61 protein-coding genes, 3 tRNA genes, 1 other RNA gene and 2 pseudogenes (1 of these 67 running past the window's edge) are annotated in these 54,974 nt (G+C 49.0%); 37 read left to right on the forward strand and 30 right to left on the reverse strand.

All coding sequences use genetic code 11. The annotated features are described in order from the left end of the window. The 7 genes and pseudogenes from H6G45_RS05645 to H6G45_RS05675 all read right to left on the reverse strand — a co-directional run. Positions 1-362 (reverse strand): annotated as a pseudogene (locus H6G45_RS05645) (photosystem II q(b) protein); the annotation flags it as partial. A 522-nt stretch (positions 363-884) separates the two neighbouring features. Further along, the gene (locus H6G45_RS05650; RefSeq protein WP_190597573.1) at positions 885-1,484 is read right to left on the reverse strand and encodes a Sua5/YciO/YrdC/YwlC family protein; all 600 of its coding nucleotides are present in this window, start codon (positions 1,482-1,484) and stop codon (positions 885-887) included. 58 nt (positions 1,485-1,542) lie between these two features. After that, a complete protein-coding gene (locus tag H6G45_RS05655; RefSeq protein WP_199309602.1) occupies positions 1,543-2,268 on the reverse strand; it encodes a TPM domain-containing protein in 726 nt (241 codons plus the stop codon). Positions 2,269-2,534: 266 nt separating this feature from the next. After that, positions 2,535-2,747: a glycogen debranching protein gene (locus H6G45_RS05660; protein ID WP_190597433.1), complete on the reverse strand. Its 213-nt coding sequence runs from the start codon at positions 2,745-2,747 to the stop codon at positions 2,535-2,537. Positions 2,748-2,804: 57 nt separating this feature from the next. Continuing rightward, complete coding sequence (locus H6G45_RS05665; protein ID WP_190597435.1) at positions 2,805-3,326, reverse strand: hypothetical protein; 522 nt, start codon at positions 3,324-3,326, stop codon at positions 2,805-2,807. 42 nt (positions 3,327-3,368) lie between these two features. Then, a complete protein-coding gene (locus H6G45_RS05670; RefSeq protein ID WP_190597437.1) occupies positions 3,369-3,833 on the reverse strand; it encodes a universal stress protein in 465 nt (154 codons plus the stop codon). 252 nt (positions 3,834-4,085) lie between these two features. Next, positions 4,086-4,159 (reverse strand) — tRNA-Arg (locus H6G45_RS05675). 130 nt (positions 4,160-4,289) lie between these two features. Here H6G45_RS05675 and petG point away from each other — a divergent pair. Further along, entirely contained in the window at positions 4,290-4,406 is a 117-nt protein-coding gene (gene petG / locus H6G45_RS05680; RefSeq protein WP_190597440.1) for a cytochrome b6-f complex subunit V, read from the forward strand. 173 nt (positions 4,407-4,579) lie between these two features. Here petG and H6G45_RS05685 read toward each other — a convergent pair whose 3' ends face one another. Next, entirely contained in the window at positions 4,580-5,344 is a 765-nt protein-coding gene (locus H6G45_RS05685) for a metallophosphoesterase family protein (protein WP_190597442.1), read from the reverse strand. Positions 5,345-5,579: 235 nt separating this feature from the next. Further along, positions 5,580-6,095 carry a ComEA family DNA-binding protein gene (locus H6G45_RS05690; RefSeq protein ID WP_190597444.1) on the reverse strand — a complete coding sequence of 172 codons (516 nt, stop codon included), beginning with the start codon at positions 6,093-6,095 and terminating at the stop codon, positions 5,580-5,582. Positions 6,096-6,226: 131 nt separating this feature from the next. Between H6G45_RS05690 and H6G45_RS05695 the strand changes: the two genes are divergently transcribed. The 7 genes from H6G45_RS05695 to H6G45_RS05725 all read left to right on the forward strand — a co-directional run bounded on the left by H6G45_RS05695 (position 6,227) and on the right by H6G45_RS05725 (position 10,117). Continuing rightward, entirely contained in the window at positions 6,227-6,853 is a 627-nt protein-coding gene (locus H6G45_RS05695) for a precorrin-8X methylmutase (protein WP_190597445.1), read from the forward strand. Between the two features lie 32 nt (positions 6,854-6,885). Beyond that, the gene (locus tag H6G45_RS05700) at positions 6,886-7,335 is read left to right on the forward strand and encodes an EVE domain-containing protein (RefSeq protein ID WP_190597447.1); all 450 of its coding nucleotides are present in this window, start codon (positions 6,886-6,888) and stop codon (positions 7,333-7,335) included. Positions 7,336-7,390: 55 nt separating this feature from the next. After that, positions 7,391-7,528, forward strand: a complete 138-nt coding sequence (rpmH, locus tag H6G45_RS05705; RefSeq protein WP_010872863.1) for a 50S ribosomal protein L34 — start codon at positions 7,391-7,393, stop codon at positions 7,526-7,528. 9 nt (positions 7,529-7,537) lie between these two features. Further along, on the forward strand, positions 7,538-7,912 hold the full coding sequence (rnpA, locus tag H6G45_RS05710) for a ribonuclease P protein component (protein WP_190597449.1): 375 nt from the start codon (positions 7,538-7,540) through the stop codon (positions 7,910-7,912). Next, positions 7,884-8,279, forward strand: a complete 396-nt coding sequence (locus H6G45_RS05715; protein WP_190597451.1) for a PH domain-containing protein — start codon at positions 7,884-7,886, stop codon at positions 8,277-8,279. The genes rnpA and H6G45_RS05715 overlap by 29 nt, the downstream gene beginning before the upstream one ends. Before the next feature lie 100 nt (positions 8,280-8,379). Further along, positions 8,380-9,534 carry a membrane protein insertase YidC gene (gene yidC / locus H6G45_RS05720; RefSeq protein ID WP_190597453.1) on the forward strand — a complete coding sequence of 385 codons (1,155 nt, stop codon included), beginning with the start codon at positions 8,380-8,382 and terminating at the stop codon, positions 9,532-9,534. 88 nt (positions 9,535-9,622) lie between these two features. Then, positions 9,623-10,117: a protein jag gene (locus H6G45_RS05725; RefSeq protein WP_190597455.1), complete on the forward strand. Its 495-nt coding sequence runs from the start codon at positions 9,623-9,625 to the stop codon at positions 10,115-10,117. Positions 10,118-10,179: 62 nt separating this feature from the next. On the opposite strand, the gene H6G45_RS19490 is transcribed toward H6G45_RS05725, so the two are convergent. The 4 genes from H6G45_RS19490 to H6G45_RS05740 all read right to left on the reverse strand — a co-directional run bounded on the left by H6G45_RS19490 (position 10,180) and on the right by H6G45_RS05740 (position 12,547). Next, the gene (locus tag H6G45_RS19490) at positions 10,180-10,680 is read right to left on the reverse strand and encodes a tetratricopeptide repeat protein (protein WP_347338250.1); all 501 of its coding nucleotides are present in this window, start codon (positions 10,678-10,680) and stop codon (positions 10,180-10,182) included. A 50-nt stretch (positions 10,681-10,730) separates the two neighbouring features. After that, positions 10,731-11,117 (reverse strand): J domain-containing protein, encoded by a 387-nt coding sequence (locus H6G45_RS19495; RefSeq protein WP_242018069.1) that lies wholly within the window; start codon positions 11,115-11,117, stop codon positions 10,731-10,733. Positions 11,118-11,245: 128 nt separating this feature from the next. Then, positions 11,246-12,109 carry an inositol monophosphatase family protein gene (locus tag H6G45_RS05735; protein WP_190597457.1) on the reverse strand — a complete coding sequence of 288 codons (864 nt, stop codon included), beginning with the start codon at positions 12,107-12,109 and terminating at the stop codon, positions 11,246-11,248. A gap of 69 nt (positions 12,110-12,178) precedes the next feature. After that, on the reverse strand, positions 12,179-12,547 hold the full coding sequence (locus H6G45_RS05740) for a 2Fe-2S iron-sulfur cluster-binding protein (protein WP_190597459.1): 369 nt from the start codon (positions 12,545-12,547) through the stop codon (positions 12,179-12,181). Positions 12,548-12,618: 71 nt separating this feature from the next. Between H6G45_RS05740 and H6G45_RS05745 the strand changes: the two genes are divergently transcribed. From H6G45_RS05745 to H6G45_RS05755, 3 genes are all read left to right on the forward strand, one after another. After that, positions 12,619-12,705: transfer RNA gene (locus H6G45_RS05745), tRNA-Ser, on the forward strand. 168 nt (positions 12,706-12,873) lie between these two features. Continuing rightward, positions 12,874-12,970: signal recognition particle sRNA small type (ffs, locus tag H6G45_RS05750), an RNA gene on the forward strand. A gap of 30 nt (positions 12,971-13,000) precedes the next feature. Then, complete coding sequence (locus H6G45_RS05755; protein ID WP_190597460.1) at positions 13,001-13,804, forward strand: C40 family peptidase; 804 nt, start codon at positions 13,001-13,003, stop codon at positions 13,802-13,804. 64 nt (positions 13,805-13,868) lie between these two features. Here the strand turns inward: H6G45_RS05755 and H6G45_RS05760 are convergent, their stop codons facing one another. The 3 genes from H6G45_RS05760 to H6G45_RS05770 all read right to left on the reverse strand — a co-directional run bounded on the left by H6G45_RS05760 (position 13,869) and on the right by H6G45_RS05770 (position 17,342). Further along, positions 13,869-15,944: a hypothetical protein gene (locus tag H6G45_RS05760; protein WP_190597462.1), complete on the reverse strand. Its 2,076-nt coding sequence runs from the start codon at positions 15,942-15,944 to the stop codon at positions 13,869-13,871. Positions 15,945-16,223: 279 nt separating this feature from the next. Further along, the gene (locus tag H6G45_RS05765; RefSeq protein ID WP_190597464.1) at positions 16,224-16,637 is read right to left on the reverse strand and encodes a hypothetical protein; all 414 of its coding nucleotides are present in this window, start codon (positions 16,635-16,637) and stop codon (positions 16,224-16,226) included. Between the two features lie 60 nt (positions 16,638-16,697). After that, a complete protein-coding gene (locus tag H6G45_RS05770; RefSeq protein ID WP_190597466.1) occupies positions 16,698-17,342 on the reverse strand; it encodes a GUN4 domain-containing protein in 645 nt (214 codons plus the stop codon). Between the two features lie 188 nt (positions 17,343-17,530). Between H6G45_RS05770 and pyrB the strand changes: the two genes are divergently transcribed. After that, positions 17,531-18,529, forward strand: coding sequence for an aspartate carbamoyltransferase (gene pyrB, locus H6G45_RS05775; RefSeq protein WP_190597574.1), 999 nt, complete (start codon positions 17,531-17,533; stop codon positions 18,527-18,529). A 42-nt stretch (positions 18,530-18,571) separates the two neighbouring features. On the opposite strand, the pseudogene H6G45_RS05780 reads toward pyrB, so the two are convergent. Next, positions 18,572-18,784: pseudogene (locus H6G45_RS05780) on the reverse strand (ABC transporter ATP-binding protein); the annotation flags it as partial. A gap of 42 nt (positions 18,785-18,826) precedes the next feature. Then, the gene (locus tag H6G45_RS05785) at positions 18,827-21,757 is read right to left on the reverse strand and encodes a cyclic nucleotide-binding domain-containing protein (RefSeq protein WP_242018070.1); all 2,931 of its coding nucleotides are present in this window, start codon (positions 21,755-21,757) and stop codon (positions 18,827-18,829) included. A 20-nt stretch (positions 21,758-21,777) separates the two neighbouring features. Between H6G45_RS05785 and H6G45_RS05790 the strand changes: the two genes are divergently transcribed. Beyond that, entirely contained in the window at positions 21,778-22,044 is a 267-nt protein-coding gene (locus H6G45_RS05790; RefSeq protein ID WP_242018071.1) for a hypothetical protein, read from the forward strand. Further along, a complete protein-coding gene (locus H6G45_RS19800) occupies positions 22,005-22,136 on the forward strand; it encodes a hypothetical protein (protein WP_277922709.1) in 132 nt (43 codons plus the stop codon). Before H6G45_RS05790 ends, H6G45_RS19800 begins: the two co-directional genes overlap by 40 nt. 67 nt (positions 22,137-22,203) lie before the next feature. Here the strand turns inward: H6G45_RS19800 and H6G45_RS05795 are convergent. The 3 genes from H6G45_RS05795 to H6G45_RS05805 all read right to left on the reverse strand — a co-directional run bounded on the left by H6G45_RS05795 (position 22,204) and on the right by H6G45_RS05805 (position 24,821). Next, positions 22,204-22,293 (reverse strand) — tRNA-Ser (locus tag H6G45_RS05795). A gap of 147 nt (positions 22,294-22,440) precedes the next feature. Next, positions 22,441-23,340 carry a DUF1838 domain-containing protein gene (locus H6G45_RS05800; RefSeq protein WP_347338251.1) on the reverse strand — a complete coding sequence of 300 codons (900 nt, stop codon included), beginning with the start codon at positions 23,338-23,340 and terminating at the stop codon, positions 22,441-22,443. A gap of 41 nt (positions 23,341-23,381) precedes the next feature. After that, positions 23,382-24,821 (reverse strand): glycosyltransferase family 2 protein, encoded by a 1,440-nt coding sequence (locus tag H6G45_RS05805; protein ID WP_190597468.1) that lies wholly within the window; start codon positions 24,819-24,821, stop codon positions 23,382-23,384. 168 nt (positions 24,822-24,989) lie between these two features. On the opposite strand from H6G45_RS05805, the gene H6G45_RS05810 reads away from it, so the two are divergent. Then, a complete protein-coding gene (locus tag H6G45_RS05810; RefSeq protein ID WP_190597470.1) occupies positions 24,990-25,940 on the forward strand; it encodes a stage II sporulation protein M in 951 nt (316 codons plus the stop codon). 1 nt (position 25,941) lies between these two features. Here the strand turns inward: H6G45_RS05810 and H6G45_RS05815 are convergent, their stop codons facing one another. Continuing rightward, positions 25,942-27,174 (reverse strand): bifunctional sterol desaturase/short chain dehydrogenase, encoded by a 1,233-nt coding sequence (locus tag H6G45_RS05815; protein ID WP_190597472.1) that lies wholly within the window; start codon positions 27,172-27,174, stop codon positions 25,942-25,944. Positions 27,175-27,377: 203 nt separating this feature from the next. Here H6G45_RS05815 and H6G45_RS05820 point away from each other — a divergent pair, with 203 nt between their 5' ends. The 4 genes from H6G45_RS05820 to lpxB all read left to right on the forward strand — a co-directional run bounded on the left by H6G45_RS05820 (position 27,378) and on the right by lpxB (position 29,760). Next, the gene (locus H6G45_RS05820; protein WP_199309603.1) at positions 27,378-27,635 is read left to right on the forward strand and encodes a DUF4160 domain-containing protein; all 258 of its coding nucleotides are present in this window, start codon (positions 27,378-27,380) and stop codon (positions 27,633-27,635) included. Further along, positions 27,589-27,879 carry a DUF2442 domain-containing protein gene (locus tag H6G45_RS05825; protein ID WP_190597476.1) on the forward strand — a complete coding sequence of 97 codons (291 nt, stop codon included), beginning with the start codon at positions 27,589-27,591 and terminating at the stop codon, positions 27,877-27,879. The genes H6G45_RS05820 and H6G45_RS05825 overlap by 47 nt, the downstream gene beginning before the upstream one ends. A 154-nt stretch (positions 27,880-28,033) precedes the next feature. Continuing rightward, positions 28,034-28,561 (forward strand): DUF4330 domain-containing protein, encoded by a 528-nt coding sequence (locus tag H6G45_RS05830; protein ID WP_190597478.1) that lies wholly within the window; start codon positions 28,034-28,036, stop codon positions 28,559-28,561. Between the two features lie 14 nt (positions 28,562-28,575). Further along, entirely contained in the window at positions 28,576-29,760 is a 1,185-nt protein-coding gene (gene lpxB / locus H6G45_RS05835; protein WP_190597480.1) for a lipid-A-disaccharide synthase, read from the forward strand. 62 nt (positions 29,761-29,822) lie between these two features. On the opposite strand, the gene petF1 is transcribed toward lpxB, so the two are convergent. Further along, complete coding sequence (gene petF1 / locus H6G45_RS05840) at positions 29,823-30,116, reverse strand: ferredoxin PetF1 (protein ID WP_190597489.1); 294 nt, start codon at positions 30,114-30,116, stop codon at positions 29,823-29,825. 405 nt (positions 30,117-30,521) lie between these two features. Here petF1 and H6G45_RS05845 point away from each other — a divergent pair, with 405 nt between their 5' ends. Continuing rightward, entirely contained in the window at positions 30,522-31,124 is a 603-nt protein-coding gene (locus H6G45_RS05845) for an RDD family protein (protein WP_242018072.1), read from the forward strand. Here the strand turns inward: H6G45_RS05845 and H6G45_RS05850 are convergent. Then, positions 31,121-31,258 carry a hypothetical protein gene (locus tag H6G45_RS05850; protein ID WP_190597491.1) on the reverse strand — a complete coding sequence of 46 codons (138 nt, stop codon included), beginning with the start codon at positions 31,256-31,258 and terminating at the stop codon, positions 31,121-31,123. The two genes, H6G45_RS05845 and H6G45_RS05850, sit on opposite strands and share 4 nt — an antisense overlap. A 225-nt stretch (positions 31,259-31,483) precedes the next feature. On the opposite strand from H6G45_RS05850, the gene H6G45_RS05855 reads away from it, so the two are divergent. From H6G45_RS05855 to H6G45_RS05880, 6 genes are all read left to right on the forward strand, one after another. Then, positions 31,484-31,732 carry an NAD(P)H-quinone oxidoreductase subunit L gene (locus H6G45_RS05855; protein WP_190597493.1) on the forward strand — a complete coding sequence of 83 codons (249 nt, stop codon included), beginning with the start codon at positions 31,484-31,486 and terminating at the stop codon, positions 31,730-31,732. Positions 31,733-31,837: 105 nt separating this feature from the next. Then, positions 31,838-32,152 (forward strand): DUF3007 family protein, encoded by a 315-nt coding sequence (locus H6G45_RS05860; RefSeq protein ID WP_190597495.1) that lies wholly within the window; start codon positions 31,838-31,840, stop codon positions 32,150-32,152. A 64-nt stretch (positions 32,153-32,216) separates the two neighbouring features. After that, positions 32,217-32,720: a DUF177 domain-containing protein gene (locus H6G45_RS05865; protein WP_190597496.1), complete on the forward strand. Its 504-nt coding sequence runs from the start codon at positions 32,217-32,219 to the stop codon at positions 32,718-32,720. 113 nt (positions 32,721-32,833) lie between these two features. After that, positions 32,834-34,360, forward strand: coding sequence for a threonine ammonia-lyase, biosynthetic (gene ilvA / locus H6G45_RS05870; RefSeq protein ID WP_190597499.1), 1,527 nt, complete (start codon positions 32,834-32,836; stop codon positions 34,358-34,360). Positions 34,361-34,774: 414 nt separating this feature from the next. Beyond that, positions 34,775-35,338 (forward strand): cell division protein SepF, encoded by a 564-nt coding sequence (locus H6G45_RS05875; protein ID WP_190597501.1) that lies wholly within the window; start codon positions 34,775-34,777, stop codon positions 35,336-35,338. 199 nt (positions 35,339-35,537) lie between these two features. Next, positions 35,538-35,927: a phosphomannose isomerase type II C-terminal cupin domain gene (locus H6G45_RS05880; RefSeq protein WP_190597503.1), complete on the forward strand. Its 390-nt coding sequence runs from the start codon at positions 35,538-35,540 to the stop codon at positions 35,925-35,927. Between the two features lie 48 nt (positions 35,928-35,975). On the opposite strand, the gene H6G45_RS05885 is transcribed toward H6G45_RS05880, so the two are convergent. Together H6G45_RS05885 and H6G45_RS19500 are read right to left on the reverse strand one after the other, a co-directional pair. Continuing rightward, positions 35,976-36,230 (reverse strand): BrnA antitoxin family protein, encoded by a 255-nt coding sequence (locus tag H6G45_RS05885; protein ID WP_190597505.1) that lies wholly within the window; start codon positions 36,228-36,230, stop codon positions 35,976-35,978. Next, on the reverse strand, positions 36,227-36,472 hold the full coding sequence (locus H6G45_RS19500; protein ID WP_242018073.1) for a hypothetical protein: 246 nt from the start codon (positions 36,470-36,472) through the stop codon (positions 36,227-36,229). The genes H6G45_RS05885 and H6G45_RS19500 overlap by 4 nt, the downstream gene beginning before the upstream one ends. Positions 36,473-36,739: 267 nt before the next feature. Here H6G45_RS19500 and groES point away from each other — a divergent pair, with 267 nt between their 5' ends. From groES to cimA, 4 genes are all read left to right on the forward strand, one after another. Then, positions 36,740-37,051: a co-chaperone GroES gene (groES, locus tag H6G45_RS05895; protein WP_190597507.1), complete on the forward strand. Its 312-nt coding sequence runs from the start codon at positions 36,740-36,742 to the stop codon at positions 37,049-37,051. 96 nt (positions 37,052-37,147) lie between these two features. Next, a complete protein-coding gene (gene groL, locus H6G45_RS05900; protein WP_190597509.1) occupies positions 37,148-38,773 on the forward strand; it encodes a chaperonin GroEL in 1,626 nt (541 codons plus the stop codon). A gap of 424 nt (positions 38,774-39,197) precedes the next feature. Further along, on the forward strand, positions 39,198-39,779 hold the full coding sequence (locus H6G45_RS05905) for an NUDIX hydrolase (protein ID WP_190597510.1): 582 nt from the start codon (positions 39,198-39,200) through the stop codon (positions 39,777-39,779). 98 nt (positions 39,780-39,877) lie between these two features. After that, a complete protein-coding gene (gene cimA, locus H6G45_RS05910) occupies positions 39,878-41,521 on the forward strand; it encodes a citramalate synthase (RefSeq protein ID WP_190597513.1) in 1,644 nt (547 codons plus the stop codon). A gap of 274 nt (positions 41,522-41,795) precedes the next feature. Here the strand turns inward: cimA and H6G45_RS05915 are convergent, their stop codons facing one another. The 4 genes from H6G45_RS05915 to H6G45_RS05930 all read right to left on the reverse strand — a co-directional run bounded on the left by H6G45_RS05915 (position 41,796) and on the right by H6G45_RS05930 (position 46,752). After that, positions 41,796-42,533 (reverse strand): DUF4336 domain-containing protein, encoded by a 738-nt coding sequence (locus tag H6G45_RS05915; protein WP_190597515.1) that lies wholly within the window; start codon positions 42,531-42,533, stop codon positions 41,796-41,798. 275 nt (positions 42,534-42,808) lie between these two features. Beyond that, positions 42,809-44,101, reverse strand: a complete 1,293-nt coding sequence (locus tag H6G45_RS05920) for a PAS domain-containing sensor histidine kinase (RefSeq protein WP_190597516.1) — start codon at positions 44,099-44,101, stop codon at positions 42,809-42,811. A 111-nt stretch (positions 44,102-44,212) separates the two neighbouring features. Further along, positions 44,213-45,193 (reverse strand): acetyl-CoA carboxylase, carboxyltransferase subunit beta, encoded by a 981-nt coding sequence (accD, locus tag H6G45_RS05925; protein ID WP_190597518.1) that lies wholly within the window; start codon positions 45,191-45,193, stop codon positions 44,213-44,215. 113 nt (positions 45,194-45,306) lie between these two features. Then, complete coding sequence (locus H6G45_RS05930; RefSeq protein WP_190597520.1) at positions 45,307-46,752, reverse strand: circularly permuted type 2 ATP-grasp protein; 1,446 nt, start codon at positions 46,750-46,752, stop codon at positions 45,307-45,309. 289 nt (positions 46,753-47,041) lie between these two features. Here H6G45_RS05930 and H6G45_RS05935 point away from each other — a divergent pair, with 289 nt between their 5' ends. The 7 genes from H6G45_RS05935 to H6G45_RS05965 all read left to right on the forward strand — a co-directional run. Then, complete coding sequence (locus tag H6G45_RS05935; protein WP_190597522.1) at positions 47,042-47,422, forward strand: hypothetical protein; 381 nt, start codon at positions 47,042-47,044, stop codon at positions 47,420-47,422. Between the two features lie 84 nt (positions 47,423-47,506). After that, complete coding sequence (locus H6G45_RS05940; protein ID WP_190597524.1) at positions 47,507-49,012, forward strand: AAA family ATPase; 1,506 nt, start codon at positions 47,507-47,509, stop codon at positions 49,010-49,012. A gap of 133 nt (positions 49,013-49,145) precedes the next feature. After that, positions 49,146-49,496, forward strand: coding sequence for a DUF1257 domain-containing protein (locus tag H6G45_RS05945; RefSeq protein WP_190597526.1), 351 nt, complete (start codon positions 49,146-49,148; stop codon positions 49,494-49,496). Positions 49,497-49,679: 183 nt separating this feature from the next. Beyond that, the gene (locus H6G45_RS05950) at positions 49,680-50,906 is read left to right on the forward strand and encodes a hypothetical protein (protein WP_190597527.1); all 1,227 of its coding nucleotides are present in this window, start codon (positions 49,680-49,682) and stop codon (positions 50,904-50,906) included. A 42-nt stretch (positions 50,907-50,948) separates the two neighbouring features. Beyond that, positions 50,949-53,063, forward strand: coding sequence for an acylase (locus tag H6G45_RS05955; protein WP_190597529.1), 2,115 nt, complete (start codon positions 50,949-50,951; stop codon positions 53,061-53,063). Between the two features lie 21 nt (positions 53,064-53,084). Further along, entirely contained in the window at positions 53,085-53,723 is a 639-nt protein-coding gene (tmk, locus tag H6G45_RS05960; protein ID WP_190597531.1) for a dTMP kinase, read from the forward strand. Positions 53,724-53,779: 56 nt separating this feature from the next. Next, positions 53,780-54,974 carry the 5' portion of a CHAT domain-containing protein gene (locus H6G45_RS05965; protein WP_190597532.1) on the forward strand. 122 nt of this gene lie beyond the right edge of the window, so the window shows 1,195 of its 1,317 coding nt (coding positions 1-1,195); it begins with the start codon at positions 53,780-53,782; the stop codon falls past the right edge of the window.

A 54,974-nucleotide genomic window follows, 5' to 3' on the forward strand; every position in this document is an offset into this window, starting at 1 on the left:
ATGAGGAAGTGGAATACTACCAACTGGTAAGGACCACCGTTGTACAACCACTCATCTAAGGAAGCAGCTTCCCAGATGGGGTAGAAGTGAAGACCAATGGCGTTGGAAGAAGGCACAACAGCACCAGAGATGATGTTGTTACCGTAGAGTAAAGAACCAGCAACGGGCTCACGGATACCGTCGATGTCGACGGGGGGAGCTGCGATGAAGGCAATGATGAAGCAGGTGGTGGCAGTTAAGAGGGTGGGGATCATCAAAGTACCGAACCAACCGACATAAATCCGGTTGTTGGTAGATGTCACCCACTGACAAAACTGTTCCCACAAGGAAGCGCTTTCGCGCTGTTGGAGAGTCGTTGTCATTTGGTTATAATTCCTTATGTATTTGTCAAGGTTCTAGAAATTCAGCTGCATTCAAGCTCAGAAATATCTTTGCTTGGGAGCCGGTTTTGTATGTATGTAGCTAATATAACAAGATTGTAACAATTTGTAAATAGCTTGCCGCAACAAATTTGTCTAGTGGATGGTTGTTAGGGGTTGCCGATCGCCATTGGCCGGGCAGGATCAACCCTTGTCTAGACTGGTATTGACGTAGTTGAGCATAGGGCGTTGTACATTTTGTTAAATGTTTTGTAACAAAATCCCAGCGTGCAGCAGTGGAGGGTACTTTGGGCAGATTGTTACACTCAAGTTTACTGACTGTGTTGGAATTCTCATTTTTCCCGTCTGTTGTCGTAATTTCCCATCAGATTTATTCGAGACAGGGCAAATGCAATGTCACGGCAATCTACCATTTTCCAAACCGAAACTGAGCTTGAAAAACAACTGACACCGTTGGGGCTCCGGCCGGTATTCAATATGAATTAGCGGGAGGCTGAAAAGTTGTTAATCCTGCAACACAACTTCCCCCTGGCGCAGGGTTTGAAAGACTTCCTTTGCTCCATCCCATTGGGCAACGGTGGACGGAAGACCGTTACCAATTGGTCCCTGTCGCTCCAAAGCAAGGCAATCTAAACAATGCACAGAAGGGAAAGTTTTGGCAATGTCGGCCAACTTTTCCAGGGGGGGCTGTCCCGACAAATTGGCACTGGTGGTGGCCAAGGGCCCTGTTTGCAGCAAAATTTCCAGGGCGATCGCCTGGTGGGGAATACGAACCCCAATGGTCCGGTCTTGACGGGGATTAATTTCCGGGGGCAACTTCTCACTGGAAGGCAACACCAAGGTCAAGGCACCGGGCCAGTATTTTGCCATTATTGCTTGCCACACCTGCCTTTCCCGCTGACTCCCTGCCAAGTAAGGAAAAATTTGCTCCATGGTTGCCGCCATGAGGATCAATGGTTTATTGGTTTCCCGTTGTTTAAGTTCATAAATTAAACCTGAGTTTTCTGGACGCACCGCCAATGCCGGCACTGTATCCGTGGGAAAACTGACCACCCGATGGGCGATCGCCGCTGAAACTAAATCCGATTGACTGACTAGGGGCACGGTTAAGTCCGACTCATCAAATTCAACATCACTATTGTTACCGGGCAATGTCCATTATTTACCGTCCCGGTAAGCCCACGTACCAGAAGTAAGTCACCATGGGAATTAGGGTTGCCAACGCCAACAGCACCACTACCCAGATGGTGGCACTGGTATCGTCGGTTTCTTCCGCTGTAGTGAAAGTTCCTTCCAAGCTAATTTCTTCTAGGGCTGGGGGGCCAGGATCCGGTTGTCCAGCCAGAATAGCACCCAAACGTTTGTTTGCTTCAATTAACGCTTGGTTATACTTTGCCCCATCTTTGAGGGGGACCGCCAGGGTTTCCCGCAGTAAACTATCGACCATCTCATCGGTTAATAGGGCCTCTGCCTCCTCTCCCCGACGCAAAGCAGTGCTGTTGGTGAGGGTGTCTAGCACTAACAGGGTTTGATTACTCTGGCTGGCTTCATCGGGATACCAACGCTCAAACAGATCATTGACAAAGCCGTCGATGGTAGCATCAAAATCCAAACGACGGATAACCACAAACCGAGCTTCTTGCCCACTGGACTGGGCTAATTTTTTTAGATCGCCATTTATTCTGTTTTCATTGGCCAGGCTGATGGCTTCTGCTTGATCCACCAAAAAAGTCTTAGAGCCAGGGTCCAAAATTGGTAGATCGTAAACGCCAGTGGCCAAGGCTGGGGCTGGACTAAGTCCCAACAGTACTAGGGTTAAAAACAAAAAACTGAGCAAACGTTTACAAACAATACTCAGATTGAAGGGATGGTGAGGGGCGACAGTCATGGGCAATTGCCGGTGAAACTCCACTCTTCAGCTTACCAAAAACAGGTCAAAGGCAAATTTTGACCGGGGCAATAACTATTGCAAAAGGATGAAGCTGTCAGGTCAAGCCCCAGTTACGGTGCTCCTTGATGTATAAAAACCATAGGTTTCTGTATAGTGTTCCCCAACGCCTAAGGCAATATCCATGGGAACACCACAGGATAAACCCCTGGTGACAACAAAAAAATTTAAAGTAGTTCACAAGTTAGAAGAACTAAAAAGTTGGGCTAAAAACTTAACTTAAGGGCGTTGACAGGGACATCATCCCAGGAGCCAACTATGCGGAGTTGTGCTGTCCATCCTTCTGCTTTTTGAGCAGGGGTAAGATTTTCCTGCCAAGAACGATGGCAATCCTGGGCGGCTTCTTCGTCCAAACAAGCAATGCAAGCATAGATAATGCCCGTGGGATCTAGCTGTTCATTGACCCAAATTTTTTCCATGAAGTGTTTTTCCTTGGCTGACAAAGACCACCGACGGTGGCTCTCAACTTAAGACTATCAAAAGTCTTGACTTCTCGACTTTTCGGCGGCGATAACCAAAAGCAAATTTTTTAGCTGGTCTGTGACCGATGCCGCAGTGTAGGGATCATCCGGGTCAGGGGGCTTACCGGGAATTTCAAAATGGGGTCGTTCGCCATAGATTTGTCCCCAGCGAAAATCCGCTTGATGCACAATTTCTCTCAACAGGGCAGAATTCTCCAATACCTGCTCCAGCATGGTGGTCAGCGCCATTAGGGGAAACTCTAAGTGCTTACTAATTAAGGCGTCTGCTTCGTCAATGCGATATTGCAACACCAACAATAATGCCCCCTCGGAATCCTTCAAATGATCGTTGACAAACAATTTCATCTCCGTCTTTCGCTGTATCAATTTAGGTACAGGGGACTCTCCCTTGAGAAAATCTCCCCCTGCCTGGCCAATCACATCTGCCAAGGTTCTTTCCCGACCGGCGATCGCCTCTAGAAAAATTTGTCGGTCTCGGTCTGATGCCGACTCCGGGGGATGGGGTAAATTCGTCATCAAAAAATTAGGGAAATTCAATCGGGGGCAGGGAAAATCTAGCTAATGTTGGACGATCAACACCGAGCATTGCACATGGTGAATGACATAACTACTAACGCTCCCTAAAAATACCTCTGCTAAACCCTTTAGTCCCCGGCGACCGAGCACCACTAAATCCGCATCCCAATTCTTGGCCATGTCACGGATCCAGCGCCCCGGTTCCCCCACTTTCACGTCCCACTCACATTGCACCCCATCTTCCTTTACCTGTTGGGCGATGGATTGCAGCCACTCCTGGGCTTCCGTTTGTCGTTCTTCCAAGTGCTCTTGAATGACCTGGGAAAAACCAATGGCAGCTTCCCCATAAAAGCTGGGGTAAATACTCAAATCTTGACTGTCCACCGGAATACAGTAGAACAGCATTAACTGAGAAGATTCCTTCTGGGCCAGGGCGATCGCCTGCTGTAAAACCTCCTTGGCCAATTCAGAGCGGTCTAAGGCGACTAAAATCCTTCCGTAGCCCATGGTGGAAACTCCTGCCCCATATCTGTGGCCTAGCAAAACACAGGTGCATCAAACTCACCTTCATACTTCTAATTTTAGCTTCTGGGGGTGATGTAATTTTTGGTTCAGCAGTGGGAAATCCTGGGAAATCCACAGTCCACTACATCCTGTCTTCAAACCAGCAAGCTGGACATACCGGAGCTAAATTAATAAAAAACTGGGTCCAACTAGGGGAACCCAGTTCAGCGATAATAATCGGCGTGAAGCCAAAAACGGGCTTGGAGGGACTCGAACCCCCGACCTCGTGGTCCGTAGCCACGCGCTCTAATCCACTAAGCTACAAGCCCTAGCCGTTTACCTGACGATTTATAACACTATCACAACGGTCGAAATTTCCGCAAGCTTTTTGGGTGGGGAGCACTGGGGGAATTTTTGGTAGGATAGCAAAGATAATAAATAACCCTTTGGAGAAAACCTGTGATCGAACCCCTATTGCTCGGCATTGTACTTGGACTGATTCCTGTGACTTTATCGGGGCTGTTTGTGGCGGCTTACCTGCAGTATAAGCGGGGCAACCAGTTCAACTTGGATTAGGGAACTTCCGTCATCGTCTTTTGCTAAAAATAATTACTTTCTGACTTTGCCCAGGATTGGGTGCAGGAAAACCCCAATTTCAGCGGTAGCGAGTTGGGGCTTAATTTTGATCAGCCAAAAATCAAATAATTTTTTGAGTCGACAAGCATCAGAGCAATACTTTTTTGCCTAAGTTACCCCAGCAGGCCTCTTTTTTTACCTTTCTGGCGAGAACGGTGGAAATTCTCGGGGGGTAGGGCAACCACAGCATCTTCCAGGGATAGACGCCGGACTTCGTTGGTGAAAATATGAGCTTGATAAACTTCTTGGTTATTGAGCTCTAGGGCCGTGAGCCAGCCACTTTTGGGGTGATAGGCTCCAGTGTCAATGTCCAACCAACCAGGCCCCGAAACTAACTTGCCTGGTTCCACGTTGGCAAAGGTGAAGGTTATGGTGTGCCCGGTGATGATTAACTTATTGGCAAAATAGGGATAGGGATAGCGATGAAACACTTCGCGAATCCAACAGAACTGGGCTTCTCCCTGCTCTTCAATGGGGAGGCGGGGATCCACCCCAGCATGAACTAACCAAACGTCCCCCAAGTCCAAATAGAGGGGTAAATTACGCATCCAGTCCACATGACTTTGGGGAATCTGGTGATCATAACTTTCCAGGGTTGATTTGCCTCCGCTATAAATCCAAGCGTGGAGCAACTGAGGGGAAAAATTAACGCCCCCCACCGCATCCAACATCATTTGTTCATGGTTACCCAGCAGGCAATGGTATTTGTTGCCCATGACGAAATCCACCACTTTGGCGCTTTCTGGCCCCCGGTCGATCAAGTCACCGACAAAGTAAACCCCATCTTGGTCATTGGGGGCGATCGCCTCGAACAAAGTAGTAAGGGCATCGAAATGGCCGTGGACATCACCAAAGATAAGGCGTCGAGGATTGGGCATGGATCAAGCGAGCCGGGGCAGGGGGAAATTGGCAGGATAGTCTAAAACAATTGCAGATGCAGACACAGATGACTAAAGGTTGGGAAAGAGTCGAGATGGGCAAGGGATAAATGGCTTAACTTGGGTTAACTCCCTAGTCCAATATAGTCCAAGCTCCAGGTAATGGAATTTTTCCCGGCTTGAGGGAGGGATCAGTCCAAAATTTTGACTAGTGTGAGAGTGGATTTTGAACTTTTTAGAACTGTAGATAGTGGAGCAATTGGGTAATCAAGGCCACCGGTAATCCCAAGCGTTTTTGCAAATCTCCCAGGTTACGATATTCTCCCCCTGCCTCCCTTTCTTGCAACAAGGCAGTGGCGATCGCCGGGGATAGGTTGGGTACAGTGAGCAATTGGTTAAGGTCGGCTTGGTTAACGGGAATTTTTGGTGGTGCCAGTAGACTCTCTGGGTCAGCATAGGTAAAGGAAAGTATGGGTTCCCAAGGCTTAATTTGTTGCACAGGGACATTGAGGGCGGCCGCCAAGTCTTCCAGGGCTAAAAATTGCACCCCCATGGTGCTCAACTCTTTCAGTTGTCGGGCTTGATGAATGGATAGCCCCGGCAGGCGCAACCACTCATCCACCGTGGCTTGGTTGACTTCGATCCTTAGCCCCAACTCTCCGGCGATCGCCAATTCTTGCCAAGATTGAAAACGGTAGTAGGGATCGCTTTGCAGACGGTGTTGGAGGGCCCGACGACGAAAATTGACCATGGCCAAAGGGAGGGAAAGTAAACAAATACAATTCTAGTGGGGAAAAATCCTCGCCACCCCACCATCCGGGATTGTAGAAATGGGGGAAGATGGTATGGAGGCATTTCATCCCCTGCACTGGCACAAGCATAATGAATTGGCATATTAGCGACGCCCAAAACCTAGCTACCATCGACTATGAAGTCGAAGACCATGGCCATAGCCCTGCCCAGTATGAAATTCTGCGGCGAGTTATCTACGCCACGGGGGATTTTGAGTACCTTAACCTACTACATTTTTCCCCACGGGTACTGACCATCGGCGCCGCCGCTTTAGCTTCCCGCACCACAATTCTGGTGGATGTGCCCATGGTACAGGTGGGTATTGTGCCCACTTTGCAAAAAACTTTTGCCAACCCTGTTTACTGTGCCACCCAAAGCATCACCAGGCCCCAAAAGGAAAGAACGGAAGAAGCCTGGGGTATATTCAACCTCGCCCACCGTTACCCAGATGGGATTTTTGTGATCGGCCATGGCCAAACCGCCCTAGATGCTCTGATGGAGTTGGTGGCAGCCCAACGCATCCAGCCGGCCTTGGTCATTGCCACCGCCACTAATTTTGGCGATCGCCGGAACGTAGAGTTAAATTTGCAGGAAGCTAATATTCCCCACATCACAGTCCAGGGAAGAAAAGGGGGAGCCGAGGTGGCAGCGGCCATCATCACCGCCCTGGTGGATTTAGCATGGCAAGCCTACGAACAAAGAGCCCACCTTAATTAATCATTCCCAACCTTTCCATATCAAATTCAACTATGGCTTTTTGGCTGATGAAGTCCGAACCGGTCACCTATGGCATTCACCATCTCAAAGCGGAAGGAGAGACCCTCTGGGATGGGGTGAGAAATTACCAAGCCCGCAATTTTTTACAGGCCATGGCCATGGGGGATCAAGCTTTTTTTTACCATTCCAACTGCAAGCCACCGGGTATTGTCGGACTAATGACCATTACCGCCGAGCGAGTGGTGGACCCCACCCAGTTTGACCCTGCCAGCCCATACTTTGACCCCAAAGCTACCCTGGAAAAACCCCGCTGGTTCACCGTCAAAGCCCGTTTTACCAGAGAATTTCCCGAAATGATTACGTTACCGATCCTCAAAGCCCAGTTTAATCCGGAGGAATTAGGAGTCCTAAAAAAAGGTAACCGTCTTTCCGTGCTTCCCGTCCCTCCGGCGATCGCCAATCGAATTTTAGAGTTAGCTTAATCCATGAGCAGTGATACAATTGGAGACTGTGTCTTTTTTTGTGGAGTAACGGGTCATGACTCAACGAACCCTCGGCGGAACCAACCGCAAACAAAAACGTACTTCCGGTTTCCGGGCCAGAATGCGTACCCATAATGGCCGGAAAGTTATCCAGGCCCGCCGGAGCAAAGGTCGTCATCGCTTGGCTGTATAGTTTCCTTCCGTGGGCCTACCCAAAACACTGCGCTTAAAACACTGGCAAGATTTCCAGACCGTTTATCAGCAAGGAAAACGACACCGTCACAGCAATTTACTAATGCGGGTCCTCGGCGATCGCCCAGCCGGCCATAGCCGCTTCGGCATCACCGTCAGCCAAAAAGTTAGTAAAAAAGCCACGGTGAGAAATCGCCTAAAACGTCAAATTCGTGCCGTCATTAACCATTTCCAGCCCCAAATCAAGCCGGGCTTTGATGTGGTAATTATTGTCTTGCCCCAGGGCATTGGGTGCAATTATGAACGTTTTTTGCGAGAATTAGAGCAGTTATTTAGCCAAGCCGGGATTATTGACCATGGGCATTCGAGAAACCACCTACTATGAGGGCGGCCCCCACATCGGGGACTTAATCGTCAATATTTTATTGGGATTCACCGTCATCTTTCTCCCTTTGACCATTGGGGCGATCGTCCGGGCCATCTGGCTCCGTTACAAAATCACCGATCGCCGTATTTCCGTCACCGGCGGTTGGATGGGCAAAGACCGTACTGACATCGTCTACGGAGAAGTGGCCAAAATGATTAAAATGCCCAGGGGCATAGGCATTTGGGGGGATATAGTTGTTACCCTCAATGATCGTTCTCGGCTAGAACTGCGGGCCATGCCCAACTTTCGGGAAGTCTATGACTATATGGCAGAACGGGTCGCCGACAAAACCGGTCGCCCCCTGGAAGCGATCACCCAAAAGTAGGACCAACGGTCATTAATGGTATTAATCAAGCACTGGGGCTATTAAGCACCCCAGTTTCCCCGGCAAACTTGGCAATATTTATCTAGAGAGCTTGTTAGCAATGGATTTTGGTATCGGTTTTATTTCGACAAATATCATGCTGCCAATCCTAGATTTTTTCTTTGGGATTGTACACAGTTATGGTTTTGCTATTATTGCCCTCACACTAGTAATTCGTTTAGCGCTTTATCCCCTCAGTGCTGGCCAGATCCGCAACATGCGAAAAATGCGCATCACCCAGCCTCTGATGAAAGAGCGCCAAGAAGAAATCCAAAAACGCTACAAGGACGATCCAGCCAAACAGCAGGAAGAAATGGCCAAGGTCATGAAGGAGTTTGGCAATCCCTTGGCGGGGTGTCTGCCCCTGCTCCTGCAAATGCCCATCCTGTTCGCCCTCTTTGCTACTCTGCGGGGATCGCCCTTTTCTGATATCAATTACACCGTTGACCTACAGATACTTCCCCAGGAACAGGCAGAACGAATTGTTCCCCAAACATTCTCTACCAAGCCCCAAAATATCTACGTAGACGAAGCTCTCCATTATCCCATTGCTGTTTTCCTGCCCGGTGGCAAAATGGTTGGCGTTGGCGAGAAAACCCAACTAGAAATCCAGAGCACCGCTGGTAAAACCTTTGAACAAGTAATTCCCGAAAAGAATAGTCAGGCTTTAACGCCCAAATACAGCGTTACCAAAGGGGAAGACCGCATTGCTGTCAGCGCCGATGGCACCGTTGAAGCCCTGGTCCCCGGCGATGCCACTGTGCAGGTCACCATTCCCGGTATTGCCGCCCGTACAGGTTTTCTCTTCATCAAAGCCCTGGGCCAAGTGGGGGTAACCGGTGAAAACGGGGAGATCAACTGGGACATCCTTGGCATGATCATCTTCTTTGGTTTTAGTATTTACCTTAACCAGGAGTTATCCGGTGCCTCCGGCGGTGGTGCTGCCAATGGCCAAGCCCAGCAACAACAGACCATCAATAAAATTACCCCCATTTTATTCAGCGGTATGTTTCTTTTCTTTCCCTTGCCGGCGGGGGTTTTGATGTACATTGTCATGGCTAACGTTTTTCAGACGGTACAGACCCTCATTCTGATGCGGGAACCCTTACCCGAAAACCTACAGAAGTTATTGGACGAACAGCAAAAAGCAAGCCAAGGTCGGGAGTCTCTACCTTTTGAGAAGAAGAGTAATAAAAAGAAGGAAAAAACCTCCTAAATTTCTAGGCCACAAGTCTTCACCTTTCCCAGAGAGATGAAGACTTTATTATGATTACGGAAGTTAAATTGAGACCTAAATATTGACGATGGAAAAAATAGTTACCCAAGCCCAGATTTGGCTCGAAGAACTGCTCACACTGATGGGTTTTGCTAGTTCTGTCACCGTAGCAGGGGACAAAGAGAATACTTTAGTCATGGGCCCTTGGTTGGTCATTGAAGAAAAAAACCTATCTTCAAGTCAAATTGAGCAACTACTGGCGGAGAACGGGTTAGCTTTAGATGCTATTCAATATTTACTCAATGCTTCCCTTAGACCTACCGTAGCCGACGGTGGTATAAACTTCACTCCCATCACGGTGGAGTTGGCAGAATTTAGATCCCGTCGTCAGTCAGAGTTAATTTCCTTATCGGAAATGGCGGCCCAACGGGTACGGGAAACCCTTGAGCCAGTGGAAATGGCGGATATGACTGCGGCCGATCGCCGTCAGGTGCATAGCTTTTTTCAGGATTCCCAAGATTTGGAAACAGAGAGCCAGGGCTATGAACCCCACCGCCGTTTAGTGATTCGTCCCCGACGTTAGGGCTTAGAAAGCTCAAAATGTTTCAAATTTCCCGCTGACCACTTAACTGTGGATTGGTTTAACTATTTCTTTTTGCCGCCAAACAAACCGCCAAATAAACCCCCCTGGCTGGATTTTGCTCCTCCTTGACTACTGCCGGCGCTGGTATGCTTAGCCAATTCTTTCTTAGCCGCCGTCACTTTGGGGTCATTGGGGTCGAGCTTCACCGCTGAGCCAATATGGACTTTGGCCATGGTCATCATGTTGTTTTTCAAATAGGCCATGCCTAGCAAACAGTGGGCTTGGGCATTTTTGGGGTCAGTCTTCAGGGCAGATTTCAATTCAGCAATGGCCTTGTCGTACTGCCGACGGTCAAAGTTTTCTTGGGCTCGCCGCAAGCTTTTTTCAAAGGGGGAAAGGTCTTCGACGGGGGAAGGATTAACAGGGGATGGGGTTTCCTGGGGCGATCGCCCTGGCACCACGGGAGGCACCGTTTCCTTGGAAGAAACACTAGTTTGGAACACAGGACGGGCAGAGGCATTTTCCCCCTTGACCATCAAGAAAATGAGATTATATTCGCTCACTTGGGCAATCTTAGGGAAAACCGTTTTAAAGTCTTCGTATAGCCCTTTGCTCAGGGGGGTGCCACCTTGCGGTAAACCAATTCCAAATTTTGTTTTGCTCCCTGGAGTTGTTGGGACTCGGCGCTACTAAAGTTCAGTTGCCCAATGCTGGCCAGATTGCTCGCAGTCTGCTGGAGGATGAGCAGATGTTCTTTGCGGTCATTCTCTCTGCTCAAAATTTCATAGGCAGGGTTAACAAACTTAGAAAAAAGTTTGGCTGCCAAGGCTTGCTCTTCTTCGTTGCTAGCTTTTGATGTGTCGGGGTGGAGTTGAAAAGCAATTTTGAGATAACTTTTACGAATTTCCTGGGGAGTTGCATCCAGAGGACAGCCAAGAATGGCGTGGTGGTCAACTACGTCATAATTAAACAGTCCTTGCTTGATGGGGAACAGGCTCATAAAAATTGCGGTCGGGGGGCATTTCTATCCCTTTTTACTCCATTATTCCTCAGAAAGAGAAAAATACCCGTAAATTGTTAAAAACATTCACCAAAGTCTGGCTTTTGTACCCCCCCAATTTGAGCTAGCTAATCTTTTTGCACTCTAGAGATTGCATAATTTTGAAACCATTGGGGAGTATCGGCCAGGGCCTGGCTCAATTCGTGGTGAATCCGACCATTGGTGGCCAGGATACGACCAGTTTTTAAATCAAGGGGAGAGCCATCATAGCTGGAAATCACGCCCCCAGCTTCTTGGACAATGACAATACCTGCGGTGATGTCCCAAGGATTGATGCCCCGTTCCCAATAGCCGTCCAGCCGACCACAGGCCACATCAGTTAAGTCGATCGCCGCTGAGCCACTGCGCCGCACCCCTTGGGTCAGATGGGTGAGATGGCAAAATTCAGGATAGTTATTGTCTAAGGTTTTAACTCGGTCGTAGGCAAAGCCGGAAACCAAGAGGCTTTTGGCTAGGCTAGTGGTGGTTGAGACTTGGATGGACTGGCGGTTTAATGTGGCCCCCAAACCCGTAGCTGCCCGAAATAATTCCTGGCGAAAGGGATTGTAAATTACCCCCACCGTTGGTATGCCCTGGACTAGTAAACCGATGGATACACAAGAAACGGGATAACTATGGGCAAAGTTAGTGGTGCCATCCAGGGGATCGATCGCCCAGCAGAAAGGATTATCCCCACTCCCCCACTGTCCTGATTCTTCCGCCAAAATGCCGTGGTCTGGGCAGTGACGCTTAATTATGCCTAAAATTATTGCCTCGGCCTGGCGATCGGCTTCCGTGACTAAATCCCCGGCCCGGCCTTTTTCTTCCACCTCTTGTACCTTGCCCCAGAGGGAAAAAATTTCTGCCCCCGCCGCTAGGGCCGCCTCCGTGCCGATTTCAAGCCAAGTTTGTAAGTCAGAGAGGGAAAAGGGGGGGTTTAGGGCAGAAGTCATCACAAAAAGTCTATATTGGTCAAAAAATAGCGTCGCTACCGGCAAAATCAGGTTCTAGTTTTAACCTACCTAATCCTCGTCTAAGGGCAAGCCTAGGCGGACTCGACCAGCCCCAAAGTAGCGGCCAAACTGTAACTCATATACCTCATCCTCATCCTGGGTTTCCACTTCGAGATCCGATTGGGCATAACTAACACAGAGAAGGGCATAACCTTGCCGTTGTAACTCCGGGGACAGCCCCATGGCTTCCGGTTGGTGGATTTGTCCGGAAATGACCCGCACCGCACAGGCCGTACAAGCCCCATTACGACAGGAAAACGGCAATTCAAAACCTTGGTCTTCCGCCTGATGGAGGATGTAACGGTCGTCGGAGACAATTACGCTATAGTCTTTTTCGTTTTGGCGATCGTGGATCAGAACTCGGTGGGAACGGGACATTATGGGCTGGTTTGAATCCAAATTAGGTTTGTGTCTTCCGCTATTGTATAATCATTTCTTGTGACCAAATTGGAGAGGTGGCCGAGCGGTTGAAGGCGCAGCACTGGAAATGCTGTTTGGGGGTAACTTCAACGAGGGTTCGAATCCCTCCCTCTCCGTGAAAAACAACCAAAGCCAGATGGGGAAATGCAGTTGAAATGCCGCTACCTTGTCTGGTTTTGTTGTTTAAGCATTTGGGCGGCAACCGCAGACTGAAGAACATTGCTCCGGAGTAAATCAGCCCCAACCCTAGGCCAAGGCGACGGAAAGTGTGATAGGTTAGGAATGGCTCGGACTCATGCGATTACAACGCCCAAATCTTGTCAGGACCGGAAGGTAGCAGCAATACGGGATGCTTGTGGTAGGCGTGAAATCCGGGCCCTCGGCTTTTCTGGGGAAGATGCAAACAGATTTATGACGGGCGAGCAGCAGTTCACATTACCGGCATCCCCCACAGGGCAGTTCATTTGCCAACAGGGTTTAAAGCTCTACGACAGCCCCGATCGCCAAGAACTGGCCACCCAAGCAAAGCAAGGGAGATATTTGCGTTTAACAGGGAAGATTGAACAGTCAGCAGTGTTGGCGGAACAGGCGGAAGATGGTTACCAGGGTTGGCTAGCAGAGGACGATTTACGGAGTTTGACCCCGGCCTTTAGTGTTTATCAGGCCGTAACAGCAACCAGAGCCGAAATTGAACAGCTCATTCCCCAGGTAATTGATTATTTGTTGGCAGCGAAGCAAAGGCAAAATTATTATCTTTGGGGAGGCAACGTTGGCCCCAACTATGACTGTTCCGGTTTAATGCAAGCCGCTTTTGCTAGTCAGGGTATTTGGTTGCCCAGGGATTCCTATCAACAAGCTGCCTTTTGCCAAACAATTGTTGATGTGCGCCCCCAACGGCGATCGGATAGTTTGGATGCTGAAAAGGTAGCGGCGATCGCCAGAGAATTTTTACCGGGGGATTTAATCTTTTTTGGCAATCAACGGGTGGATCATGTGGGGATGTATCTGGGGGAAGGAAAATATATCCACAGTTCTGGCAAAACCCATGGCCGCAACGGCATTGGCATGGATTCCCTGACGGATTTAGCCGACCCCATTAGCCATAAATATTTTCAAAAATGGTGGTTATGTGGCCGGGTGGTGAAAAGTTTTAATCCTGTTGAAGATTATTTGGCTAACACAGACATTGCGGTTGATACTGGGTTACTGAAGTGAGTTTTATCAATATATGTACTATTTTCAGGGGGATAAATCTTTAAATTGGCAATTGCGGGGGACATTAACCTCCTGCCGCAAAGGCCGGGCCTTCATAGGCGAAAGGATAATGGCCAGCAACTATCGAAGCGGATTCTGCAGGGCCCGCAAATAGGTAGGTACCGGAAAGCTCATTGTTTTGGAAGCGATTGAAATTGGTCATACCACCACCTACGCCTCCAAAATAGGTGTAAAAGGCAATTCCTTCTTCAACAAAATTGGGATAGTTTTGACGAATGGAAACAGCTTCTTCTGTGCCACTAAAAAGGTAGGTTCCTTCCCGACCAGGGCTGGTATTACGGAAACGGTAGAGAGGTTGCAGTAATGGATCGGTCTGACTGGTCGCAACTTGGAAAGCAAGTCCCTCTTCAACGAAATTGCGATAGTTTTGGCGAATAGAAACGGCTTCCTGCTCCCCGACGTAAAGATAGGTTCCAGGCCTATCAGTGTTTTGAAAACGAATCAGGGTGGTTGTCAATTTGTCCCGAAGCCCATTGTCTGGCCCAATATAGGTTTGATAGATTTCCCAGTCGTTACCGTCGTAACCAGTCCAAGCAACAATCTCATCGGATACCTGGGGATAACGATCATCACGGTTATTATTGGTTACCTGACGGGTGCTATTACCGTCATAGTACATAATCTCGTAATCAATGCCATCCCAACGTTCCCAAACCACCTTGTTCCCGAATAACTTGGGATTTGAGTCGAATTCTCCACCGAGTTTAGTATTCGACAGATTAATCACCGTTGTACCATCATAAAACATGATTGTAGTGGCGGCATCTTCATTTGAACCTTCCTGCCAAACTGTGTTGCGGCCTGATACTTGTAAGTCTCGAATAGGTGAAGCACTAGAAATTTGAGTTGTTTGACTTGTGTTTATATCATAAATATGAACTCCAGAAAATCCATTATTTTCATCAAAACTGCTAATACCCCAGCCAAGTTCGTTGTACCCCAAGGTTGTCCAAGCTATAATTTGTTCCGATACCACAGGGGAACTATTGAAGAAAGGACTATTAGTTAGTTGTACAGTACGTTCTCCGTTGTACCAGTAAATTTGGGCGTGGTGAATTCGAGGATTATCACCCAACCAATACCAATTACCACTTGACCAAACAATGTTGCTGCCATATATGCGTGGGCTGTGGTTAAAAAAGCTACGGGATTCTGGAAGGTCACTTAAGGCAATTGTTGTAAAGCCATCATAGAAAAAGATGTGAGCATCTTCTCCCTGACCATTTTGCCAAACAACTTTTCCATCATAGACTTGGGGATTATTACCACCTACGTAATGACTCGGTAATAACTGAGGCGTATGCCAGCCAGTCTTATAAAGACTAATTCCATTGCCAAGATAACCATGATCCCAAACTACACTGTCACCATTTATTTGTGGATTACCTCCATAAAAATCAAGTGATCGAGGTATAAAGCTATCGAATAAATAAATGCCGTGGTCGCTTTCCCAAGTAATTTTGTTGCCGGAAACCTTTAGTTTGTCACCATTGTTATCGGTGTCATTGGAATATCGGCCAGAAGCCAATGGGTCAAATAGGGAATTAACACCATCGTCAAAATTATTATTTGTAATTTGAACAATATTAAAACCACTCTGCTCGATCACCGTTGGTTGACCGTCAAGAGTTACCATTGCCCAGTCATTTTCCGACTGCAAGCGCAGAATATCTAAGTCAGAGAGGGGTTGCCCCATCACCACCGCCGCAAAATATTCCCCCTCATCCCCCGGAGTGTCCTCATGATTTAACTGACTGTCCAGATAGTGACCATACTCCTCCAGAAAAACCTGGGTAAGGGTGAACACATTGCCCTGGGCTAATAATTCTTCGGATAGATATAAGGTATTAGCGCTGGCCGCAAATGCCCCCTGGGCATCGTTGATCTGAGCCGCTGGCACAAATCTTAACGTTGGTAAAGAGAGGAACTGTCCCAATTTCCACCCGTCAAGAAGACGGTCAAAAGAAACTTGATCACCAAAAACTTCCTGCAGTAGAACCTCGCTATTGCCAAGGGAAGCAAAGGACTGTAGGTAGTTTAAAGCTGAGGTTAGGATTGGTTGCCAATTATTGATAGCCATAAGAGCAAAGTTCCCTTACTGAAAAGTATGGAATTAATCGTTTCCCAAGTATTGGTGTTAGGTTAACCAGCCGTTCCTCAAGAGAGACTTATACTCTTCCACAATCTCCAAGGCCAAAATGGGGCAAACTGGGCATCTATAAAGACTCCCATACCCATAGCTTATGTTAATCCGTAGCAAAAAAAATTGGCAGTCAAAATTAATATTTTGTAAAATTTACGTAGGAAAAATGGATTGATAAGCTAAATTTCACTGTTTAACTCTATGAATAGAGAGCCATTATGAGATAATTGTTTCGGGATTTTTAATTCTCTGTTCCAGTTCATCAATGGTTTTCAGTAGCAACCTTTTAGCTTGTAATTTCCAGCCCCACTGTTGAATTTTGATTGCTATGGGTAAGGCGATCGCCGGAGCCAGAAAATCCAAGGGTTGTTGCAAGGAAATACCGAACAGTAAGCCCAAGCCCGCAATGCCCCAAAAAGGTAGGGCCGCTGTTTGGCGGTTATCCTCCACTAAACGGGGCAAAAAACCCTGGGGCATAATGGCCAGCACCTCTGCTTTTAACTCCTGTTGTTGTTTGTAGTTAAGGGACAAAGCCATTTTGCGACGGATTTTTTCGATTTTGCGGGCTTCACTGCTATATTCCGTCAGTTCGTCCTCCGCCATCCGCACATAGGTTTCTAAATTTGCCATGGGCTTACCTGTTACCTTGCTGAATTAATTGCTCAAGATTCTTCTGCAGAGAGATTTTCCCTAGGAGCCAAAGGGAGTAAAGCGCACTGGAGCAGTGGGTACCTGTCCCGATTGACAGGACTGGAATCTACCCATAAGGGCAGTGTATTCTAAACGGCCACCATTAATTTGGTACTCATCCCTGGGGCTGGGCAGATGACCCACCGGAGCGTTGATGGTAAAGTCCAAATTTTTCTTAAAAATGACCCATTGATTATCCTTACGCCAGCCGATGCGATCGCCAAATTGATCATAGGACTCCGGTGACATCAATCTACCAGGGCGATTTCCCGTGGCCAAAAACGCTTCCAATTGGGGGGTGAAGCCAAAACGATTCTTGGAATGTTCCAACCATAACTGGTCAATGGTCTTCAAGTCTTGACAGGGAATTTGCTCAATGGTGTCGGTGGTTAACCAACCCTGCAGAGTGCGATTAGCGGCGCTCAACAGCAGACGGCGGGTAATTTCATTGGCCTGGTTAAACTGCTGGGCCGCTAAGGCCGTTTCCAGAGGCTGAAAATTTAGTTCCACCTTGGGAATTGGGGTGGCAGTATTATTTTGGGGAGCCGGGGGCATGAACTGGGCCCTAACCAATGGGGCCGTTGTCACCAAGCTTCCTAATAGAACTGTCGCGGCAAGTTTCAGCAAATGGGTTGCAGTGGTCATATTCAAAGGCAGTCAAATTAGGGCAAAAGCTAAACAGCGTCGGCGCATTTCAGAATACCACGGACTTTTAGCTAAATACATGGGAACGTTCCCCCCTAGTGTAGCGGGGAAAAGACTTGCGTTAACTGGCGATCGCCGCCAAGATGGATCGCTGGGTAGCAGTGTCTGCCCCATATCCATTTAAGGCAATGACCATGGTGGCCAGTTGGACTCGAAACCACATTTTAGACCTAACCGATTGGCGGGGCGAGGAATTAGATATTGTGCTACAGACCGCCACCACTTTCCAGCAAGTATTAAAAGGACAAACCAAAAAAGTACCAGCCCTCCAGGGGCAGGTGGTCACTAACCTTTTTTTTGAGCCATCCACCCGCACCCGCAGTAGCTTTGAGCTGGCCGCCAAACGCCTCTCCGCCGATGTAATGAATTTTGCCCCCGGCAGTTCCTCCCTCACCAAAGGGGAGACCATTTTAGACACCGCCAAAACCTACCTTGCCATGGGGTCTGATATTTTTGTTATCCGCCACCAACAGGCAGGGGTGCCCCATTTTATTGCTTCCCAAATGGACCGGCTCCAAACCGGTGTCAAGGTACTCAATGCCGGGGATGGACAACATGAGCACCCTTCCCAGGGGTTACTAGACTTATTTACCATTTGCTCCCAATTTGCGCCGGACAATCCTGCCATTCAATGCCTTCAGGGAAAAAAGATTGCTGTGGTGGGGGACATCTTGCATTCCCGGGTGGCCCGTTCTAACCTGTGGAGCTTGACCACCGCTGGGGCCGACGTGCATTTAGCAGGACCTCCCACCCTATTGCCGAAAGAATTTCAACAATTAACCCTAGCGCCGGGATCGGGGAAACTCCATTGTCATTGGCAATTACAGCCAGCCTTGGAAGGGGCCGATATGGTTATGACCTTGCGGTTACAAAAAGAACGAATGACGGCCCATCTTTTGCCCAGTTTGCGGGAATATCACCATTATTTCGGTATTACCCACGATCGCCTGAAGGTGTGTCAACCGGGGGTGAAAGTGTTGCATCCGGGCCCCGTGAACCGGGGAGTAGAAATTAGTTCAGAATTGATGGATGACCCGGAAATTAGCCTAATTCAAGACCAAGTGACCAGTGGAGTGGCAATCCGCATGGCCCTGCTCTATTTGCTGGGCACTGTTCAGGAAGGATAGAGCAAGGGTAAATTCTAGCCTTAGATTGCTCAACACCGCTCACTAATGATGGTTAAAATATCGCTCCAGAAAATCTAAGGCATGGTTTCTTAAATCGTAATATTCTTGAGTTTCTCGCATGGCATGGCGATCGCGAGGATGGGGAAAAGGCACCTTTAAAATTTCACCAATGGTGGCATTGGGACCATTAGTCATTAATACAATGCGATCGGCCATATAAATTGCCTAATCCACATCATGGGTAATCATTATCACTGCCTGGCGATCGCCTTTAATTCCGAATATTCCTCAGGGAGATTAAAATGCTTGGACAGAACGCACAAATCTTTGCAATTGACGACTTTCTAATTCCAAAACTCGCCGAGCAAAATCAGGATCATGGTCGAGTAAATTGTCAAACTGGTCTACGGAAATGGCCAAAATCCTCGTACCTCTACTGTCAGCAATGATAGTATTTTCTGATTTACTGTGGGCTAAAACTTCTAGTTCATCTAATGTTTGCCCAGGATGCAATTGCTCAACTCGAACTCCAGTCTCCGTTTGATAGTGAACATTAGCATCTCCTTCGATTAACAACAGTAATTCTCTACAGGTATCCCCCGCTTCGGTGATCACGTCCCCTTTGTTATAGGTCCTCACTTCAGCCCGCTCTGCTAGGGCAATGAGAGTTTCACTTTGCATACGGTGGAAGAAATCACTATTAAATAAATAAACTACTTTTTCTAAGTCAGGAAATTCAGTTAAAGGGGGATTTTTTGTTGATGTTGATTGCCAAGCGAGGAAGTGATCTAGAGTGTATTGAACTAGATGGGAATTAAACTGATGGCCATAATTAATGCCAATGGTTTGACTACGTTGGGGTGCTAATTGGGTCAACATATAAAGGGCAGCGGCTTGGACCATGGGATTTTGATCCTGGAGCAGAACTTCTAAGTAGGGCAAAATGGTTTCTGGAGAAAGTTCCAACGAACAGGACAAAGGTTTTTCCCCCGGTTCAGTCAAACATTGACGTATTTCTGCCGGTAGGCGATCACCCCAATGTTCCTGCTCTAAAAGTTCACTTAAAACCGTTGGGGAAGCCTGTTGTAAAGATTGTGCTAGGGGCAAAGATGCCGGGGCAGATTGCAGTTGCTCTAGGGTTTGTAGAACTGAGCGGACAATTAATTCTTTTTTGTGGCTAATGTTTTCCTGTAACAGGGTTAATACTGCCTTATGTTCCTGGAGGATGGGTTGATTAAGGGCACGGTAACAATCAATTAATTCCGGCAGTTGGGCCAGTAAAAATTCTGCTTTTTTTATGCTACTGGTTTCATCGGAAAAACCACTTAAAATCCATTCTTCTTCTTGGGGCGTAATGGAATATTGACGGCGCAGGGAACGAATGGCGGCGGAATCCTGTAATGATGTCGGCTCAAAGGTGTTGAAACTTGCCTGTTTTTGTTGTAGCAACAATAGGCGTTCCAGGGATTTACGATAACCAGTCAGGCGTATTTGGTTCTCCAGGGTTCTTTGGCGATCGGGGTTGAGCAATGCTGGATCTTCAATGCCCAATTCTTCGAGCACTAAACGGTGTTCATCGTCCGTAATACCCAATTCCTGGCGCATTTGTTGTAGAACCTCCAAGCTACTGGAGTAATTCACGTAACCCTCTTCTAATGCTTCACGGACCACCCCTTTATAGGCCTGATGGCGTTTTTCCCGGGTAAAGCCGGGCAGAACCTTTGCCAGCACATAAACTTCATGGGTATTGAGGTCGCTTAATGTCCGCCCTTCTAGAAATTGTGAAACATTGACCTGCAGTTTTTCTAATTGCTTGCGGAAACGGTTAGCCAAGTTTTCCCGGGAATATAAATCGGCACTGCGTCGCCAGGTTTTGTACAACCAAAGGGTACTTAGGGTTACCAACCCTATATCGTACAGATACTGCACTGCCAGGGGAAGAAGTTGTATTAATGGTCTGCCGGCAAAAATAAAGAAAAAGTTGAAAATCGCAAAGGTACAAACGGTAAAAATACGATGGCGGATAATATCTATATTTAAACTGTTTTGTTGCTGCCGATTATGGACTTTAATTCGTTTTTCTAACCATCTTCCAGCACCATAGGCAATGGCGGTACACGCCCCTAATACTAATGGCACTGCCACTATTTTTGGAATATTAATAGCTTGGTCAAATAGGTAAAATCCGGGTGATAGTAAAGAATTAAGCTGATCCGTTTGCCTTGACCATACTCCAGAAAAGTAATAGTTCCAATTGCCAGCGTAAAGATAATAATAGGCAAAATAACCTATGACTAAACCGACGTAGCCATAGCGCAGAAATGCCGTTTCCGGTTGATTTAAACTGTTCCAGTAGGTGCGCTCCGCATCAATGTCAATGCAGGGATTTTGACAGGCTACGCAAGCACTTTGCTCTTTGCCATCCGGCAGTACTGTGCGGCACATGGATTGGGTAATGAGTTCTTCACTGGTGTGGGCTTTGCTGGCCAACAATCCCCCCGGTTCGCCGTAAATACTCTGCACTGGGGCCATGGGGCAAAAATATTGACACCAGGATTTGCCGCCATACAGGTAACCGACGGTGATAGCCATGGCCACTGTGAATAATAGCCAACCCCCTAGCATCAGGCGATCGCCATTAAAAAAGAGGATGCGCCCACATAGGCCGATGAACAACCAACTAAATTGCACATAGGCATAGTTCCGACCGAGCCAGGAATTGCGGTCCACTTTGGCCAGTTCGTAGCGCACTTTGCCGGTCTTTTTATTTTCCCGTTTGAATTGCCGTTGCCATCCCAAAGCCCGAGGAATTTGGGAGAGGAAAGAAAGGGGACAAATCCGTCGCCACAGTTCATGGCCGAACACTAGCAGGATAAAAATGGCCGCTGGCACGATTGCCCCCCAAAACAGGGTTGTGCCGAGGGCGTAGGGTTGCTCCGCTAAACATTCCCCTTGGACTTCAATGCATTGATTCGACAACCGCAGTGGGCTCCAGGGATGGTCCGCAGTGGTGAGGGCAGATGTCCAGGGGTCATAGAATAGGGAGGCAATAATTAACAGCCAACCCCCGGTTAATATCCACCGAATCCAGTGCATCCGTCGCTCTGACAGTTGTGCGAACATAGACAAATCCTTTTCTGGTTGGGCCTTTATCCATTCTGCACTCAATGCTAACCTGTTTTGCCATTGATTTTCATCTGGGTTAAAGCTCAAAATCGCAGTAATCATTCCCAACGGGGGCAAAGACCATGATCCAACCCGCCATCCACTTGGCCCAAAAATTTGGCGATCGCCTTGCCGCTTGTGATTATGGAAAAGCTTGGGATTTATTATCCCCGGAGCTTAAAAGGGAATATTCTCCCCAAACTTTACAAACGACGGTGGAAGAGATGATTAGCTATGGTTCTGGTCCCATCCAAAGGGCGATCATGATGACGGATTGTCTGTTGACGAAGTGGCAATACAATACCCCGCCATGGAAAACGACGATGTGGTGTGGCTATACGTTGCCCTAGAGGGAGAAGATTTTGGAGAAGCCGTGACGGTGATTGTCCAATACCAGAGCGAAAAACTCGCAATCCGTTGGTTAGAGTGGGGCAGACCTTGAAAAAGTAACGTCATCACCACCCTTGTCTTGAACCAACTAACTCAACTTTAATTAACCAGACAAAGAACGGAGAGAGAGGGATTCGAACCCTCGATGGAGCTATAAACCCCATAACTCCTTAGCAGGGAGCCGCTTTCAACCGCTCAGCCATCTCTCCAGAGTGACAGTTCCATATCATAGCAAACAATGACGTCTTCCGCCTTTTTCAACTGGTAATTTCCACTTTCTTTGGTGGGGCGGATAATTCGGAAACTCGACGTTGGTGTTGAAAAAATCCAATGTTGAATACTAAAACAGTGTCCGGTTACTGATTGCCGCCACTTTCTAAAAGTTGCCGGAATGAGCTCCAACTGGTTTCGTTGGGACGTTGGTCAGATAGGGATGGTGGCTTAACGTACTCTGGAAAGTTGTTGGCAATCTCTGTTTTCATTACTACCGACAAATCGTCGAAGCTGGCTAATTTACGTCCAGCGGTATGAAAATACAACAATCCAACCCGATCGCCCATTTCCATCCAAGGCAACCAGTTGGAAAGCCGCGCCCAACCGATGGAGGCCGGGGCTGAGGTCTGCCGGGGATTACTCAACTCATCCACACTACCAAAGAAATTGAACATTTCCGTGGCGTGATAGGTTCCCCCCACATAACGCTGAAACTCTCCACCCAAGGGATTAGGGTAAAACAGGGGCACGGTTACGTTTATCCACCATTGGTTTCCTCGCACGGTAATGTCTCTGGCGATCGGACTGCCGTCATTGTCCTTTAAGCGATAGCTAAAATTTACCGGATCGTTAGCCACATGAAAGACTTCCACTGTTTTGCCGGTCCAGGGATTTTCCCACTGACGTAACACCTCTCCGGTCACGGGATCTTTGTAGAGTAAAATCTCCCGACTCACCATGCGAAAATCCTCGTCATCATTGCCATCTGCTAGGGGGCCACATTGACGGATATTCATGCCCTCCACCAGAAAAAGTAAGCGGTCTGGTTCCCCTGGAATCCGACTATAGGTTTTGCCTTCCCACCAGTAGGTTATTGGTTGACCATCTTCCGTCGAGCAGAAAATTTTCCGCAGGGCCTGTAGTTGACCGGCCGGCTCCCTCAGTTCCAAGGCCTCGACCTTATTCTCTCCCATGCCGACTAGCAAAAGTACCAGGGATAGGGGAGAGAGGAGAGCAGCAGAAAACTTTGGCAGGTTGAACACAATGATCGGGCCCTAATAACAATCGAAAATTTGCTTGTTCCTTAGCTTTGCTTTAGCTCGAGGGCATCTTCCGTAGTAGTGCCGTGGACAGTTTTTACCCACTTGAGACGCTTTGGTCGGAAGGCCATGCGGGCAGTGACGGCGGGCATGATGATCAGCCAGTGGAACATGTAGATGGTACCGCCAATGGTGCGGGCAAGCAGGGTCGGGATCTGTTGCCAGGAAGACTGGCCTTCACTGGGAGTTAAACGTCGCAGTCCATGGTACATCCCCCAACAGGAAAAGCCGATCGCCAAATAACTGAGGGGAGTGAGCAGGGGAAAACGTCTTTGCCACAGGGCCATGAGTAAATCCGGTACGGCGGCGGTGGGCAAAAGATATTGCATCAACAGAAAGGAAAAGAGGTCTAATTTTTTCTTCCAGCCCAGGGGTTGGGTGCAAATCCAGCGCCAGTAATCCAGGTAACGCTGGTAACCCCCTTCCGCCCAGCGATTGCGTTGGTGCCAAAGGGCGATCGCCGTGGTAACCCCTTCTTCTTCCACCGGGGGATTGACCAAAATGCCAACTTTCCATTGGTGGAGGTGGAGGCGGATGGTCAAGTCTAGGTCATCGGTAATGGTTTGTTCATTCCAGCCACCTACCGCATCCAAGGCTTGGCGGGCCACAAATTGGCCATTCCCCCGCAGTTCTCCAATGCCGCCGGTAACAATTCTTTGTTCTTGGAAATAGGCATCCAGGGCCATTTCCGCCCCTTGGCCCCTGGTCCAAAAATTCACCCCTTCATTGGCGATCGCCTTCCGTACCTGGAGGGCCCCAAAGGTGGGACTGGCAAAATAAGGTACCACCCGCCGCAGTAAATCCTTGGGCACATCGGCATCAGCATCAAATACCCCAACGATGTCCCCCTGGGTTTGGGCTAGGACTTCGTTTAAAGCTCCAGATTTGCCGCCACTGGCCCCAGCGCCCCTTCTCAGCACTTGTAACTGGGGGTATTGCTGGCGTAGTTGATCAAGGATAACCGGAGTGCTATCAGTACTGTTGTCGTCCACAATCCAAACTTCATGGCGATCGCCTGGATAATCCAAAGTGCATAACTGCCGGACAATTTTACTGATCACCGCTTCTTCATTTTTCGCTGCCACCATCAAACAAACCTGGGGATAATGCACTGCCGATTCTGTCCCAGTCACCATGGGGGGAGCCGCTTCGGGAGTTGCCTTCATTAACCTAAGGGCTTGCAAAGAGAGAGCACCGGTGAAGGCCCACACTAACCAACTACCCCAAACCCAATAATGGAGGGTAATCACCAAGGTCCAAATAGCCATGAGCACCACTGCGGCCTTTTTGCGCCGCCCTTCCGATCCCCGGAAAAAGTCGTTCCGAAAATCCTCCTCCTCTGCCTCGGGATCGTCCCATTCTGCCAGGAAGGCCTCCAGGGGAGACAAATCGGCATCGTTATCTTTCCACGGAAATTGGGGCATAGGTGACCTGTGATGTAGTCAGGAAAACTAGACATTGCCCTCCATTCTAACGATTGCTTGCGATATTTTCGGGGAGTGGCCGCCGCCCAGGGTAAATCTCCACCGTCCACTGGGGGGTCAAGGGCGGGAACTAAGTGCAAAAATAGTTTATTTTCTAGGTTTTTTCCCATGGATTTTCGTCGCTGGATTGCCCGCCGTGATCAGGATTGGCAGACCCTTGACCAAATTTTGACCCGCCTGGAAACCAAGGGGATCAAGTCCCTGCCCACGGAGGACATTCAGCAGTTGGCTAGTTTATACCGGGCTACTTCCGCCGACCTGGCCCGGGCTCAAACCCACGACCTCAATCCCCGTCTGAGGCAGAATCTACAAAGTCTCATTACCAGGGCCTATAGCCAAATTTACCAGGGCGATCGCCGTCAGGAGTGGAACAAAGTCGCACAATTCTACCTTTGGCAGTTGCCCTTAGTGTTGCGCCAAACCTTTAGTTACACCATGGTGGCCTTTGGTATTTTTTTCCTGGCCAGTGTAATTGCTTGGTGGTATAGCTGGCGGGATCCAACCTTCTTGGAATTGGTGGTACCAACGGATTTAATTAGCACCGTTCGGGATAAAGGCCAGCTCTGGATGGGCTCAATTTTAACCATGAAACCGGTGGCGGCCAGCGGCATTATGATCAATAACCTTTCCGTTGCCTTTGGCATGGTGGCCGGTGGGGTGGTGGTGGGACTATGGACCATTTATGCCCTGTTTTATAACGGTCTACTGCTGGGGGCGGTGGGGGCATTGGTGGCCCAACATAATTTGGCCATTCCCTTTTGGGGTTTTGTCTTTCCCCATGGCTCCTTGGAATTACCGGCAATTTTTCTGGCAGGGGCGGCGGGCTTACTCATTGCCAAGGGGTTATTGTGGCCGGGGCCCTACCGTCGGGGTTACGCCCTCAAACAACAGGCGATCGCCGCGGCTCAATTGGTATTTGGCATTGTGCCCCTGCTAATTATTGCAGGCATCATTGAAGGGTTTATTTCCCCTGCTCCCTGGATTCCCGATGGCTTGAAATATCTTTTGGGAGCAGCATTTTTTTTGCTACTACTCAGCTATGGGTCTCGGCAAAAGTAGTTTAGGACTTTTTGCTAAAGCAACGGAAATAAAGGGAGACAAAAAATTCCTTAATGGGAAAGGCAATGAACGTGATTGGGTTGATGGTGACAATAATATTACGGCTGTCCCGCTTTACCCCCTTCACCACTTGCCGAGCCACCCAGGAGGCACCCATAATGCCCACTGGATTGAGTTTGCTTTTGAACGGCCCCAGGATCAGTTTACGAATCACGCAGGGGGAATCCAATCGCTTCAAGGTAACCAAATCCCCTAACGCTCGCTTACTCAGTTCGTACAAAGGGCTAAACGCTGGATTAACTTCCGCCTCGGAGGTATTCACCCAAATTTCTTTGGTGGCAATGTGTCGATTAGTTTTTACCGTGGCTAGGAATAATTCCATTAGGCGCAGGGCAGAAAAAGTATTAACTTCGTAGGCTTGCTCAATTGCCTGGCCATCCCGCCGCTGGTGGACGTTTACTCCATGGTTAATGACCAAAATGTCAATTTCCCCTAGCAAATCCTGGAGTTGATCTTCCTGGCCGATGCACCATTGTTCAGTTCTAATGGGAATGGTTTTGCCTGATCCAGCAACGGTTACTTCATGGCCACAAGACGTAAGGGCGATCGCCTTAGCCCCCTGTTGATGGAGTTCCTGCAAAAGAGCCTGGCCAAAACCACCGGAAGCCCCGGTAACTGCAATTTTTTTGCCTTTGAGGGACAAAGCGGTGCCCAACATTTTATCCACCAGGGTTAGGGTTCCACAGAAGTAAGCATTGGGATCATCAAAATGGTGGCGCCAATGGTAGGTGCGGTTCACCATCCAAGGGGCCGGCGGCGCTAAAAATGGACCTGGGCGGTGGGTTAAATCCGTAATCTCATCCGCATTGGGCAGTCCCATTCCCCTGGCGATCGCCGATAGTAAAAACCCCAGCGTGTAAACTTGCCCAGCGCAGGCAGCTAGGATTAGGAGCCAATGGTCAGAACTCTGCCACATCCAGGTTAACAAGGGCGGCCAAATGCCAAAAGCTAACATTACTAATGCTTCCGGCACATCATTGTACCAGTGAGCCTTTTGATAAATTTCCGTGCTCACCACCGATAAATCAGAGCGGAATACCCGGTGGTGCCAGCCATGGAGACGATAAAGGGGCGACCAAACATGGGCCAAGGCATGGTAGCTGTCCCGCACCAGTTCCACCCACAGCACCGAAGCCAGGGCTAAACCCAACCCCATTAACCAAGCCATTGTCATACGTTAAAAATTTTTACTGCTATGTTAAGTTTTGTTTTATCGATGGTAACGGTTTACGGCTCGAGCAGATCCGTTTGCCCAGATATTCTTGATGATTGCGCCGCTTTATTGGTTCATAAAGACTTTTTTGTCATAGAAAAAATGTAGAGGATAGAGTACTCGTTGGACAATTAGTCCAAAAACTTACTGTTAACTTTTAGCATATGCCTACCCTATCAAGCTTTTATGGCATTAAAATCACCATGAACTATAATGATCATAATCCGCCCCATATCCACGCTGAATATCAAGACTATGAAGCAATTATAATGATTCAGACAGGAGAAGTCTGCGGGCAAATATCTAAAAGAGAATTAAATTTAATTTGGCAATGGCTCGATTTACACCAATCTGAATTGTTGGAGAACTGGGAAAATGCCCGTCAAAGAAAACCGCTCAGTAAAATTGCCCCTCTTCCATAAATCCAATGTATGGTTAAATGTCATTTCTGTGGAGTATTTGGGTGAATATCAATTAAAGCTAAAGTTTAATAATGGCATAGAGGGCGTCGTCGATTTAGAACAAGAGTTGGATGGAGAGATTTTTGAGCCATTGAAAGATAAAAATTTATTTCAACAAGTATTTTTAACTAGTCGAACTATAGAGTGGCCAAATGGCGCTGACTTTGCACCTGAGTTTTTATTAGAAATTGCCCTCAAGAAATAATCCAACAATAAATCTAAGCTAATAATTGCCCAGCGGAGTATGCCAGAAAACCATGGTTAAACTTCCTTGTCATCCCCCATGGTAGAATTGCGACGGTTTTGACCAAAGTCCCAATTTTTTCTGCAAAGCATTTAGTAATCATTCCAATTTTCCCATGAAGCTCATCGATTCCCGTGGCAGAATTTTCGGCATCATCAGCCTGTTGGACCTGGGGGCCGCTCTGATCATCCTCATGGTAGCCGTGGGCATTTTCGTTTTGCCGGGTAGTTCGGGGAAAAGTATTCTTGCCCAAGCTAACGCCGCATCTATCGAATTAACCGCCATTGTCCGGGGGCTAAACGTATTGGACCCCCAGGTGGTGCTGGATGAGTTTAAAGCGGAGAAAACCAACATCATTATCCGCAATCAACCCGCAGGGCAGGTAGAAGTGGTCAATGTGCAGGAACTACCCCGTAATCTGGCGATCCCCCAACCCGATGGCTCGGTGAAATCTTTGCCGGATCCTCGACCAGAATCTAACTACAGTCGGGATATGCTCCTCACCCTCAAGGGCAGGGGGGATTTTACCTCCACGGGCATGGTACTGGGGGGACAAAAGGTAAAAATTGGTACGGTACTGGAACTAGAGGGAAAAAACTATAATTTCAATGCCAGTGTGGTGGGTATCAAACAGCCCAATTAGCGCCCATCATTTCTATGAGAATTTTTATTAGCACGGGAGAGGTTTCTGGAGATCTCCAGGGGTCTCTGTTGGTCACAGCGTTAAGGCAACAGGCCCAGGAGCAGAACTTAGAACTGGAACTGGTGGGTTTGGGGGGAGAAAAAATGGCGGCGGCGGGTATGAAGTTGCTGGCCAATACGGCGGCGATCGGTTCTGTGGGATTGACCGAATCCCTGCGGTTTATTATTCCCACCTGGCGCATTCAACAACAGGTTAAAAGTTATCTCAAAACCAATCCAATTGATTTGTTGGTCTTAATTGACTACATGGGTCCCAATTTAACCATCGCCAATTATTTGCGGAAAACCTACCCTAATCTGCCAATTTTGTACTACATCGCTCCCCAGGCCTGGGTTTGGTCTCCTACAAAAAGGGAAACGACTCAAATCATGGCCGTAACCGATCGCCTGTTGGCCATTTTTCCGGGGGAGGCAGAATTTTTTCGTCATCAAGGTTTAGACGTCACCTGGGTGGGACATCCATTGTTAGACCGCATTACTAAGGAAGCTCCCAGTCGAGAGGTAGCCCGTAAAAAGTTGGGCATTGACCAAAACCAAACGGTGATTACTCTCCTGCCCGCTTCCCGTATTCAGGAATTGCGCTACTTATTACCGCCTATTTGTGGCGCCGCCCAGCAATTGCAGAGTCAACTGCCGAATGTGAAACTGCTTTTGCCCGTTTCCCTCAAGGATTATCAAGCCCAGATAGAACAAACCCTGAAGGAATTCAATTTGACGGTGCAACTGTTGGACGGCAAGGAGACCCTAACGGCGATCGCCTGTGCCGATCTGGCCATCACCAAATCGGGAACGGTGAATTTGGAAATTGCTCTATTGAATGTGCCCCAGGTTATTCTTTATCGAGTCAGCCCCCTGACCATGGCGATCGCCAGACGAATTTTTAAATTTGACCTGCCCTTTGTGTCCCCCACCAACATTGTGCTCAACCGGGGCATTATGCCGGAACTACTGCAGGAACAGGCCACCGCCAGCAACATTGCCCAGGCCGGCTTGGAATTACTGCTGAACGGCGATCGGCGAGCCACCATTGCCCAGGATTACCAAGCCCTCAGAGAAGCCCTCGGGGAACCGGGGGTTTGTGAACGGGCCGCCCAAGCCGTACTGGAGTTTGCCAGTGGACGACAAAAAAGCAGGGCTTAAACCCTGCCGTGGACAATTATGAAACTATCAAACTCACTAGCCCATGGCCAGCATCCTTACCCTTAGTAGAGGTCTTCTTCTTTGTGGGTTTCAATGGTGCAATCAGAGGTGGGATAAGCCACACAGGTCAAAACATAACCAGCTTCAATCTGGTCATCATCCAAGAAAGACTGATCGGATTGGTCAACACTACCGGAGGTGATCTTACCGGCACAGGTGGAGCAAGCCCCAGCACGGCAGGAATAGGGCAGGTCTAGACCAGCTTCTTCCGCAGCATCGAGGATATAGGTATCGTCAGAACATTCGATGGAACTTTCACCATCGGGGGTGATTAATTTAACGGTATAGGATGCCATAGATGTTTCCTCTTCTCAAAAAAACAGTAGAGAGATTGCCTCATGAAGCCTCCATCGGGACAACTATATCCAGATCGAGCTACTTCAGAAAACTTAACTGTTCTGATACTACGGGAAAATCTTGAATTGACAAGGAAGCATTAGCAATGAAATGGCTAGGTCTTAATTAGATAATCTTCACTTATGTTTGCCCCCAGAGTATTTTTGCCCGTCGACCTGGCAATTACAAAATCAAGAAAAGGCTAGAATCCCAGGGATTAAGGGAGTTTTAAGGACTGGGAGTGCAAAGATGGAAAGAATTAATCTTCCTGGGGTTTGACGATAAGATTGTCTAATCATTGCCGATGATAAGCCCCAGGGTCTGGCATGCAGCGGTGCCCCAACAAAATGGCAAAATAGACGGCAATGGCCAGTGGTTCCATTAAAGATTGTCCCTTGCCCCCTGAGCAAAGCTTGATTATGTATGACGACGACCAGCGCCGCGATCGCCGCTTACCCCTGGCCCCATTGGAACGGCGAGGCTATGGCTACCTGTTGGATTTTGTCGTGATTTGGTTATTTAGCAGTCTGGCTGCGGGTTGGGTACAGCTACTAATTTTTATCGCCGGTTGGTTTGCCCTAAGGGTAATTTTGGTGTCTGCTAACCAGGGGCAAAGTTTGGGGGGCTGGGCCTTTGACACCAGGGTGGTGCACCTGAAAATGAAGCGTTTGCCAGGCATTTTGGAGTTGAGCCAGCGGGAAGGCATTTTAGGCGCCGCTTCTTACCTAGCCATGGTGGGCTTAAACATTAACTTTGCCAATGGGGTAAGTTTTTTATTGTTGGTGGCCCCCCTGTTTGGCGATTTAATCTGGGCGATCGCCGAGGATGGCCTTGGCCAAGCTTTCCATGACCGTGTTGCCGGCACAGTGGTATTGAGCAGTCGGCGGGGTTTTTCCCTCGATTTGAGGCTAAAAAAGTTCTGGTTTGACCTGAAAAAACAATGGGACAATAGGCAAAGAAGACGTTAGGTATAGGTGGAACCATTGACCAAAATATGGGTGAGCGATTCCCTTTTCTCCCTGGCGGACTGGGGGCAATAGCCTGGTGGCAGATGCGCCTTGCGCCCTAGCTTAGATTTTTGATACAGTATCGGAGTTAACACGGTAACAAATAGCAAAAACCAAGCTAAACAAATACAAAGTATTTTTTGTAGCCGTGGTTCGCCCTTCGGAACAAGGATTTTCCGCCGATCGCCAGAATGTAGAACTGATTATTCTTCGGAATAGCAAGCAGTTCTCTGGGTAGGGAGTCCCTTTCTTTAACAGGGAAGATTAGTTCACAATTTCACTGGGCTGTTGCCCCCTGACCTTAAACCCCAGCCAGGATTATGGAAGATTTATTAGGTTTGCTACTTTCCGAAACCGGTTTATTGGCGATAATTTACTTAGGCTTAAGCCTAGCTTATCTATTAGTTTTTCCCGCTTTATTGTACTGGTACCTGCAAAAGCGTTGGTACGTAGCTAGTTCCATTGAAAGACTGGCCATGTACTTTCTGGTATTTCTCTTCTTCCCTGGCCTATTGGTACTCAGTCCAGTGCTGAATTTGCGTCCCCGCCGCCGGACTCAAACTGCCTAAATTTTGCCTTTATTGAAATTGTAACTGGGGCGGCCATGCTCCAGACCCGGTTGCCCCCTTGTTTTTTGTCCGTTGTCACCATTTGTCATTCCAGGGAGAAACACCATGCGACGCATTGATGCTTTGGCCATTGCCCTGGGTTTTTTCCTCCTGGGCGGAGTGGTTTACGCTGGATTACAGGGCTTTGGCATCGAAGCTCAACAAGCGGGCATTTGGACCCAAGCGGTGCTGGTGGGGGGCCTACTGATTTGGTTGCTTTCCTATGTCACTAGGGTATTTACCCACGACATGACCTACCACCAACAAATTAAAGAGTATGAAGATAAAATGATCGAACTCCGTTGGGCCAATATGACCCCAGAAGAACGGGAAAAACTGCAGGCTGAAGTGGTAGAAGAAAAGGATACCCTCAGTTCTTGAAATGCCAGAGGTCTTCCTAGGCTATTGTTGTGTTGTTGGCTGATAATACTTGCCGATTTTTGCCATGGTCATACAGCCCATTTATCTCCCCCATCTGCTCAAGCAGCCCCGGTCTACCCAGGTCTTGTCCGTTGACCAGGCGATCGCCGACTTAACAACCTTAACCCCAGTGCGAGGAACGGTGACGGTGCGCCATGGGGGAACCTTTTTGGAAGTGATAGCCGAGGCGGAAACCATTGTTACCCTCCACTGTGACCGCTGTGCCCAAAGCTATAACCAACGCTTGGCATTAGACACCAAGGAAATACTCTGGTTGGATAACCAAGGGGATGATACGCCCTTAGCCTCGGAACGGGAACTGAGTTGGGATGATTTGTCGGAAGTACTGGCTCCCGATGGCCACTTTGATGTGGAAACCTGGTTGTACGAACAGTTTAATTTGGCTCTGCCCCTGAAAAATTTGTGTGGGAAAGATTGCCAAGCCCCCCAGGTACCTAATAACAGCCCAGACAACGGCTTTGATCGCCGTTGGGCAGCCCTAGCGGATTTAAAACAGCAATTGAATTAACCAACTAGGAATCAGGGAAAATTCCTGGGACTTAGCTTGGTACAAGCCTCTGCCAAAGAATGGGAAACTGGAAAGGGTGATTTTAACCACTACCCTTTTTGCTCTCCTTTTCCATGACCACCGATTACCTCGAAAGAATTCTTAAGGCCCGGGTTTATGATGTGGCGATCGAATCTCCGTTGGATTTTGCTGCCAATTTATCCAAGCGGCTGGGTAATCGGGTTTACTTTAAACGGGAAGACCTACAGCCAGTATTTTCCTTTAAGTTGCGGGGTGCCTATAACAAAATGGCCCAGTTATCCCCGGAATTATTAGAAAAAGGAGTAATTGCAGCTTCGGCGGGTAACCATGCCCAGGGGGTGGCCCTAGGGGCTTCCAAGTTGGGCACCAGAGCCATTATTGTGATGCCGGAAACCACTCCCCAGGTGAAAGTGGAGGCTGTCAAAGCTCGGGGAGGTGTGGTGGTGCTCTATGGGGAAACCTATGACGATGCCTATGGCCACGCGCGGCAGTTGGAGCAGGAAAAGGGGCTAACTTTTATCCATCCCTTTAATGATCCCGATGTGATTGCTGGCCAGGGCACCATTGGCATGGAAATTTTACGTCAGTATCAACAGCCCATTGATGCAATTTTTGTGGCGATCGGCGGCGGGGGACTGATTGCTGGGGTGGCGGCCTATGTTAAACGGCTCTATCCAGAAATTAAAATTATTGGTGTGGAGCCCAAGGATGCCGATGCCATGCGCCAATCCCTGGCGGCGGGGAAACGGATCAAGCTAGACCAAGTGGGGCTTTTTGCCGATGGTGTGGCGGTGCGGGAAGTGGGAGACCTAACTTTTCCCCTTTGTCAGCAGTATGTAGATGAAATTTTGGTGGTAGATACCGATGACACCTGTGCGGCCATTAAAGATTGTTTTGAAGATACCCGCTCGATTTTGGAGCCAGCTGGAGCCTTGGCCATTGCGGGACTAAAACAATATGTGCAAAGGGAAAACTGTCAGCAACAAACCCTAGTGGCGATCGCCTGTGGGGCCAACATGAACTTTGACCGATTAAGATTTGTGGCGGAACGGGCTGAATATGGGGAACAGCGGGAGGCTATTTTTGCAGTGACCATTCCCGAACAAAGGGGCAGTTTGAGAAAATTTTGTGAAGGGTTGGGCAAGCATAACATTACTGAATTTAGTTACCGCATTGCGGAGGGCCCTGATGCCCATATTTTTGTCGGCATTCAGGTGCAAAATCGTGGTGATGCTTCCCAGTTGGCCGCCAACTTCACCCGTCAAGGCTTTAAAACCCTGGATTTAACCGATGATGAACTGACCAAACTCCACCTACGTCATATGGTGGGAGGCCGCCCTCCCCAGGTGACCCAATCGGAGAACCAGCGGGAATTACTGTACCGGTTTGAATTTCCTGAGCGGCCGGGGGCATTAATGAAATTTTTGGGTTGTATGAATCCTGCCTGGAATATTAGTTTGTTCCATTACCGCAACCATGGGGCTGACTATGGCAGAATTATCGTTGGTATGCAGGTTCCCCCAGCAGAAACGGAACAGTGGCAACAATTTTTAGCTAATCTAGGCTACCGTCATTGGGATGAGAGTGATAATCCAGTTTATCGTCTCTTTTTACGCTAATTTTTTGCCCAGTTCATGCTAGTAATTAAAGGTATCTTTGCCCATTGCCTAGATTTCTGCCCTTGGTTACTGGTTCGGCCTCTGTCAGGGGAAAATCAAAAAATTCTCGGTAAAATATCGGCAAAAACCTACAAAAGTTAGGAACATTTTGGTAAATTGTCACGACAGGGGTAGGAAAACTAGAATTCGGTCATTTATTGACTGAAAAAGAAAGGGCCCGATCTTAGTAGCTCCTCGCCACTGAGTTGCCGCTCCTTTCCTCCCCGACCCGATGAGCAGCCCAATCTGCCAAGCATATCTGCGGTTGATGCCGTTTGCCATGGCCTAGGTCAATATCTTTCCTAGTCTTGGTTACGAGGCTGGTTCATCCCATTAACCCCTTTCACTTTACCCAGGAAATACGGACGGTAAACTATGATTTTGACCAAGTTAAAAGACTTCGTCGGCATCAGTGAACATGATGAGTACGAAGAAGATTACGATGAAGAAATGGAGTTGCCCCAAGCGGTGACCACTGCCCCACCGCCCGCAGAAGAAGTTGCCCCTCTCCCCCGCATTAGTCGGGAACCTTTAAGCTTAAATAATGACACCCCTATTGGTACAGGAGTAAGAAATAACGTGATTGGTATGCCCGGCATCAACAACAGTGTGGCAGAGGTGGTCGTCGTCGAACCCCATTCCTTCGATGAAATGCCCCAGGTGATTCAAACCCTACGGGAACGGAAGTCGGTAGTGTTAAATCTGAATGTGATGGACCCCGATGAGGCCCAACGGGCGGTGGATTTTGTTGCCGGTGGTACTTTTGCCATGGATGGCCACCAAGAACGGATTGGTGAGAGCATTTTTCTGTTTACCCCCAACTGTGTGAAGGTAAGCTCCCTGGCCGGCCGCAGTCAGGAATCCAACGATGCCCCCGCCAGCAGTGGTGCTGATTCTTTTCCCACTTGGGGCTATGAGACTAGCCGTTTGGCCCAGTAATCACTAAGCGGGAATTTTGTTGCAGCTGTTTTCGATCTTTTGATCGTTGCTTCAATTCCTACCCCAAATATCTAAAAGCTCTGACCTTGGTGATCGGGGCTTTTTTGTTGTTTGTTTGATTGCTCGGCAAATTCCGTGGCAGTTTAAAATTGAGGCAAGTCCGTGGTCTTTTTCACCGTTTGGCTTGATGTTGTCCACCATGAATGATTCCCCTGAAGCCCCAAGTCCGGCCCCCATGCCCCATCCCGAAACGACCCGTACTCCTCCCTGGGGCATGGTCACCATGTTGGAAGAGGGCCCCCGCTATCGCATTAACCGTATTGTGGTCAAACCGGGGCAACATATGAGTACCCAGATGCATTACCACCGTAGTGAACATTGGGTGGTGGTGTCGGGTACGGCCAAGGTGACCTGTAACGGCGAGGAGAAATTATTAAACCAAAAGGAGTCCACCTATGTGCCGATGAATACCCCCCATCGGGTGGAAAATCCTGGGGTGATTGACTTGGTGATGATTGAGGTACAAAACGGCGAATACCTGGGGGATGATGACATTGTCCGCTTTCCGGAAGAGCTTTCACCATCCTGATTGAAATATTTTCTGTCGGGGGACGATTAACTGGGATATTTCCGCCGATTAGCGTGTTTCTGACAATTCTTCGCGGAGAATACGTCTCAAATCTGTTTCTGTGATTGATTGTTCCGAAGGGGATTGAATGGATTGCTTTAACACCTGATTGATCAACGTTTGATAACCCATTCCTTTTGCCTCTGCTTCTGCCCGGAAATGGTCTAGAACGTCATTATCCAGATAAATCGTAATGCGGGTTTTTCCCTGGGATGGGATCATAGCCCCCCGTTTGCCTCCGGAAAAATCATATTCCTGTCTCATAAGTTTTTGTCTCCTGTTTCGTGGCACGTCGGGCTGAAATTAAGCGAATAATTGCCCCTCGTATAAACAACAACGAAGATAGAGCCAGTGTTTCCCATTCCTACTGCAATAAAACGTTCTTCTATGACGGAGTCAGGATCGAGATCGTGAATAGCAAGAGGATCAAAAAAGACCATTTCAGCTTCTGCAAAGAAAGGAAACGCCATGCTTTTGCTGATTAGTTTTGGCCTTTTGGGAATCATACTCAAAGCTCATACATATATGATATGCATTAGGAAGAGTTCGGTCAAAGAAGTAACAGTCCTGGCTCACATCAATGATCGCCTCGCGACAATCTTGACTCTAACTAGAACTCAATTTTTTTTCCTCAGTTCGGGAAACCACACTCACTGGGGTGTTGCACTGGGTCGATCAATTTAGCTAAATTAGCACTCGTGAGGTGGGAGTGCTAAGCCCCCCTCCAAAATCCCTACTGACCGTGCAAGACTATCATCTGGAGGATGACTTCTATGGCCGCTATTACCATTAATGTTTCTACTGTGAAACCCCTTGGCGATCGGGTGTTTGTGAAAGTAAGCCCCGCTGAAGAGAAAACCGCTGGGGGTATTTTGTTGCCCGATAATGCGAAAGAAAAACCCCAAATTGGTGAAGTGGTGCAAGTGGGCCCCGGCAAACGCAACGACGACGGCACCTACTCCCCCGTGGAAGTCAAAGTTGGTGATAAAGTCCTTTATTCCAAATATGCCGGCACCGACATCAAGCTTGGTGGCGACGACTATGTTCTGTTAACTGAAAAAGATATTTTGGCCTCCGTTGCCTAGGTCTATTAATTTTTACCGATCCTGACCTTTGCTAAGGCTTTCAGGATTTTTACCCATTCATCTATCCCATTAATCTGCCCACGAGGTTTTACTTTTATGGCTAAATCCATCATCTACAACGACGAAGCTCGCCGCGCCCTTGAGCGGGGTATGGACATTTTGGCAGAATCCGTTGCCGTTACCCTCGGCCCCAAAGGTCGTAACGTTGTTTTAGAGAAAAAATTTGGTTCTCCCCAAATTATCAACGACGGTATCACGATCGCCAAAGAGATTGAACTGGAAGACCACGTGGAAAACACCGGGGTTTCCTTGATTCGTCAGGCCGCCTCTAAAACTAACGATGTGGCTGGAGACGGTACCACCACCGCCACGGTTTTGGCCCACGCCATCGTCAAAGAAGGTTTACGGAATGTGGCCGCCGGTGCCAATCCCATTTCCCTCAAACGGGGTATCGATAAAGCCACTGAATTTCTTGTTGCTCGGATCAAAGAGCATGCCCAGCCCGTGGGAGATTCCAAGGCGATCGCCCAGGTAGGAGCCATTTCCGCCGGTAACGATGAAGAAGTTGGCCAAATGATTGCCAATGCCATGGATAAAGTAGGCCAAGAAGGGGTTATTTCCCTGGAAGAAGGCAAGTCCATGACCACCGAGTTGGAAATCACCGAAGGGATGCGCTTCGATAAGGGCTATATTTCCCCCTACTTCGTCACCGACGCGGAACGGATGGAAGCAGTTCTTGAAGATCCCCGCATTTTGATCACCGACAAAAAAATCAACTTGGTGCAGGACTTGGTGCCCATCCTCGAACAAGTGGCCCGCCAAGGTAAGCCCCTGTTGATCATCGCCGAAGACATTGAAAAAGAAGCTTTGGCTACCCTGGTAGTGAACCGTCTCCGGGGTGTGTTGAACGTGGCCGCTGTAAAAGCCCCTGGCTTTGGCGATCGCCGTAAACAAATGCTGGAAGATATTGCTACCCTCACCGGTGGTCAAGTAATCAGCGAAGATGCCGGTCTGAAACTCGAAAGCGCCACTGTGGATAGCCTCGGTTCTGCCCGTCGCATCAACATCACCAAAGACAACACCACCATCGTTGCCGAAGGTAATGAAGCCGCCGTTAAGTCCCGTTGTGAGCAAATCCGTCGTCAAATTGACGAAACTGATTCTAGCTACGACAAAGAGAAACTCCAGGAGCGCTTGGCTAAATTGGCCGGTGGTGTAGCGGTAATCAAAGTTGGTGCCGCTACGGAAACCGAAATGAAAGACCGCAAACTCCGTCTGGAAGATGCCATCAACGCCACCAAAGCCGCTGTGGAAGAAGGTATTGTTCCCGGAGGTGGTACCACCCTGGCCCACTTGGCTCCCCAATTGGAAGACTGGGCCAACGGGAACCTCAAGGACGAAGAGTTAACCGGTGCCTTAATTGTGGCCCGGGCCCTGCCTGCTCCCCTCAAACGGATTGCCGAAAACGCCGGTCAAAACGGTGCGGTAGTCTCCGAACGGGTGAAAGAGAAGGAATTCAACGTCGGTTACAACGCCGCTACCCTGGAGTATGTGGACATGCTGGCCGCTGGCATCGTTGACCCTGCTAAGGTGACCCGTTCTGCTCTGCAAAATGCCGCTTCCATCGCTGGCATGGTCTTGACTACCGAATGTATCGTTGTCGACAAGCCTGAAAAAGAAAAGGCCCCCGCTGGTGCTCCCGGTGGTGACTTCGACTACTAAGACTTGCCCTAGGTCAATTTAGTGGTCTAACAACTCTTTTCTCATAAATTTTCAGGGAGGCTCCGGCTTCCCTGTTTTCGTTTTTGTCAGTTTTCTGCCCATTGTGATAAATTTCAGTCCTGTTAGGCGATCGCCCTGAAGCCAAAATATGATGGCGTGCACCCTAATTCACTCCCTCCTGGGTTAGGTTATTAGGATTTGACACCGCCAATGAGATATACCTGCAGCAGAACTAACTCTGTATTTTCCAACGGACACCCTGCTCTGGTAAGAATCATCCTCCTGTTCCTGCTCTGCCATCAAATGCGTTGTCGTTACTGCAATCGTAAAAGGACTGTTTTCCTACCCCACTTTTGGTTAAGCATCGTGTTCGAGCTTAAGATTGACTAGGTCTAAATCTTTGCCGGTGCAATAATCCAAAGCCATGTGGCATCTTCCCCCTAGTAATTTGCAAAAATGGCGTATTTGCCAAAGTCGGATGGTGCTAGATAATCCCTGGTGTCGGGTACGTCAGGATGCAGTGCAATTGCCCGATGGGACTTTGATTGATGACTATTTTGTTAATGTGCGACCGGAAATTGTCATGGTTTTGGCCGTAACTCCTCAACAGGAAATTATTTTTGTGCGGCAGTATCGCCATGGGGTGCAGGAGATTTTGCTGGAATTACCCGCCGGTACCTTTTTCCCCGACCAGGAAAGTCCCACCGCCGCCATTCGTAGGGAACTGGAGGAAGAAACCGGTTACCAGATTGTCAGTTTGCTCAATTTGGGATCTATTTATGACAATCCTGTGAAAGATCAATCCCGTCTCCATCTTTTCCTTGCTCCCTATGTGACTCCCACAGGCAAAAAGGCCTGGGATGTAACGGAAGAAATTGAAGTGGTGTTAATGCCGATCGCCGTGGTACGGGAGCAGATTTTTTCTGGACAAATTAGGGTGGCGGGCAGTTTGGCAGCTCTGTTACTAGGTCTGGAAAAAATGGCCCAACTTAATGGCGACAAATGAATGTTGAGAGTTTTTTCGTGCGATCGTATGGCGTCGAAAAACCGACCTAAAATGAAGACAGATAGGCTCGGTGTCTATTTTCTTTTCCCCCATTTGCCATGACTGTTAGCAACAATCCCCTTTGGCTCTACGACACCACCCTCCGAGATGGGGCCCAGCGGGAAGGAATTTCTTTGTCCTTGACCGATAAATTAACCATTGCCCGTCGCCTCGACCAGTTGGGTATTCCCTTTATTGAAGGGGGTTGGCCTGGGGCTAATCCTAAGGATGTGCAGTTTTTTTGGCAGTTACAGGAAGAGCCCTTGGAGCAGGCGGAAATTGTTGCTTTTTGTTCCACCCGCCGGCCCCATAAAGCAGTGGAAACAGACAAAATGCTCCAAGCAATCCTCTCTGCCGGAACTCGCTGGGTAACTATTTTTGGTAAGTCCTGGGATCTGCATGTGCTGGAGGGATTGCAAACTAGCTTGGCGGAAAATTTGGCCATGATCAGTGACACGATCGCCTATCTACGCAGTCAAGGGCGGCGGGTAATTTACGATGCCGAACACTGGTTTGATGGCTATCGAGCTAATCCTGATTATGCCTTGGCCACCTTAGCCACTGCCCAGCAGGCCGGGGCGGAATGGCTAGTGATGTGCGACACCAATGGGGGCACTTTACCGGGGCAAATTAGCGAAATTACCATTAAAGTCCTTCAGGGTTTAGGGTTGGACGGTCGATCTAAACATCAACCCCAACTGGGTATCCATGCCCACAATGACAGCGGTACGGCGGTGGCCAATTCCCTCCTGGCGGTGGAGGCCGGAGCTACCATGGTCCAGGGCACCATCAATGGCTACGGAGAACGCTGTGGTAACGCTAATCTCTGCACTCTGATTCCTAATTTGCAACTCAAACTCGATTACGATTGCATCAAACCGGAACAGCTAGCCCATCTCACCAGCACCAGTCGTTTGATCAGTGAAATGGTTAACCTAGCCCCCGATGACCATGCTCCTTTTGTGGGGCGATCGGCCTTTGCCCATAAAGGGGGAATCCATGTCTCCGCAGTGCAACGTAATCCCTTCACCTATGAGCATATTGCCCCGGATGTGGTTGGTAACGAGCGACGTATTGTGGTGTCAGAACAGGCCGGGCTGAGCAATGTTTTGTCTAAAGCAAAGTTATTCGGCATTGCCTTAGACCGTCAAGATCCCGCCTGCCGCGCCATTTTAGAAACCCTAAAAGATCTAGAACAGCAAGGTTACCAATTTGAAGCAGCGGAGGCCAGCTTTGAACTACTGATGCGCCAGGCCATGGGCGATCGCCAACCCCTATTTTTAGTGCAAGGCTTCCAAGTACACTGTGACCTGCTCACCCCAGCGGAAAACCCCGCGTACCGTAATGCTTTAGCCACGGTGAAAGTAACTGTCAATGGGCAAAATATCCTGGAAGTGGCGGAAGGCAATGGCCCTGTGTCAGCCCTAGACCAAGCTCTGCGTAAAGCCTTAACCCGTTTTTATCCCCAAATTGCCGATTTTCACCTCACCGATTACAAAGTAAGGATTTTAGATGGGGGGGCCGGCACATCGGCCAAAACCCGTGTGCTAGTGGAATCCAGCAATGGCGATCGCCGTTGGACTACGGTGGGGGTCTCGGGCAACATCTTAGAAGCGTCCTACCAAGCTGTGGTGGAAGGCATTGAATACGGTCTGCGCTTACTAACCTGTGGACTAACTAATCAAGAGGTAATCTCCACTTGATATTCCTTGCTTAATCCTCACTCAATAGCGCAATAGTTAGTAATTGCAAAATTTAGATATGGCTGCTTTAAATAAAATTAAGACAGGGGGTTTCATGGAGCAAAGCCAAACGATTAACTCCCAGGCTCAAGAAAGAGCGGTAAGCACTGTTAATGTAGTTTAGAGTGGTGTCAACGCCAAATACGAAACCTGGAATTTCTCTTAAAAGACTTGATTAAGAGCTTAGCCCCGACAGATAATCCAATGACAAACATAGTTAGCTTGGATGTAAAAGTTATTTTAGCCGACCAAAAGCACGTTTTATTTCAGCAGTGCCATCGGTAAGATAGCAACGACCATGGGCCAAAATCACCCGCTCCGGATTCCAGGCAATCATGGTATCAACCAAATCTCTTAAATGTTTTGGATATCGCCGGAAACTAGCTGCTATGTCCCGGGGCATTCCTCCATTGGGATCGCAAACTCCCCCCAGTCTTAGCAGAGGCCTTATCCAGCAAGGCATTTTATCGCTCTCAAAATTCTCGATCAGGTCAGTCAAAACCACGGTCTTACTTTTACGATGAAAAAAAATCACTTCCCTGTGATAATCTGAGTCGGCCAGTCGCTGCTCAAATTCCCCTGACCATTGGCTTGGGGATTCATTGCCTAATTCATGATCAAAAGTTAACTTGATTGATTTACTTGCAGCACGTTCCACTGCTCCGGGGCTAACCCATGTGAGTGCCTCTTGAAAACGAGACTGCCATGCTGGAATCCAAGCATAGTGAATCCAATTTGGCGCAATGAGGTGACGAACAGAACCGAGGGCAGCGACCGCATCAGCCAGACCTTCTTGATTGGCAATGGGTGAATGGACCCAAATATCACCATTGGCTAACCTAACGACCGTCATTCTAGTGGGAAAGGGGATTCCATAAAATCTGATCCATCCCCCGTCGGCAATCCAAACATTTGGGGCGATGCTCTTGAGCTTATACAGCGGTTCATAGCCCGTTGCTCTACTTTCAAGCATGGATAAATCCCATTCAATAATCTATCTTCGATCTAAGTTTAGCTAACGTCCCGGTCAAACTGAGAGCCTGGTTACAAAGTTTTAGTTTGCCCTCTAAATTTCCTGATACTGGGGGACTTGTATCTGTTTCCCTTCAAACTGAGGAGGAACTTTTCATGCCCTTTCCAAGATCACTAGAAGCAGTTTAAATCTGCTCTGGCCGCAAAAAATACCCTAACGTCCCTTTCCTTGGGTTTCTGGTGCCTAAGCAAATTTGAGAAGATTCGCCTCTACACCTAGGAATTTTCATCCATATTGAGTTGATAGGGCAATTTAATGGTGAACATTGCTCCGCCAGTTTCATAATTAGCCGCTGTTAAATTTCCTCCGTGGGCCAGCACAATTTCCTTGGCGATCGCCAAACCCAGACCACTGCCATGGCGTTGACTTTCGGGATGTAGGCGGGCTCGGGAACTATCCCCCCGATAAAGCCGCTCAAAAATATAGGGCAAATCCCTCGGTTGAAAACCTAAACCCTGGTCCCGGATCGTCATGGTAATACCCTGTTCCCCCAGACTCCCGTGGACAAAAATCACCCCGTCCGGTGGACTGTGTTTGAGGGTGTTATCCAAAATGTTCATCAAGACCTGGATAAGGCGATCGCCGTCCCCTTCTAGGTTCAACTCCGGCGGCCCTTGGTAATCCAGGGTGATATTTTTCACTACGGCGATCGGGGTTAACCGCTCCCAAGTCAAGAAAAGTAAATGGCGTAAATTGATTGGTTCCGGTTCCAGATAGAGATTGGGATTAGCGGTAATTTGGGTCAAATGGAGCCAACTTTCCACCAAATTTTGCAAGCGAGAAATTTCCTTCAGTAACCGTTCTGCCCAAGCCCCATCTTCGGCAGGTAATCGGGTTTGTAAACGTTCTGCAATTAAAGCCACCGCTGTTAACGGAGTTCTTAGCTCATGGGCCAGATCGGAAAAAGCTTGGTCCCTACCCTGGCGCAGGGCCGCTAAGGTTTGGCGATTTTCCACAAATACGGCCACTTTGCCTTCTTTGAGGGGAAACCCCGACCCCCTGAGAAAAATTGATTCTGGCGTTAGGGGACGGCTATTTTCCCGACTTTCCATGGCGGCGGTAAGGGGCGGGAAAAATGACCATTCCCGAGTTTGGCTTGTCTGGGTTTGGCGGGTACGCTCAATTAGTTGGTCTAATTCATAGGAGCGAATAAACTCCAAAAAGAGTCTGCGTTCCCCCGGTTGCCAATGGCGAATATGAAACAAACTCTCAGCCGCAGGATTACACCATTCCAAGTTATTTTCCTGATCAATTAACAAATAACCGAGGGGAGAAAGGGACATCACTCCCCGCCAATGGGCAATGGTGTCTAAATATTCTGCACAGAGATCATTTAAATGATTGATTTCTCGCCGCACCAAGGAAACAAGGGACAGGGAATGGGAAACCTCCTCGGTATCCGGTAGTCCGGTGAGTAATTTTTTAATTTTTTTATTGAGCCGAAACCGTTCGATCGCCCCGATGCCAAAACCAATTGCCCCACCGATCGCCAACGTAATTATTTCCATGTTCTAGCAGTTGCCTAGTCCGGAGCAGCATTTTGCCATCAAGGGTAGCGAATGGGAACCCATTGAATTCTAGTCCTTTTGCCAAACTGAATCACCGTCACTAATGATTACTTAACTATCTTGATTGACGGAAATTTGATTGTCCACCGCCAGGGCCGTATGGCTGAGCACCAACTCTGGATTAATTTGTTTGGGGTCAGCATTGAGGGGGGGCAAAATCGGATAAAAGGGTTGATGGAGGCTAATCAACTGAGCCAAGGTTCTTTTCAGTTGGGGTCGGGGCACAATGGCATCGACAAAACCGTGGTGCATTAAGTATTCAGAAGTTTGAAAATCGTCGGGTAACTTTTCTCGCAATGTTTGCTCAATGACCCGTCGCCCGGCAAAACCAATGGTGGCCTTGGGTTCTGCCAAAATCAAATCCCCCAACATAGCGAAACTTGCAGTTACCCCGCCGGTGGTGGGATGGGTGAGCACGGGGATATAAAGTAACCTTTGCTCCTGATGTTTTTGCAATGCTCCAGAAATCTTGGCCATTTGCATGAGGCTCAACATGCCTTCCTGCATTCTCGCCCCACCGGAGGCACAGATAATGACCACCGGCAGTCTTTCCAGGGTGGCATACTCAATCAGCCGGCAGAGTTTTTCCCCCACCACGGAGCCCATGCTACCCCCCATAAAGCGGAAATCCATTACTCCCAGGGCGATGGGCAGACCGTCGAGGCGACCGTGGCCAGTTTGCACTGCGTCGGTCAATTCCGTTGCTTTTTGGGTATCGCGGATACGGTCTTTATAGGATTTGCGGTCTTTAAATTTGAGGGGATCGGTGGGTTGCAAATGTTCATTGATGGGTTGCCAAGTCTTAGCATCAATCAACTGGCGAATCCGCTCGTCACTGTCTACCCGGAGATGGTGTCCACATTCGGCACACACCAGCCAATTGCCCTGCAAATCTTTGGTATAGGTCAACACACCGCAGGCCGGGCATTTAGTCCATAGCCCATCGGCCACCTCCCTTTCCTGGGGGGATTGGGGCTGGAGCATGGGGGGCTCAGCTTTTTCACGGTTGGCAAACCAATCAAATAGAGACATATTTGTTCGGGGACAGTGGCGATCGCAACGGTAATCCAAGACACATTTGCCATTCTACCAAGATCGTTGCCGGTGCTTTGGCGATCGCCCGGTTGTCAAGGTAAGAAAAGCCATTACTGCCCAGAACCTTGCAGCACCCAAGTATCCTTACTACCTCCCCCTTGGGAAGAGTTGACCACCAAAGATCCCTTCCGCAGAGCCACCCTAGTCAAACCACCGGGATGGACGTAAATTTCATCGCCTCGGTTGAGAATGTAGGGACGGAGATCCACATGGCGACCTTCTACCTGATCACCAATCAAAGTGGGCACCCGGGAGAGATTAAGCACGGGCTGGGCAATGTAGTTACGGGGATTATGGCGGATGCGTTCGGCAAACTGCTCCCTTTCCTGGAGGCTGGCACTGGGGCCCATCAACATACCGTAGCCCCCGGCTTCGTTAGCGGATTTGACGACCAATTCCGCCAGATGGTCTAGCACATAATTTCTATCCTCTTCTCGCCAGCAGAGGTAGGTGGGGACGTTGGCCAGAAGAGGTTCTTCTTTGAGGTAGTAATTGATCATCTCCGGCACATAGGCATAGATGACCTTGTCGTCCGCTACCCCTGTACCGGGCGCATTGGCCAGGGCCACCCGTCCTTGGCGATACACTTCCATTAAGCCCGCTACCCCCAAAAGGGAATCGGGACGGAATACTTCTGGGTCAATGAAATCGTCATCCAGGCGACGATAAACCACATCCACCCGCTGTAAACCTTTAGTGGTACGCATTTGTAGATAGCCGTCGGCCACCACTAAATCCCGGCCTTCCACCAATTCCACCCCCATCTGTTGGGCCAGGAAAGAATGCTCAAAGTAAGCGGAATTATTAATACCTGGGGTTAACACCACCACCACCGGGGCTGCCAAATGGGGCGGGGCCAGGTTAAGCAGGGTTTCCAAAAGTTGACTGGGGTAACTGTCCACCGGTTGGATGGGAATGGTTTGGAACATGTCAGGGAAAGTACTTTTCATTACTCGCCGATTTTCCAAAACGTAGGAAATACCGGAGGGTACCCGCAGATTGTCTTCCAGCACAAACCATTGACCCTTGCCATCCCGAACCAAATCAGTGCCGGTGATGTGACACCAAACTCCGGCGGGGGGCTTGATGCCGATGCAGGGCTTAAGGAATCCACTGGCGGATTCCACAATGTCCAGGGGCATAATGCCGTCTTTAACAATGTGTTGGGGGCCGTAAATATCAGTCAAAAAACAATTCAGGGCTTTGATGCGTTGTTTCAATCCCTTTTCTAGCGATCGCCATTCCGCTTCAGCAATGATGCGGGGAATAATATCCACCGGGAAAATACGCTCCACCCCCTGGTCGTCGTTGTAAACCCGGAAAGTGACCCCAAGGTTAAAGAGAGCAATTTGGGCCGTTTCATGGTGTTGCCTGAGAATTTCCGGTGATAACTGCCCCATCCAATCGATCAAGGGAGCTGCTTGGGGTCGGGGCTGCCCCGGGGCGGAAAAAAGTTCGTCGTAAAAATTGCCTGGGTCGTAGCTCTGAAGTTGCATGGTTCCCCATCGATGGTGGTCTGGGCTTGGGCCATAGTGCCATTGCTAATTAGTTTTTGGCTATTTATTGGCTATTTAGGGGTGGAGGTCTTTTGTAAACTACAGCCGCTAACCCTTGGCCACGGTCCCATTATTCAGCTTGGAAGGAAACGGGGGCAGAGATTGTAATTGAAGCGACAGTTTCCTTAGCAATTTAGTCTTTGTAACGAAATATTACAAAAATGCAGTCATAGTGGCTTAGTGGCTTGACAGGATAGTGGCGCGTGATTAAATTGGGGTACTATACCCGATGGGTAACCTAATTATTAGTGATATGCAGGACAAGCAAAAGGTCACACTTTATATGCCGCCGGGCATCCATCGGCAACTCCGAATTCGCTCAGCCATTGACGCTGAATCTATGTCGGCGATCGTAGAACGGGCCATTGATTTTTACCTCAAGCACCCGGACAAGGTCGAAGCCGAAGAAAAGTCAACCTATGGCAGAACCCATCAGGTGCATATCTGCCCCGAATGCGACGCCGCTATGGTGATGCGGGACGGTCAGATGATGTCCTTGAAGGATCAGCCCAGTGTCCTGAACGATAACGAAGAGTCTTCCCTCCCTCTGGTGGAGGATGCTCCGGTGACTGCCGATGTCGATGGGGAAAAAATGTTGATTCCCTGCTGAGTTGACCAGTCTTTGGTTATCTCTAAGCAAAATCATTCGCATTGATTTCCTGTTCATTCCTTCCCTCAATTTTTGGTCGAACCCATGCAAGAAGAGCTGAGTGTACTCCTGAAAGCTCAATACCCCCTGATTTATCTCGTTACTTCCGAGGAAGAGCGGGCTGAGCAAGCGGTGTACCGCATCGTTCAGGAGGTCACCCAGCATCAACGGTTGTTTGTTTGGACTGTGACCCATGGCTTCCGGGAATACGGTGCCACCCAACAGAAAACCCACCACAATACCATCTCCCCCGAGGCGGCCATTGAGTGGGTGGTGCGCCAGGAACCGGGCATTTTCATTTTCAAAGACCTCCATCCTTTCATTTCTTCCCCAGCGGTGACCCGGTGGCTCCGGGAGGCGATCGCCAGCTTTAAGGGCACAGAAAAGGCGATCGTGCTCATGTCCCCCTACCAGGAAACTCCGATTGAACTGGAAAAGGACGTGGTGGTGTTGGATTTTGCTCTGCCCGATTTGGCTACCCTCGATGGGGTGCTGGGGCAACAGTTGGGTAAATCTCGCCATGCCTTGGGGGAAGATTCCCGGGAAAAACTGCTGAAGGCAGCCCTGGGATTGACCAAAGATGAGGCGGAAAAGGTCTATCGCAAAGCCTACGTCAAAGCTGGACAGTTAACCGAAGGGGAGGTAGAAATTGTCCTCTCCGAGAAAAAACAGTTAATCCGTCGCAACGGCATCCTTGATTACATTGAGGAGGATGAAACCATCCGGGCCGTGGGGGGACTGGAGGAACTGAAAAGATGGTTGACCCAGCGCTCCGACGCCTTTACCGAGCGGGCTCGGGAATACGGTTTGCCCCAACCCAAGGGCATGCTAATTCTGGGGGTACCCGGTTGTGGTAAGTCCCTCATTGCCAAAACCACCTCCCGGCTCTGGGGTTTGCCCCTGCTGCGCTTGGACATGGGTCGAGTTTATGACGGTTCCATGGTGGGGCGATCGGAGGCGAATCTCCGCAATGCCCTGAAAACCGCCGAGTCCATTTCTCCAGCTATTTTGTTCATTGATGAATTGGACAAAGCCTTTGCTGGGGGAGCCGGTTCTGGAGACTCTGACGGGGGTACGTCCAGTCGGATCTTTGGCAGTTTCCTCACCTGGATGCAGGAAAAGACCTCGCCGGTATTTGTAATGGCTACGGCCAACCGGGTTGATCGCCTGCCGGGGGAATTTCTCCGCAAAGGGCGCTTTGACGAGATCTTTTTCGTTGACCTACCTTCTGCGGAAGAACGGGAAGCCATTTTCCGTATCCACCTCCATAAACGGCGTAAAGATACCTCCCGTTTTGATCTGGGGGAATTGGCCGGCACCTCCGACGGTTTTTCCGGAGCCGAAATTGAGCAGGCGATCGTAGCTGCCATGTACGAAGCCTTTGCCCAAGAAAGAGAATTTAACCAGCTCGACATTATTGCAGCGATCAAATCGACGTTGCCCCTGTCGCGCACCATGGTAGAGCAGGTCACCGCGCTTCGAGATTGGGCCCGACAAAGGGCTCGGCCTGCCTCCGCTTCCGTGGCTGAATATCAGCGACTGGAGTTCTAACAAGCTTTCTCCTGTTTGTTGCAGGAGCAAAGACTAACCAAAGGGTTAGTAGTTTAAGATAAGCCGTTTTTATGGCGGCATTTCCCACTTCTCGATTGTTGTTGTTGACTTTTTTCTCTGGAGGAAATCCACCATGTCTCATTTCAGCACTCTCCGTACTAAGATCACGAACGCTGAAGTTTTAACATCTTCCCTTAATGACCTCGGTATCACCACCAAGACCGAAGCTGATGTGCGGGGCTACAACGGCCAACGCATCCGGGCTGACATTGTGGCCGTTCTAGATGGTGATTACGATTTAGGTTGGTCCCGCAACAGTGATGGTTCCTTCGACTTGATCGCTGATCTTTGGGGTGTGGCCAAAAAACATAATCAGACTGAGTTGATCAATTCCATCAACCAAAAGTACGCCGTTAACCAAACCTTAACTGAGGTAAAACAACGGGGCTTACAAAATGCCAATGTGAAGCTAGTCGTCCACTAAACTGCATTCCTTTGTTTCTGCAAAACGATTAGGATTTTCGGTGCGTTCCCAAGCCTCTTTCGGTAGCTGTCTTGATTGCAGGACGGCTACTTTTTTTCTGACCATATTCCGTTAAGCTTGGGTATGGGCGGGTTCCATTGTCATAATTAATTAAGCCGGTTTTTTTGGTTGTTTTTTGCTCCCATGTCTATTCCCCCTAGTGCTCTGGCTGATGTAGCCCACTATCTTGAAGAACAGGATGAGGGGCAAAGGATCAAGAAGTTACTGTTTTGTTTGTCGAAAAAATACTGGGAAAACGATCCCAATGTGCTCGACACTAATGGTTTGGATGCCCTATTGGCAGAGTTGGTAGTACAGAAACCGACGATTGAGCAGTTTACTTTTTCCCTTTATAAGCTAGTGAAAACCCTCAACCGTCCCAAGGCTTATGCGGCGGTGGCCAAAACCATACTGGATCAGTTGGGGCCAATTTATACAGCCTATGGGGAAACGGCCATTCCAGAGGCTGCCAAGGGTGAAGAAGGGGCGATCGCCGCAGTGTCCCCTGCAAATCAATCCCCAACTCCGGTGCATCGGGTGGTGGACCCCCAATATCAGGCCACCCAGATAGCCCACATTCTGGTTCAGCACCGAGAACAGGTCCGCATTCAAAAGTTAGTTTTTGCTGTGGCCCGGGGTTATTGGGAAAACAATCTCCAGGCCATCGAAGAGGTGGGGCTAGCCAATTTATTGTTGGAGTTACGGCAACGTTACCCCACCCCTAGTCAGTTAAAGGAAGGCTTTAGCCAAATTGTCAACAATATCAACAAATCCACTTTCTATCTGGCGATCGCCAAGTTGATTCTGGAGCAAATGCAGGTTCTTTACGATGGAGAGTCCCACCAAGTTGGCCACGCTCCCGTGCTAGAGAATGAACCCCAAACCAATTTGACCATGGCCCCTTCCCCTGGCGTATCGGCAAATAAGGCTCAACCAACATCCATCGTCGATTTTGACGCTTTGCCCATACCGGCTCCCCCCCCTAAGCCCCGTCAAAGTGAACCAATTCTAACGGTGTTGGGGGCTGTGGTGCCTTCTCCCCCGGGTACTCCCCTCCAACAAGTCCAAACTGAAAAGAAGGAATACGACCTGTTTGAGATCCGCTCGGAGATTATGCAATATACCAATCCCTTACGGGCAAAAGTTTTGCTGTTTTCGGTGCTGTTTCAAAGTTGGGACGAACATAACCCAGACTGGAGTTTGGTGCGTAGTTATGCCCTAGACGACCTCGTGGAGCAACTTATCCTGAGTCGTAGACGACCCAACGAGGTGGAAATTAAGCTCAACGCCCTGGCCAGCCAAATGTTTGACCAGGAAGAATATCAACAAACCGCCCAAACTCTGATCAAAATTATTAAACCCCTATTCTAGTTTCGTTTAGAATTGAACCGCCAACGGAGATTTTCAGGACGAATGCTGGTGCAATTAAGGGGTACATTACGGCGGGGCGTAGGACTGGTGTTGCTATTTGTGCTGGCGCTGGGATTGGGCATTGGTAACCCGGTCTGGGCCAATAACAAAACGGAAATTTTTTGGGATAGCTGGGGAGTACCCCATATTTTTGCCCCCAATGAAACCAAGTTAATGGAGGCTTTCGGTTGGGCCCAGGCCCAGGGCCACGGGGATTTACTCCTCACCCTGTACGGTGAAGCGAGGGGCAAAGGGGCGGAATATTGGGGCATCGATTACCTGGATAATGACCAGTATGTGCACACCATGAATATCCCCCGGCGATCGGCAGTGTGGTTAAATGCTCAAACCCCGGCCATGCGCCGTGACCTAGAAAGTTTTGCCCAGGGTATTAATAACTATTTTCAACAACATCCCGATTTCAGTCAGCCTAGTTTGCGCCAAGTACTGCCCATTACAGCCCAGGATGTGGTGGCCCATGTGCAGAGATTATTGCTGTTTGAATTTGTTACTAGCCCCCAAGCCATTGCTAGTCTTGCAGACCAAATACCCGCCGAGAATGTGCCCATTGCTTCCAATGCCTGGGCGATCGCCCCGAAGCAAAGTGAGTCAGGCCATGGTTTATTACTGATTAATCCCCATCTACCCTGGGAGGGGAAATTTCGTCTCACGGAAGCTCAATTGGTGGCCCCTGGTCTGGATTTAACCGGGGCAGCCTTTGTGGGAACCCCTGTGCCAGCCATGGGTTTTAACAATAATCTGGGCTGGAGCTTAACGGTCAATTATCCCCACAACGTCGGCAAATATGCCCTCACTTTGACAGAAGGGGGCTATGAATGGGACGGGGAAGTTAAATCCTTTGATCGCCATAGTCACCAAATCAATATTCTTCAGGGTAATGGTAGTTACCAAACCCTGCAATGGGAAACCCTGGGCAGTGCGGCGGGTATGGTGGTGGCCCAACGGGGAGGCAAGGCCTACACCCTACAAATTCCCGGTTTGGATCGCAGTGGTGCCATCAGCCAATTTTTGCGCATGGGTAAAGCCCAAAACCTGGAGCAGTTCGAAGCGGCTTGGCAAGAGCAGCAAATTCCCATGTTCAATGTGCTCTATGGCGATCGCCAGGGTAATATTTTTTATCTTTACAATACATTGACCCCCATCAGGGAAGGCAGTTGGCAAGATTGGGACCGTCTGCAACCGATTAACAGCAGTGCCGATTTAAACCCTGGTTACTACAGCTATGAACAATTACCAAAGCTGACTAATCCCAACAGTGGTTGGCTCCAAAACAGCAACGATCCCCCTTGGACCAGTACCTTTCCCCCAGAGTTAGATCCAGCGGATTATCCCCCTAATCTGGCCGCGCCGGATTTGAGTTTTGCCCCAACTTTGTTGCGGACCCAACGCTCCATTAAATTGCTGGAAAATACGCCGCCCTTGACCTTTGAGCAATTTAAGCAAAAGGCCCTCAACAGTCAGATGGAATTAGGCGATCGCATTGTGCCTTTGTTGGTGTCGGCAGCTAAAGCCTTGGCTAATCCCATTGGCATTGAAGCGGCGGAGGTACTCCAGGCTTGGGACAAACAGGCCAAGCCAGACAGTCGGGGGGCGGTATTGTTTATGCTCTGGGCCCTGACCATTGGGGCCGATAAAGTACTGGGGGGAACCTGGGACCCAAGCGATCCCCTCCATACCCCCAGCGGCATGGCGGACATTAATAAGTTCATGGCAGTGCTAGAAGGGGTGGCGGCCCAGGTGAAGTTTCTCTACGATGACCTGGCGGTTAGTTGGGGAGAAGTAGTGCAGATGCAAGCAGGGAATTTTACTGCTCCGGCCAATGGGGCCCCCAGTAACCTAGGAAGTTTTCGGGTGTTGACCCTGGGTACCATTGCCAACCAACGATTCCAAGCCTTGGCCGGGGATAGTTACCTGAGCTTAGTGGAATTTGCCGATCGCCCTAGGGGCCAGAGCATTTTGGTCTATGGTAATGCCAGCCAGCCGGATTCCCCCCATAACGGCGACCAATTATCCCTGTATAGTCAGAATCAACTGCGCCCAGTCTGGCGATCGCCAAGGGAAATCAAAGCCCACTTGGAAAGAATGGAAACACTTTAGCGGGGAAGATTGGCAAAAGTTATGGCGGCATTATTTATTGTCCTCGAAGGCATTGACGGATCCGGGAAAACTACCCAAGGCGATCTTCTGTTGGCCCATTTACAACGCCAAGGCATGGCGGCTGTGCTTAGCCCCGAACCCACCAGCGGCCCTGTCGGTCGCTTAATTCGTCAAGCTTTACAAGGAGATTTGTTTGCCTACAATGATGCCCAACAATTTGAAGCTCAAATGGGGTATTTGTTCGCCGCCGATCGCCATTATCATCTTTACAATCCAGAGGACGGAGTGGAAGCACAGTTGGCCCGGCAATGCCATGTAATTACCACCCGCTACTACTTTTCTTCCCTCGCCTATAATTGCCACACCGAGGCAGACTGGGAATTTGTCCAACGCTTAAATCAATCCTTTCCCCACCCTGACTGTGTAATTTACCTAGACCTCCCTGTGGATTTGGCCCTACAACGCCTTGGCGATCGCCAGCAACGGAAGGATCAATCCCCCAGGGAATGCTATGAACAGCGAGAAAAGCTCACCAGTGTGCATCAAAATTACGAGAGGATTTTTGCCCATTACCCCGGTCAATGCTGTCGTCTGGATGCAAGCTTGTCGGTGGAGCAACTACACCAAGCCATTGTTACTAAAATTGAGGAAATGCTGTGAGTAAATTCAAGAAATTCCCATTTCCCTTTGGCCCATGGGGCCGGTTCGCCGCCGGAATGCTCCTGGGCCTATTTCTCCTCCTGGGATTTGTCCCCTGGGTAAAGGCTCAGGTAAACTTTTCGTCCCCGATTGTAGTCAGTTTGCAACCTAGTAATGCCCTGAATATCCAACAGGTCAATGAGCTAACTACCGATCTAGAAAGTAAATGGGCTGGTATTTACGAAGATTATTTTCAGGAAGATTTCTCCAGCCTGGGTCTAACCACCAAGGAAATTGGGGAAAAATTAGCTTCCCTCCAGCAACAAACTGGCCAAAAAGCGGCCATTTTTTGGATTAATCCCCAAGAAAAAGGGGTTTCCATTTGTTTATTAACTGGCGATCGCCCACCGGTGGGGGTGAAGGTGTTGAACACGGCCGAACAAAATCTGTTGGCCACCGTGCAAATGTTTTCCCTGCAAGTGAGTGATCCCCGCAACCAAAATTATCGGGCCACCGGCAAAAAGTTATATGACTGGTTGATTGCGCCCATGGCGGATGAATTGAAAGCCCATGGCATTGACACCCTAATTTTTTGCGTCGGCCCGAAACTGCGCTCTCTGCCCTTTGCCGCCCTCTACGATGGAGAACAATTTTTAGCCGAAAAATATGCCATCACCCGCATTCCCGGCTTTAACCTGACCGAGTGGGGCCCCACCGACCTCAGCCAGGCAGAGATTCTCGCCATGGGATCTTCCGAATTTAGTGACGCTGAACCGTTACCGGGAGTAGCTTTGGAGATTGCTAACATCACCCCCCAACCCTGGCCTGGGGTTGCCATACTAAACCAACAATTCACCGTAAAAAATTTGCAAGCGGCCCGCCAACAACAGCCCTTTGCCTTGGTGCATCTGGCCACCCACGCAGAATTTAATACCGGTTCTCCCGCCGACTCCTACATTCAATTTGTCAATAGTCGTTTGAACCTCAAGGAAATTAGGAATTTACAATGGCAGGATCCCCCCGTTGATCTTTTGGTGCTTAGCGCCTGCACCACAGCCCTGGGTAATCCCCAAGCGGAATTGGGCTTTGTGGGCTTAGCTCTGCAATCGGGGGTGAAATCAGCCCTGGGTAGTTTATGGCGGGTGAGTGACCTGGGCACCATGGCTTTAATGAGTGAATTTTACTGGCAGTTAAAGGCCAATTCTTTCAAGGCCAAAGCCCTGCAAGAAGCCCAAATTAAGATGATTAACGGAGAAATTGCCCTCCAGGGGG

The organism is Synechocystis sp. FACHB-383, assembly GCF_014698605.1.
Taxonomy (GTDB): domain Bacteria; phylum Cyanobacteriota; class Cyanobacteriia; order Cyanobacteriales; family Microcystaceae; genus Synechocystis; species Synechocystis salina.

Bases quoted from the DNA above. Each gene is read 5' to 3' on its own strand.
- H6G45_RS05940 (WP_190597524.1), top strand. From the start codon at position 47,507: ATGCAAGAAGAGCTGAGTGTACTCCTGAAAGCTCAATACCCCCTGATT.
- H6G45_RS05805 (WP_190597468.1), bottom strand. From the start codon at position 24,821: ATGCCCCAATTTCCGTGGAAAGATAACGATGCCGATTTGTCTCCCCTG.
- H6G45_RS05935 (WP_190597522.1), top strand. From the start codon at position 47,042: ATGGGTAACCTAATTATTAGTGATATGCAGGACAAGCAAAAGGTCACA.
- H6G45_RS05880 (WP_190597503.1), top strand. From the start codon at position 35,538: ATGAATGATTCCCCTGAAGCCCCAAGTCCGGCCCCCATGCCCCATCCC.
- H6G45_RS05755 (WP_190597460.1), top strand. From the start codon at position 13,001: ATGACGGGCGAGCAGCAGTTCACATTACCGGCATCCCCCACAGGGCAG.
- H6G45_RS05765 (WP_190597464.1), bottom strand. From the start codon at position 16,637: ATGGCAAATTTAGAAACCTATGTGCGGATGGCGGAGGACGAACTGACG.
- H6G45_RS05715 (WP_190597451.1), top strand. From the start codon at position 7,884: ATGGGCATTCGAGAAACCACCTACTATGAGGGCGGCCCCCACATCGGG.
- H6G45_RS05845 (WP_242018072.1), top strand. From the start codon at position 30,522: ATGGCCAGTGGTTCCATTAAAGATTGTCCCTTGCCCCCTGAGCAAAGC.
- H6G45_RS05830 (WP_190597478.1), top strand. From the start codon at position 28,034: ATGAAGCTCATCGATTCCCGTGGCAGAATTTTCGGCATCATCAGCCTG.
- H6G45_RS05760 (WP_190597462.1), bottom strand. From the start codon at position 15,944: ATGGCTATCAATAATTGGCAACCAATCCTAACCTCAGCTTTAAACTAC.
- H6G45_RS05790 (WP_242018071.1), top strand. From the start codon at position 21,778: ATGATCCAACCCGCCATCCACTTGGCCCAAAAATTTGGCGATCGCCTT.
- H6G45_RS19800 (WP_277922709.1), top strand. From the start codon at position 22,005: ATGGAAAACGACGATGTGGTGTGGCTATACGTTGCCCTAGAGGGAGAA.
- H6G45_RS05930 (WP_190597520.1), bottom strand. From the start codon at position 46,752: ATGCAACTTCAGAGCTACGACCCAGGCAATTTTTACGACGAACTTTTT.
- H6G45_RS05820 (WP_199309603.1), top strand. From the start codon at position 27,378: ATGCCTACCCTATCAAGCTTTTATGGCATTAAAATCACCATGAACTAT.
- H6G45_RS05955 (WP_190597529.1), top strand. From the start codon at position 50,949: ATGCTGGTGCAATTAAGGGGTACATTACGGCGGGGCGTAGGACTGGTG.
- groL (WP_190597509.1), top strand. From the start codon at position 37,148: ATGGCTAAATCCATCATCTACAACGACGAAGCTCGCCGCGCCCTTGAG.
- H6G45_RS05735 (WP_190597457.1), bottom strand. From the start codon at position 12,109: ATGACTTCTGCCCTAAACCCCCCCTTTTCCCTCTCTGACTTACAAACT.
- H6G45_RS05655 (WP_199309602.1), bottom strand. From the start codon at position 2,268: ATGACTGTCGCCCCTCACCATCCCTTCAATCTGAGTATTGTTTGTAAA.
- H6G45_RS19500 (WP_242018073.1), bottom strand. From the start codon at position 36,472: ATGATTCCCAAAAGGCCAAAACTAATCAGCAAAAGCATGGCGTTTCCT.
- H6G45_RS19495 (WP_242018069.1), bottom strand. From the start codon at position 11,117: ATGAGCCTGTTCCCCATCAAGCAAGGACTGTTTAATTATGACGTAGTT.
- H6G45_RS05885 (WP_190597505.1), bottom strand. From the start codon at position 36,230: ATGAGACAGGAATATGATTTTTCCGGAGGCAAACGGGGGGCTATGATC.
- H6G45_RS05915 (WP_190597515.1), bottom strand. From the start codon at position 42,533: ATGCTTGAAAGTAGAGCAACGGGCTATGAACCGCTGTATAAGCTCAAG.
- H6G45_RS05670 (WP_190597437.1), bottom strand. From the start codon at position 3,833: ATGGGCTACGGAAGGATTTTAGTCGCCTTAGACCGCTCTGAATTGGCC.
- H6G45_RS05860 (WP_190597495.1), top strand. From the start codon at position 31,838: ATGCGACGCATTGATGCTTTGGCCATTGCCCTGGGTTTTTTCCTCCTG.
- H6G45_RS05665 (WP_190597435.1), bottom strand. From the start codon at position 3,326: ATGACGAATTTACCCCATCCCCCGGAGTCGGCATCAGACCGAGACCGA.
- H6G45_RS05855 (WP_190597493.1), top strand. From the start codon at position 31,484: ATGGAAGATTTATTAGGTTTGCTACTTTCCGAAACCGGTTTATTGGCG.
- H6G45_RS05770 (WP_190597466.1), bottom strand. From the start codon at position 17,342: ATGACCACTGCAACCCATTTGCTGAAACTTGCCGCGACAGTTCTATTA.
- H6G45_RS05875 (WP_190597501.1), top strand. From the start codon at position 34,775: ATGATTTTGACCAAGTTAAAAGACTTCGTCGGCATCAGTGAACATGAT.
- ilvA (WP_190597499.1), top strand. From the start codon at position 32,834: ATGACCACCGATTACCTCGAAAGAATTCTTAAGGCCCGGGTTTATGAT.
- H6G45_RS05865 (WP_190597496.1), top strand. From the start codon at position 32,217: ATGGTCATACAGCCCATTTATCTCCCCCATCTGCTCAAGCAGCCCCGG.
- H6G45_RS05950 (WP_190597527.1), top strand. From the start codon at position 49,680: ATGTCTATTCCCCCTAGTGCTCTGGCTGATGTAGCCCACTATCTTGAA.
- H6G45_RS05920 (WP_190597516.1), bottom strand. From the start codon at position 44,101: ATGGAAATAATTACGTTGGCGATCGGTGGGGCAATTGGTTTTGGCATC.
- petF1 (WP_190597489.1), bottom strand. From the start codon at position 30,116: ATGGCATCCTATACCGTTAAATTAATCACCCCCGATGGTGAAAGTTCC.
- H6G45_RS05905 (WP_190597510.1), top strand. From the start codon at position 39,198: ATGTGGCATCTTCCCCCTAGTAATTTGCAAAAATGGCGTATTTGCCAA.
- H6G45_RS05815 (WP_190597472.1), bottom strand. From the start codon at position 27,174: ATGACAATGGCTTGGTTAATGGGGTTGGGTTTAGCCCTGGCTTCGGTG.
- H6G45_RS05695 (WP_190597445.1), top strand. From the start codon at position 6,227: ATGAATTGGCATATTAGCGACGCCCAAAACCTAGCTACCATCGACTAT.
- H6G45_RS05825 (WP_190597476.1), top strand. From the start codon at position 27,589: ATGCCCGTCAAAGAAAACCGCTCAGTAAAATTGCCCCTCTTCCATAAA.
- H6G45_RS05660 (WP_190597433.1), bottom strand. From the start codon at position 2,747: ATGGAAAAAATTTGGGTCAATGAACAGCTAGATCCCACGGGCATTATC.
- pyrB (WP_190597574.1), top strand. From the start codon at position 17,531: ATGACCATGGTGGCCAGTTGGACTCGAAACCACATTTTAGACCTAACC.
- H6G45_RS05785 (WP_242018070.1), bottom strand. From the start codon at position 21,757: ATGATTACTGCGATTTTGAGCTTTAACCCAGATGAAAATCAATGGCAA.
- H6G45_RS05690 (WP_190597444.1), bottom strand. From the start codon at position 6,095: ATGGTCAATTTTCGTCGTCGGGCCCTCCAACACCGTCTGCAAAGCGAT.
- H6G45_RS05725 (WP_190597455.1), top strand. From the start codon at position 9,623: ATGGAAAAAATAGTTACCCAAGCCCAGATTTGGCTCGAAGAACTGCTC.
- H6G45_RS05740 (WP_190597459.1), bottom strand. From the start codon at position 12,547: ATGTCCCGTTCCCACCGAGTTCTGATCCACGATCGCCAAAACGAAAAA.
- tmk (WP_190597531.1), top strand. From the start codon at position 53,085: ATGGCGGCATTATTTATTGTCCTCGAAGGCATTGACGGATCCGGGAAA.
- H6G45_RS05685 (WP_190597442.1), bottom strand. From the start codon at position 5,344: ATGCCCAATCCTCGACGCCTTATCTTTGGTGATGTCCACGGCCATTTC.
- groES (WP_190597507.1), top strand. From the start codon at position 36,740: ATGGCCGCTATTACCATTAATGTTTCTACTGTGAAACCCCTTGGCGAT.
- lpxB (WP_190597480.1), top strand. From the start codon at position 28,576: ATGAGAATTTTTATTAGCACGGGAGAGGTTTCTGGAGATCTCCAGGGG.
- yidC (WP_190597453.1), top strand. From the start codon at position 8,380: ATGGATTTTGGTATCGGTTTTATTTCGACAAATATCATGCTGCCAATC.
- H6G45_RS05810 (WP_190597470.1), top strand. From the start codon at position 24,990: ATGGATTTTCGTCGCTGGATTGCCCGCCGTGATCAGGATTGGCAGACC.
- cimA (WP_190597513.1), top strand. From the start codon at position 39,878: ATGACTGTTAGCAACAATCCCCTTTGGCTCTACGACACCACCCTCCGA.
- H6G45_RS05945 (WP_190597526.1), top strand. From the start codon at position 49,146: ATGTCTCATTTCAGCACTCTCCGTACTAAGATCACGAACGCTGAAGTT.
- H6G45_RS05700 (WP_190597447.1), top strand. From the start codon at position 6,886: ATGGCTTTTTGGCTGATGAAGTCCGAACCGGTCACCTATGGCATTCAC.
- accD (WP_190597518.1), bottom strand. From the start codon at position 45,193: ATGTCTCTATTTGATTGGTTTGCCAACCGTGAAAAAGCTGAGCCCCCC.
- rpmH (WP_010872863.1), top strand. From the start codon at position 7,391: ATGACTCAACGAACCCTCGGCGGAACCAACCGCAAACAAAAACGTACT.